The organism is Alkalispirochaeta alkalica DSM 8900 (assembly GCF_000373545.1).
GTDB classification, from domain to species: Bacteria; Spirochaetota; Spirochaetia; order DSM-27196; family Alkalispirochaetaceae; genus Alkalispirochaeta; species Alkalispirochaeta alkalica.
Map to the genome: position 1 here is coordinate 57,672 of NZ_KB891747.1, position 57,671 is coordinate 115,342.

Sequence of the window (57,671 nt, forward strand, 5' to 3'; positions counted from 1 at the left end):
ACCGCGCCCTTTCCGGTCAGGGTCAACCCTTCCAGAGGAACCCCCTCTACCCGCAGGGATGACCCCACCAGCGAGGCAGGATCGAGGCCGGTACCGCTGGAAAAGAGGCCGGTGTAGTCCAGACCGGTCTCTACGGTGAGCCTGGGAAGCTCCATCACACCCGAAAGAAGGGGAGAAACCCGGTAGAACTGTTCCCGCTCGGAATCACCCGCAGAATCCAGGGCCGTCAGAACCCGGCTCAGCTCCTGCACCTCCAGATCCAGCGAGGTGGTGGTCCGGTGGTCCCAGAGATACNCCAGCCGCGTGCGCCCCTGGATGGTTCGCGTCTCGGCGGAGTAGTACTTGCGCTGCTGCTGAAGCCCGAAACGCTGATCCTCGTAGGCCATCTCTGCTTCCAGGGCGAGCTGATCTTGTGGCTCGATCCGGAGCCAGGCNTCGATCAGGTTTTCCTGGAGAAAGAAGCCGCTCCCCACCTCCTCGAAGTTGAANCCGTCGCTGGAGCGATGGTTGTAACTCAGACGAAACTGGGGGCCCTCACCGAGACGGAAGACATTGATACTCCCCAGAACGGAGTGGATCGAGCCGGCNCCGAGGGTGGCGTTGAAAAAGAGTTGCTCTCCCGGAAGNGTCTCGGCTGCTCCNACGGCATCGCGGGGGAGCGCGGGAACGGGGATCGCCGCCGCCAGGGCGTCGAGGGGCCGGTAGTCCGGGTCCAGGAGAACCTCCGCCAGAGGCAACGGTTCCAGAGGGGGCAGGCCGCCCAGGGCAGTCTCCACGGGGGCAACTTCAGCGGCCGACCGTTCCGGGCTGAGGTCGATAACCTCCTCCGCACCCGGAGAGGACAGTGCTCCACCGGTCATCACCAGGAGAGAGAGCGCTATGGTTCGTAATGTCTTCATCGGTTCTGCTCCATCAGACTCTTGGCGCGATCCGCCCAGACCGATCCGCTGAACCGGTCGAGCAGCTCTTCCAGGGCTTCCTCCATGGCGCCCCGCTCACCCTCGTCGCGGGCCAGGACGGCAACCTCGTAGAGGCTCTGGGCGGCTCGCTCGCTGGAGACTCCGGGGATACTGGCCGCGCGGAGATACTGCTCCAGGGCGGCTCGTGTCTCCCCCCGGCGACGATAGTACTCGGCCAGGAGAATCGCCGCCTGGGCCCCCTCATCGGTATCAACACGAGCTCCCTCGATGAGATATTCCACAATGCGGTTNCGCTGGCTCGTGAGGACGATCTGCTCGCGGATCGCGATCGTTCCAAGTTCCAGGACCGCCTGAAACCAGGATTCACCTCCTNCGGGCGGCGGATCACCTGTGGCGGGTTCCAGAAGAACCCAGAGCTCTGCCTCGCGGGTGCTGAGGCCGTCCAGTTCGAGTCTNATCCTCCGGCGGCTTCTCTCGGCCTCGGGAGCCTGATCGTGATCGGGATAGGCGGCCACAAAACGATCGTAGAGCTCCAGGGCCTGCCTTCGCTGTCCCCGCTCCTCGTAGATGCGCGCTGTCTCTGCCAGAGCCCGGGGAGTGAAGGTACTGCGGGGAAAATCCCGAACCAGGGGCTCCCACCAGAGGAGCGCCCGGGCGGGCTCACCCATCTCCAGGGAGACCGCCCCGGCCCAGTAGAGCGCCCGGGCACGTTCGGGCCCTTCGGGGTAGCGCGCCTGGTATTGGCGGAATCGTTCCCGGGCCTCGGCGAGCGAGCCTTCGGTATAGAGAATCTGGCCGGCCTCGAGGAGCGCTCCCGCGCCGGCGGGGGTATCGTCCAGACGGGCGTGGAGTTCGTCAAACTCGGCGACCGCCTCCAGCGGCTGGCCCACCAGGGCAAGAACCGACGCGTACTGGCTCCACAAGGCAGCCCTCTGTACCGGATCTGCAGCGAGCCCGGGAAGGCTCTGGTAATGGCCGAGGGCATCGTCGTAGGAGCCCTTCTCCAGATACACCGAGGCCAGGAGTTGCCGAACCTGAAGTTCCCCTTCCCGAGGAGGGTTGGCAGCCAGAAGCCGCAGGAGCTGGAGGGCGCTTTCCCGGTGGTGACCGCCCCGGGAAAGGATCCACCCGTAGAGGTAACCTCCGTCGAAAAAGAGCTCCGGGGGTAGATCGTCGATGACCGAGGCGATCGCCTCCTCGGCCCGGGCCAGTTCCCCCGACCGATACAGAGACCAGGCCAGATGATAGGAACGGAAGGGTTCGTAGCCCTGAAGCGTGACGCCCTGAAAGAGGTCTGCTGCCTCCTGGTACCGGCGCCCGTGAAAGGCCGTGAGGCCCTGAAGGTACTGTACGTCCTGCTGCTGCCCGGGGGATATCTTCGAGAGATCGACACGCTGCAGTTCCCGGGAGGCCGCAGGAAACTGGGAAGCACCCACCAGCGCCCGAATCAGCTCTATCCGGGCACCCTCGTCCCGGGGATGTTCTCCCAGATACTCCCGGAAGGACCGNACCGCCTCGGCGGGCTGGCCCAGATCGAGCTGCAACCGCCCGCGCAAACGCATCAGGTCCGGCAATTCTCTCACCAGGGGCTGGCTCGAGGTCCGGTCGAGGATGGAAAGAGCCCTGGAAGCGTCTCCGGCCCGGTAGAGGGCGTACGTCCAGGCGTAGAGAGGGCGCGCNCCGGTGTGGCGTTCGGGCATATCCTCCACGAGAAGNGCCGCTTCCCGGTGGTCTCCCCGGGCGATGAGCAATCTGGCAAGAACCAGCTTCCGCTCCAGCCGGGCCTCGTCCCCGGACCGCCCCTCCTTGAGGGATTCTTCCAGAATTTCCAGAGCCTCATCGGGACGCCCCTGGCGTTCNATCGCCCGGGCCAGCAGGAAGGGAACCTCCCCCGAGAGNGCCTGGGTGGTGCGAAGATCCCAGACCCGGTAGAGGTGTAGNTCGGCCAGCTCGTACCGCCCNGCCGTGACCGCCTCGGACCCCAGGAANAACCAGAAATCACTCATCCGCCGGGGTTGGGCGGCCAGGCGTTGCTCGGCACGGCGGAAGACGGCCTGCATCTCTGCACGATCACCCTCCTCCCGGGCGATTGCGTAGAGCCGCTGGAACCCCCACTGGGCAGCATCGAGGGAGTGCGAGACCAGGGAGGTATAGAGCTCTCGTGCCCGGTCCCGATCCCCCGTTGAAAAGGCTGCATCGGCGGCGAAGCGAAGGCGCTGTTCCTGGTACCCGTCGTCGTCACCGAGCTGGTCCTGCCAGGTATCCCAGAGCGCCAGNATCTCTTCGTCCTGGCCGAACCGGGAATGCAGCTCCATCAGGGCAGCCACGGCGAAGCCCCGTTCCCGGCCCTGCAAGTCCTCCAGCGCTCGGGCGATATCATCGCGGGCGCGGGCATGATCGTCCTGTTCTGCCCGGGAGAGCCCCCGGTAGAGGCGGGCGCGGGCGATCTGGTCGCGATCGTCGGGACGATCCTCCAGATAGCGGGTGAAGGCGCGTATCGCCTCGGCATAATCTTCCAGCTGAAAGTGGGTGAGACCGACCCAGAAACGAATCTGCCTGGCCACGGGGCCGCCGGGAGCGCGCAGGGCCGCTCCCTGGAACCGGTCCAGAGCGAGGTCGTAGTTGAACAGATGATAGTGGCTCTGGGCGATCCGCAGATGAGCCCGGGGAGAGAACTCCGACCCTGGATGGTCCAGGAGAAGCCGCTCGTACCGTTCTATCGCCAGGGCGTAGTTTCCCGCAGCGAAGCGGCGCTCGGCCTCTTCAAAAACATCCCGTCCCCCGGCATGAAGCGCCGGAACCACGAACAACACCATCACCGCTCCGAGCGACAAGAGAACTCTTCGATACATACGGCGAGTCTATCCCAGCGGAGAACGAGATTCAATCCGGAATGATTCGATCCAAACGGGAGATTACCGTGCCGTCTCTTCCCGNCCGGTTCCACCACCGGGGTAATCCAGACCGGGGGGACGAAAGGCCGATCGGGCCTCGAGCCGGACCAGATGAACAAACTCCCCCCCGTAACGCCGGGTCAGGGACTCGAGGCTGGTCTCCTGCCCCCGTTCCATCACGGCCAGGTTGAACCGTCCGGACCGGTCGAACCAGGGAAAGAAGACCACCNCGTGGGCGTGCTGGCGCAACACCGGAGCATCGCCAAAACTGCGGCTTACGCTGCCCAGATAGAAGTTTCCCGGCTCCCGCAGNGCCAGCCAGTAGAGAACCCGGTCCAGCTGGTCCAGCGGAAACCCCAGGTTCTCCCGGTACTCTCCCACGGGCAGATTCCGGACGTCCCGACTGCGGGGATCATCGGCGGGGCCCCGGNTTGCCCCCGCAGCCTGATAATGAAGCGCGAGGTTGCGCGTCCAGTCCAGCCCGAAATAGGGGTCCCGCAGCTCCTCGAGGCGCGAACTCCAGGAGGTCCCCCGCAGATCCCGGTGTCGTTCCCTGAGCGGTTCCAGAGGCAGTCCCGCACCCAGGAGGGGCAGCAGGAAGCCATCCACAACCCATTTGGCGAAACCGGAGCAGTTGAACCCACCCGNGCCCTCCTGGGGGAGACCCGTAGCGATATAAACCATCTCCCCGGCGGCGTTCATCGCACCATCGTCGGCATCCCCCAAGAGGGGAAGGGCCTCACGAATTTGTGCGACGGCGTCTGTAATCGACCGGTACCCCCTGTGATCGCTCTGGACCTCCAGAAGGGTCCAGTCTACGGTCCCGGCGGTGCTCTGCTGAATCATGGCCAGGGGCGCCGTGAGAATTCGCTGCATCGAGAGGGGGATCGGCACACCTCGATAGAGGGGGATNCCGGCCAGATCCATCTCCAGGACCGCACCCGTCCCGCGAGGGAAAATTCTCAGGAACGACCCCTGATCGTNCTGGAGAAATATCTTGATCTGCTCGAAGGCGCCGTCTTCAAGACGCCTGCGGACGATCCAGGTCCCCGGCGAGGCCAGGGTGATGCCACCGGTCTGATCGGGGTGAGAAAAGACGTAGTAAATTCTNCCGCCCTGGTGATAAGTGCGGAAGAGGATCACCTCCCCCGAGGGAGTTCGCAGNGCCTCCCGGNGGGTTTCCGGGGAGGGCCGTTGCAGGGAGGTCATNCGAGGCAGCATNTCACGNCGGGCGTGATCGGTTTCGGGCAGGGAGGTCAGCGCCGACAGGGGCAGAGCAAAACAGAAGAGAAGGGCCAGGTTCGTCGAGAGCCGCAGAATCTGCAACCGCACCGCGGGAATCACTGGCCCTGCTCCTCCCGNTTTTTTTCCCGGCCAGNGTTNGCCTCCGGCGGGCCGGAACCCGGCGCGGGGAGCCCCGAAAAGGGAGCATCCCCCCAGACCAGGCGCAGCTGCTCCAGCCAGGAAGAACCACGCCACACTCCGGGACGGGAGGCTCCCGGCACAAGAACNCCCGGCCCTCCCAGGGCCGCCAGATCCCGGAGCCAGAGCCTGAANCACCGCCCCTCCCCCCGGGGGTGGGGNACCCATTCACCGCAGCGCGTGGTTCTCTCCAGCCGGGGCCGCCAGGTAGCGAGATGAATCGCCGCTGCCTCGGTCAGACGGTGTCCCGACGGGGCCGGACGAACCCCCAGGGCGAGCCCCCCCGGGGCGGCGATCGCCANGGGAGAGATCACGTCCCGGGGAGAGGAGTGGGGAGAATCGGCGGCCCAGATGTGAACCGTCTCCCGCTGCCACTCCCGGAGCGCCCGATCGAGCTCCCGCGAGGAGGCCAGGGCCAGAAGAAGCGCCAGGGTTGGCGCCGTACAGACCGTGTGCTGACACGAGAGGGTCGGCAGGGGCAACAGAAACGTGTGGCGGGGCAGACATCGCTCGTAGAGATCCTCAAGCCCTCCCGGGACCGCCACAATCAGGGGAACATCCTCCCCCGACGTCTCCTGCTCCAGGCGGTGCCTCACCAGGGCGGCAAGATGCCGGGCGATCTCCCCGGGAGCCCCCCGGGCAAAGAGATGGCTATAGACGAGGCGCGCCCCTTCCCTCCCGGAACGGGCCGGAGCTACCACCGAGAGAGAGGGATCCCTCCCCTGCCGCGATGTCTCTTCCGGCGAGGGAAGAACACCCCGGGCAACCAGTTGCTCCAGAGCGATTCCGTACCGGCCAGGACCGGCCGGGGCATTGTCACCGGCAGAGCTCCCGGCCGGGGCGAGGCCGGAACCGGAGGGATCGCGCAGACGGATCAGCGTCGCCGCGAGCGCATCCCGGACGCCTTCGAGCCCGGCCTTGACCCGGGCCGAATCGCCCGAAGCCTCCCGGAGAAGGGCCTCCCCCGCAGCCGTCACCGCCACGCCGCGCTCGACCACGAGATGCCGGACCCGCAGAAGCATCCGAAGCTGGGCAGCCGTCCAGATCCGGTGCCCTCCCTCGTCCCGGCCCGAACGGACCAGGGGAAGCATCTGTTCCCAGTAACGCAATACGTGGGGCTTTACCCGGACCAGGGGCAATACATCCTGCAGGGTATAGCCCCCCTTGTCGAGCAGGCCGGATACCGCCACAGCTCACTCCCTCAGTTCGATAAAGAAGGGGATATGCCGAAAACCCAGATCCTGACGTATCTGATTCTGGATATACCGTAAATAAAACTCGGGAAAGATCTTTTTCCGGTTTGTGAAGAGCACAAACCGCACGGGGTTGGCGTGGACCTGGGTTATATAGCGGATCTTGATGGGCCGCTTTCCCGAGGGAGGCGGCGTCTGATCGAGCCACCGCTTGAGCGCCTGATTCAGGGGACCTGTGTCGATCCGGCGATGCAGCTCGCCCCGGACGTGGAGGAGCATGTCCAGCATCTTGTCGATTCCCTCGCCGGTGATGGTCGAGGTCGGCAGGATCGGCACGTGACGAAAGACGGGAAAGAGAAAATGAATGCGGTCCGTCAGGGCGTTGAGAGCGTTCTCCCGGTCCTGCATGAGGTCCCACTTGTTCAGAATCACCACGACCCCGCGGCCCCGCTCCGCCACCCGGGCAGCGATCTTCTTGTCCTGTTCGCTCAACCCCTTCTCGGCGTCGATCACCAGAACCACCAGCTCCGCATCGTCGATGGTAGCGAGGGCGCGCTGCACGGCATAGTACTCCACGGATTCCTTCACCCGGGACTTGCGGCGGATTCCCGCCGTATCGACCACGGTGAACTCCGTCCCCTTGAAGGAGAACCGGGCTTCCACGGTATCCCGGGTCGTTCCCGCTATGTCCGAGACCAGGGCTCGCTCCTCACCTACCAGGCGATTGAGCAGACTGGACTTGCCCGTATTGGGTTGCCCCAGAATGGCCAGCCGCACGGGCCGTGCCAGGGGATCCTCGCGCTGGCTCTCCGGGTCAGTCCCGTCGACGGAGAGATCCTCCTGGAGATCACCGGCGCCATCATGGCCCCCGGCCTCCTCCCCGGAAGAACCCTCGTCCCCACGGGGGCTGTCCCCACGGGGGTCGTCGCCCAGCACCTCCAGAACCGCCTCTTCCAGATCGTCCATCCCCAGACCATGGGCCGCAGAGATGGAGACCACCNGCTCAAGACCAAATCGCCAGAACTCGGAGACGTCCTGGGAGCGCCGCTCGTTATCTACCTTGTTCACCACCAGAATCACGGGACGACCGCAACGGCGAACGTATTCGATCAGTTCCTCGTCCTCGCCGGTCAGGTCGGTCACATCCACCAGCAGCAGGACCAGATCGGCCCGGCGGATCTCGTTGCGGCTGATCGTGTAGACCGCCTGCTCGAGCTGGGCCTCGCCCTCGCCGATCCCCCCGGTGTCGATAACCTCGAGTTGCATATCTCCCAGGGAGACGATCCCCGAGATCGCGTCCCGCGTGACGCCGGGCATACTGTCGGTGATCGCCGACCGTCTCCCGTAGAGGCGGTTAAAAAGGGTCGATTTGCCCACATTGGGGCGACCCGCTATACATATTCTGTGCATTGTTCTGTCCGTTTCGTTTTATTCCGGCTTTCCCGGTCTGCCTTTCGGCTCTGCCTTCTGGTCGTTCCCAGCCGGGCCGTCCCCTGCCGGGCTCCCGCTGCCGGGGGTTCCCCCCCACTGGTCGGGCCCCCCTGCTATACCAATATAACCAGCTATACCAATATAACTAAAAGAGAGAAAACCGTTCCTGCATATAGGTCCGCACTTCCCGATCGATCTCGGCGGAACTGCGCATCTCCATCACGTTCCCGGCCAGTTCCTCGGCCTCGGCCATGGAAACGGAGCGAATGATCCGCTTCACCTCGGGAATTCCGGCAGAACTCATACTGAACTCGTCCAGCCCCAACCCCAGCAGGACCATGGACGCCACGGGATCCCCCGCCATCTCACCGCACATGGCCACGGAGATCCCCTCGGCGTGAGCACTGTCGATCACGATCTTGATGAGCCGGAGCACCCCGGGATGGAAGGGCTCGTAGAGATAGGCCACCCGCTCGTTTCCGCGATCCACCGCCACGGTGTACTGTATGAGGTCGTTGGTCCCGATGGAGAAGAAATCCACCTTCTTGGCCAGGATATCCGTGGTGAGGGCCGCCGAGGGGACCTCGATCATGATGCCCACGGGGATCTCCTCGTCGAAGGGGACCCCCTGGTCCCGCAACTCCTGGCGGACCTCCTCGAAAATTTCCATGGCCCGGGTGAGTTCCATGACCCCCGAGATCATGGGGAACATGATCCGCAACCGGCCGTGAACGCTGGCCCGCAGGAGCGCCCTGAGCTGGGTCCGGAAGACCTCGACCTCGCTGAGACAGACCCGGATCGCCCGCCACCCCAAAATGGGGTTTTTCTCGTCCCGGGCGCGGATCTGCTCCGATACCTTGTCCCCCCCTACGTCGAGAGTCCTGATCGTGACGGGTTTGCCCGCCATAGCCTCCAGCACGCGGTAATAGGCCCGGTACTGCTGCTCCTCCGAGGGGAGCTGAGCCGTTCCCAGGAAGAGAAACTCCGAACGATAGAGGCCGATGCCGTCGGCCCCGTGGTTTCCCACACCCTCCACCTCCTCGGGCACCTCGATATTCCCTTTCAGGGAGATGAGCTTGCCGTCGGCTGTCTCTGCGGGCAGGGCGTTGAGCCGCATGAGCTGGACTTCGTGTTCCTGCCACTCCCCCTGGAGGCGGGCGTAGCGCTGGAGCGTGGCCGCATCGGGGTCGATGATCACCACCCCGTGATTTCCGTCGACGATGATCTTCTCCCCCCCCGAGAGGGTACGGGAGATCGTTTCCAGCCCCAGCACGGCGGGAATCTCGAAACTTCGCGCCAGAATTGCCGTGTGGGATGTTTTTCCACCGGCGTCCATCGCGATCGCCTGGACCATACGCTTGTTCATGGCCACAGCGTCGGAGGGCATCAGATCGTGGGTCACCAGCACCACCTCCTCATCGAGATCGGCCAGTTCGGGCCGACTCCGGTCGAGAAGGTGGTTCAGAATCCGTTTTGCCACATCGAGAATGTCGGAGGTCCGCTCCCGCAGATAGGCATCGCCGGCCGTGGCCAGCTTGTTCATCATCTCCTTGACGGTCCGGGCAAGAATCCACTCGATATTCAGGAGTTCCTGCTCCATGCGATTCTTCAGGGAGTCCAGAAAGGAAGGATCCCGGAGCATCAGGAGGTGGGAATCGAGGATTGTCCGCTCGTCACCCTCGAGATCACTGCCGTTCTCGGACTGTATCGCCTCGATATCCGAACCGGCCCGGGCAACGGCCTCGTCCAGACGAAGGCGCTCCGCCTCGAGCTGGTCCTGGCTGATCCGGTAGCGGGGAATCCGGGGAATATCGTCGCGATAGAGATACACTGTTCCAATCGCGATCCCCGGGGATGCGGCGATACCATTGAGTTCCGTCATTATCTGGTACTATAGTTTGTTCGACGATTTACTGTCAAACAGGATTTCCGGTCAAACCCGAGGGAAAGAAAGCCGAGAATAAAAGCTATGGCACGATCACGAGGTTCCAACCGCCCCCATCTGGGAGTTATCTTCTGGATCGCGGCGATTTTGTTTATATCCATATTACTGATGTTCAAGCTCCCCTCGATCCGGACAGTCCTGGAGAACACCGGTTTTGTAGAGGTGGTTTTCGAGAACGGCTCGACCGGGGACCCCGCCGGAAGGGGGGAGCCAGCCGATCCGGGCCTGCAGGAGCCACCGGTCCGGGATCGTCCCCACCCCTCAGCACCGGAGCATCTTCTGGTTTCGCCCCCCCCGGAGGCCACAGATCCCTCCCCTGCCCCTGACCCTCCCGCAGCGGATTCCCTCCTTGCAGAGACTCCCCGGGAGCAGAAAGAGGAAGTCCTGGAGGTAGCACCGCCCCGGCAGCCCCGGGACGAGGAACCCCCGGTCAGGACACGTCAGAGCACGGTCTATTTCATCAAAGTCACCGACGACGGGCGCATCAGGGCCGAAGCGGTCTCCCGGTCGGGACCGGCAACCAGCAGCCCCCTGACCAAAGCGCTGGAGGCGCTCATCAGCGGGCCCTCGGCGGAGGATCTCAACAAGGGGCTTCTGACGCTCCTGCCCGAGGGGACACGGCTCCTCTCGGCCCGCGTGGAGAACGGGGTGGCCTACCTGAGCTTCAACGAGGCCTTCCGTTTTAACGCTCTTGGCGTGGAGGGCCACCTGGCCCAGCTCCAGCAGGTCGTTCTTACGGCCACAGCCTTTCCTACGGTGGAGGCGGTGCAGATTCTGATCGAGGGACAGCAGACCGCCTATCTCAGCGGTGATGGTGTTTATATCGGACGACCCTTGAGACCCGGGGATTTCCGCGGCTAACCCCGGCAGCGCTGGTGGTCGGCGCACCCCGGGAGAAGCCGGTCAACCCGGTCAACCCGGCCGACCCGGCCAACCAGAAGCAGCTCCTCGCGGTTCCCCTGCCTCCCCGCCACGGGGCTGGTGAGGTGGCGCAGGACACGCACCCCCTCCTCCCGCTCCAGGGAGAGGATCACCTCGGCCACAACCTGATCGCGAAGATCACCGCTCACCACACCCGACGCTGCATCGGAGGCATCGCGCCGGCCCCAGCGGACCTCGGCGGCAGCCTCGAACTGGGGCTTGAGCAACGCCAGAGCCCACCCTTCCAGGGTCAGGTCGAGAAGGTGCGCCAGGACCCCGCGCAAGCTGCGAAAGGAGAGATCGCACACGGCAGCGTGCGGCCGGGGATCCAGGCTCTGCAGGTCGCGCACGTTGGTCCGCTCCTGCGACAGAACCCGGGGATCACGCCGGAGGCGGTAGTCCAGCTGGTTGTACCCCACATCCACGGCGTGGACCAGGGCGGCCCCGTGCTGGAGCAGGCAATCCGTAAACCCCCCCGTACTGGCTCCCGCGTCGAGCCAGCGCCGGCCCGAAGGGTCGATCTTCCAGGCCGAGAGGGCCGCCTCGAGCTTTTCTCCCCCCCGGGAAACAAATCGGGGCCGGGTTATGAGAAAGGAATCATCCTGCCCCACCAGTTCGCGGGGGTTGGTAATCTTCTGATCGCCCCGGCGGACCTCGCCGCACATGATGCACCGGTAGAGATAATCCCGGGACAGGGAAGGATACTGGAGGCAGAGAGCCTCGAGGAGCGCCCGTCGTCGCGCCACGGCCGACCCCTAGACCAGGGACCGGAACTGGACCCGTTCAACCGAGAGAGCCTTGAGCCCCCCCTTCTCCGTTTCCACGCAGAGTCCGTGAATGATCGCCGTTCCCTGGGCAACCTCGTTGCGCAGTGGCAACTGCGTCAGAGCCCGGCGCGTACTGATGGCGGGGTTAAAACCAATCACGCTCTGCTCTGCCAGGCAGGCCCCGGCGTCGGTGATGTAGGCGGTCCCGCCGGGAAGAATCCGCTCGTCGGCGGTCTGGATGTGGGTATGGGTACCGTAGATCACCGAAACCTCACCGTCCACAAACCGGCCGAAGGCCTCTTTCTCGGAGGTGGTTTCGGCGTGGAAGTCCACGATGATCGCGTCCAGGTTGTTTCCCAGGGTTTTCCGGATCTCCCGGAACCGCCGGAAGGGACAGTCGATGGCGGGCATTCGGTCGCGCCCCTGAAGGTTCACCACAGCGACCCGGCCCTGGCGGCCCTCGCTCACGCAGACGCCGCTTCCGGGCGCGCCCTTGGGGTAGTTATCGGGACGGAGCACCTCGGGACAGTGTTCCAGCAGGTCCGTCACACCGGGATCGTGCCAGACGTGGTTTCCCGTGGTAATAACCTGCGCGCCGGCCCGAAAGAGCTGGTCCGCCAGTTCCCGGTTTATACCGAACCCGTCGGCAGCGTTCTCGCCGTTGACCACAACAAAATCGGCCCGGAAGCGGCGGGTGAGGCCCTTGAGAGCGCTCACAACCGCCCGCATACCGGGCTGACCGATGATATCACCAAGAATCAGTATGCGCATATCTACCGGGCGTATTCCACGATCCGGGTTTCGCGAATCATGGTAACCTTGATCCGCCCCGGGTACCGGAGCTGGTCCTCGATCTGCTTCGCGATTTTCTTGGCGATCTCCCGGGCCTCTTGATCACTCACCTTCTCGTGGTTTACCATGATCCGGAGTTCCCGTCCCGCCTGGATAGCAAAGGACTTGTCTACTCCCTCGAACCCGTCGGCGATCTCCTCCAGGTTCTCGAGCCGCTTGATGTAGTTGTCCAGAGTCTCGCGCCGGGCCCCGGGTCGGGAGGCCGATATGGCGTCAGCGACCTGGACGATCACCGATTCGATGCAGTTGTGGGGAACGTCTCCGTGGTGCGCCGCGATGGCGTTGATCACCCGGGGGTCCTCACCGAGACGTTTGGCCAGTTCCACACCCAGCTCCACGTGGTTGCTGTCACCGTCGGTCTCGATTCCCTTGCCGATATCGTGGAGCACACCGCCCCGGCGGGCAATCTCTACGTCAGCGCCGACCTCGGCTGCCAGGGAACCGGCGAGAACGGCCACTTCCTTGCTGTGGGCGAGAACGTTCTGACCGTAGCTGGTCCGAAAGGCCAGACGGCCCAGACCCCGCACACCCTCGGGTTTGAGGTGGTGAATATTCAGCTCGTAGAGCACCTTCTCGCCTTCCTCGTAGATCGCCTGGGTCATGTCGGCCGTGACCTTCTGCACCACCTCCTCGATCCTGGTGGGGTGAATGCGCCCGTCCGAGACGAGCCGCTCCAGGGAGCGCTTGGCGATCTCCTTGCGGATAGGATCGAAACAGGAAACCACGACGGCCTCGGGGGTGTCGTCGATGATGATATCGACACCGGTGAGCGTCTCCAGGGTCCGAATGTTCCGGCCTTCCCGGCCGATGATCCGGCCTTTCATCTCGTCGTTGGGCAAACTCACCGACGAGACCGTCACCTCGGTGTTGACCTCGCTGGCAAGACGCTGAACCGTGGAGATCAGGATCTCCCTGGCCTGGCGGTCGGCGCCGAGGATTGCCTCCTGCTCTATCTTGTGGGCGATGCCCTGGGCATCGTGGCGCACCTCATCCTCCAGGGAGGAGAGAATCAGCTTGCGCGCCTCCTCCTGGGTGAGACCGGAGACACGCTCCATCTCGTTACGCCAGTGGATCTCCTGTTCAGCGAGTTCCTTGTCCCTCTCGTCCAGCTTCCTCTCGCGGGTTGCCAGCTCCTGCTGGGATTTCTCCACAGCCGAAGCTTTTTCATCCAGGTTTTCTTCCTTCTGAAGGAGCCGTCGCTCTATGCGCTGCAGCTCGCTCCGCCGTTCGCGAATTTCCCGTTCCTGTTCATTCCGCTCTCGCTGAAGGTCATCTCGTGTTTCTAGTATCAGCTCTGTCTTCCGAGCTTCCGCGTCCTTTACCGCGTCTTTTCTTAATCGCTCGGCCCTCTGTTCTGCCGACGAGAGCTGAAACCTGGCGTAAAGCCAGCGGATAGTCCAACCTAGAATCCCACCTGCAAGAGGAAGGGCTAACATCAACAAAAGCCGCATAACCTTCCTCCCCATTCGCAATGGTAATAGGGCAAATTATAGCGCCTGCACGGGTCGTGTCAAGTTTAGCGAGCAATCCCGACCCCGAAGAGCCCGGCGTCTAGAAAAAGCCCCCCAAAAGGGCGACCCACTGCAGGACCACGATGCCCGAAACCACCAGGCTCCCCGGCAGGGAGGAACGCCGGGCCGTTCCCTTTCTCGCGAGTGTGTCCGAGGGAAGCTCCCCCCCCAGGAGGAGGTCCTCGTACACCCCCAGCAGCAGATCGTCCCCCGATGCCAGCAGCCGCCGGGGCTCCAGCTGATCGCGACGCTCCATGATCTGTTCGAAGGACCAGAAGATCTTTCCCGCCAGCGTCCCGGCCCGGCCGGGCAAGCGCAGATCGGCCCGTACCGAGGCCAGGGAGATAAAGACGAGCCCCACCACGGTGAGGGCCTTGAAAAGCCCCGTTTCGAGCCCTCCCCGGGTGATCCGCAGCATGCCCAGCGTGACCAGGACCCTTCCCGAGGGAATCAGCAGATGAAAGAGAGTGATCGTGGCGATAATGGTGAGAAAATAGGCCCACTGCAACCGCTTCCCGGCCCGAAGAGCGCACCAGCCAAAGAAGAGAACCTGGACAAACCGTATCGTCAGGTTCTCCTGAAGCAGGTAGGCCGGCAAGAGCGCCATCCCGCCAAGAAAGAGCGTCCGGGCCGATATGTTCCGGAGCATCCAGGGGTGCTGACGACGCAAGCTCACGAGCCCCTCCCCAGGAGAATGTGCCGATAATCGCCGGTGATCCGGGCGACCCAGCGGGAGCGGCGGGAAAGATACTCCGCCAGCCCTCCCACAGAGACGCCGGCCACCACCCCCAGAAGGAGGAAGGGAGGAGCCATCACCCAGGACCGGGGGCCGAAGATAAAGAGCACCGAGAGACTCACCTGAACCACGTTGCTCGCCAGCGCCCCGGCGGTGCTGATGCCCACCAGACTGACCCGGTTTCCTCCTGCGCGGGCCACGCCGATCATGACGGCTACGCTGGCCAGCGTTCCCGCCAGAGAAAAGAGGAAGACGTAGCTGGCCAGGGTTCCGTTGATCAACCCCTGCCCCAGGACCTTGGCCAGGGCCAGGGAGAAGAGATGACGCCCCCGGAAGACCCGGATCATCACGAGCAGGGGCAGGTTGGCAAAGCCGATGCGGAAGAAGGGAACCGGCTTGGGAATAAGGTACTCCAGGGTCGAGCAGAAGATCGCGACCGCCGCCAGAAGCGCCAGCAGATCGGTCAGCGAGGGAGCAGGACCGGAGGAAGGGGGATCGGGGAGAGCTCCGGGGCTCTGACCGCCGAGGGAGGTCACGGCCTCCCCCCGGGCAGCGCCTCTTCCAGAAAACGTCCGATCTCCCGGGAATAGCGGGGTTCGCTTTCGCGAAAGCCCGTGTTGTGACCGCCCTGGATCTCCAGGAACCGGCGTTCCCCCGGGACCGCTGCGTAGACCGCCTGGCCGTGGGAGAAGGGAACGATCTCGTCGTGGGGGCTGTGGATCACCAGCACCGGTGCCGTGATCCCGGCAGCGTAGTACTCGGTGGGATAGTCGTAGCGGACCAGAAAGCCCAGGGGCAGCCAGGGGTAGAGGCTCCGCGCCAGGGCGGGCACGGACCGGAAGGCCGACTCCAGGATGACAGCGCCACAGGAAACCTCCCGGGCCAGCTCGGCCGCCACGGCAGCCCCCAGAGACCGGCCAAAAATCACTACCCGCTCCGGCGGAACCCCTGCGGGGCCGGTGAGGAAGTGGTAGGCGGCCCGGGCATCCCGGGCGGTCCCCTCCTCGGAGGGGCTCCCCTGGCTGCGCCCGTACCCCCGATAGTCGATGATAAAAACCGAGAGCCCCAGATCGTGAAACTGCCTGATCGAGGAGAGGCGGTGGGAGATGTTGCCGGCGTTCCCGTGAAAAAAGAGCACCACTCCCCGGGGGTCCCCGGCGGGGATCCACCACCCGTCCAGAAGAACTCCGTCGTCGGTGGTGATTCCGATGGAGTCCCAGGCCATGCCCAGATCGTCGGGGACCCCCACCCACTGCCTGCCCGCGTGGGGCTGGTAGAGGATGCGGGACTGACATCCCGCGAGAAAGAGCGCCGAGAGAAGGCCAAAGGCGGCGATCCCCCCAAAAAGCACCAGAATGGTTCTCATGGTTTGATGTTCCTCATGGTTCACTGCTCCTCATGNTTCCTCCCTGAGTTCCTCCCTGAGCGCGCTCCAGCCGGGAACCCCTCCCGGCACAGCCGATTATATGGTACCATTTTTCCCGGTATCAGGCACCGGCCGGGGGCTGAATTCCGCCCCCAACGGATCCGGGCGACCCCGTGGCCCTGGCAGAAACGAAAAGGAGGCCCTCCCCATGACCACCGACCACCCGAAGACCGATCACCTGACCGCCGATCATCCGCTGAACACCGGGGCAGCGGAGTCGCTGGTNCGGTCCTTTCTGGGNCGCTCCCCCAGACCGGCCATGGACGTGGCGGTCCATCTCCGGGACCGGCACGGCCAGGATCAGTCCTGGACCTGGCAGCAGGACCATCCCCGGAGGTCNCCGCCGGGGATCTTCGAGATCGGCTCGGTGGGCAAGATGTTCACCACGACCCTGCTGGCGCTGCTGGTGCAGGAGCGGCAGCTCAGCCTCTCCGATCCCGTGGCGCGGTTTTACCCTTCCCTTCCCTGGTCCAGGGGGGTAACCCTGGAGGCGCTGGCAACCCACACCTCGGGGCTGCCGGGGAACCCCTTCGGCCAGTGGCAGCTGATGCGCCGGGGGCAACAGCTGACCGGGGATTTCCAGCCCCGGGATCTGTTTTCCTTTCTCCAGGCTCTGGAGCCTCCCCTGAAGGGTGCGGGAAAGGTGCGCTATTCGAATCTGGGGATGGCCCTGCTGGGTCATATCCTCTCCATGGCCTGCGGGCAGCCCTACGGCGAGGCCGTGCAGGCGCTTATTCTTCATCCCCTGGAGATGAGGGAGACTACCCTGGATCCCCAGGCCTGCACCACCGACCGTCTGATGGGGGGGCACAACGCCCGGGGTCGGGAGGTTCCTCCCTTCTCGTGGCCCGGGATGGAGGCTGCCGGACTCTGGCGTTCAACGGGCGCCGACATGATGACCTTTCTGGATGCCCAGAGGGGGCTCCGGGGGGAGCCCTGGGCGTCCCTGGCAGAGGAGACTACCCGGCCCAGGGCGAGGATCGCGCGCCGCACCCGGATCGGTCTGGGATGGTTCCTGGGCGACCACAAACAGTGGGGGCCCGTGGCGTGGCACGGGGGTGGTACCTTCGGCCAGCACTGCGTGGTGGCCTGGCCGCTGGATCGCTCAGCTGCTGTGACGATTCTGACCAACCGCATGCCTCCCTGGTGGCATCACGCCCTGCCGGGGTGGCAGATCGAGCGGTTGCCCTACGGGCTGGTGAGGGCTCTGGGCCGGCAGCAGGGGTGATCTCCCCGGGATCGATGTACCAGGCGTGAGTGATTGGAGGGGAGCCGCAGGCTGCCCCGGGCGGAGCCGGCTCCGCCCGGGGCCGAAGCGAGAACGGAGCCCCGCAAAGCACGACCCGAGCGGAGCGAGGGGCACGCCCCTTTCCGTTCCTGATGATCCGATTGGTTCGGCGGGTTTCATGTCGCGGGATACGGGGCTCAGGCCTCGCAGGCGGTTCCGCATAGTTTGTCCCGGCTGAAGGTTTGGGCAGCGCTGGTGGAGTGCTGATAGTAGAGGCTTTTTATCCCCAGTTCCCAGGCCCGCAGGTAGAGCTGGTTGATCTCCCGGGCCGGCGTCCCGGGGTTCACCAGGAGGTTCAGAGACTGGCTCTGATCGATATAGGGTTGCCGGGCCGCTGCCTGGTCGATTATTTCCAGGGGGTCGATCTCGCTGAAGGTTTTGAAGACTTCTTTTTCCCGGTCCGAGAGAATTTCCAGGTGCTGCACCGAGCCGTCGTGGTCGCGAATGGAATGCCATATCTCGCGGGTGTCGGCTTCTTTTTCCTGGAGGACCTTCTTCAGCAGGGGGTTGTGGATGGTGACCTTCATCTTGTCGATGTCCTTGACATAACAGTTGGACCAGATCGGTTCGATGCTCTGGGAGACCTGGCCCAGGATGAAGGCCGACGAGGTAGTGGGGGCCACGGCGTTGAGGGTGGTGTTCCGGCGTCCGTAGCCTTTCAGGAGTTCCGGTTCCCCGTATTCCCTGGCCAGCTCTTCCGAGGCTTTGAGAGAGCGTTCCCGAAGGGTCCGGAAGATCTCCAGGTTTATCTGCCGGGCCTCCCGGCTTTCCAGGGGGATCATTCGGGATTGCAGGTAGGAGTGCCATCCCAGGACGCCCAGCCCCAGGGCCCGGTTCTGGCGGGCGAAGGTGTGAGTCCGCTTCATGTAGTGGAAAGCTTCCCGGTCGTGACGGTCGGGAGAATCGCGCAGCGCCTCAAGACGAAGGATGAAATCGGTCATGACGGCGTCCAGGAAGAAGATGAGGGTTTCCACGGCGTCGGTCTCTTTCCACTGATCGTAGTGGAGAAGGTTCATCGATGAGAGGTCGCAGACGAAGGACCAGTCGTCGCTGTCGGGCAGCGCTATCTCGGAGCAGAGGTTGCTGTGGGTTATCCTGAGTCCCTTGTCCCGGTACACGTCGGCGGTGGTGCGGTTCACCGTGTCGATGAAGACGATGTAGGGATAGCCCTGCTCGACCCGCCGCTGGATGACTTTTGCCCAGAGAGCCCGTTTTTCCTGATCGCCCCCGACCATCGCCTGCATCCATGTGTCGGACACGGTAACGCCGTGTGTCAGGTTCTGTATGGGGTTGCCTTCGGTCCCGATGTCCAGGAACTCGCCGATATCGGGGTGTTCGATTGGGAGGTAGGGAGCGAAGTGGCCCCGCCGGGTGGATCCCTGACTGACCACGTTGACGATTGTTTCGAAGAGTTGCATGAAGTGGACGGCTCCCGAGGATTCTCCGTTCATGCTGATGGGTGCTCCCCGGTGGCGCAGATCCCCGAAGTATCCCGAGGTGCCACCTCCGAACTTGCTCATCATTCCCGCTTCGGCCTGGGCGTAGAGAATACTGCTCATGCTGTCCGAAAGGTGACCCCCGAAACAGCTGATGGGCAGGCCTTTTTTCGTTCCGAAGTTGGCCCAGATCGGTGAGGACAGGGAGTAATATCCCCGGGCCATGTAGTCCATAAATCTGTCGGCGAAGTCATGTTTTTGCAGGATCTTCCCGGCGTGGCGGGCGATTGATCTGATGCGGTCCTCGGGATCGGTTCCTTCGGCCAGGTATCCTTTGGCCAGAAAGGCCCGGCTGTGCTGGTTTAGCCATTCCATGGTGTCTCCTTTCGTTGCTGGTGCTGTGCCACCGGCGCTTTGCGGCGCAGGTGGCGCTTTGCTGCGGTGGTGGCTCCTTGCTGCGCTGGTCCCGGCCTCCCCGAGATGGGTCGAGCCGGGAGGCGCCGTCCTAGAACAGATCGTCCCCCGTAATGCTTCTGGAACGCTTGTTGTAGTTGATCGATCGCTTGACAAAAAAATCGCCGTGTTTGGTGGTGATCACCTCGTCGTCGAACCACTCCGTTTCCCGGAGCATCGCGGGATCCACCTCCAGCAAGGGCTCCTCCCCGATACTTCTCAGGGAATTGTTGAAGCGGTTCTTGATGAATTCCAGGACCAGCGCCTTGGGAAGGAATTCGAGTTCCCCCTTCTGGAAGAGCCAGTGGACGATCTCCGACTCGGCGTGCCAGGCCTCGTGGCAGAGGTCGGCAATTTTTCGGGACATCTCCTGGTCGAACCACTGCGGTTGTTCCTGGCGAATAATCCTTATCAGGTCTATTCCAAAGAGTCCGTGAATCTGTTCTTCCTTGGAGGTAGCCTCGATAACGTTGGAGATTCCCTTGAAGAGATTCCTGTACTTGTTGAAGGACAGGATGATCAGAAACTGCGAGAAGAGCGACACGTGCTCGATGAAGAGGCTGAAAAGCAGGATCGCGAGGGTGTACTCCCGGGGATCCTGACTCCGGGCAGCACGATGTGTCGTGTCCAGATACCGGATTCGCCCCATGATGCAGGGAATCTGGTGAATTGTCCCGAACTCGTGGTTCAGCCCCAGGAGCTCCAGCAGGTGCGAATAGGCATCGTGGTGGCGCACCTCGCTCTCGGCGAAGGTGTAACCCACGGAACCGATCTCGGGCTTGGGGAGCCTCTGGTATATATCACCCCAGAAGGTTTTCACCGAAACCTCGATCTGGGCGATGGCGAGCATCGCCTTGCGAATAACATCGCGCTCCAGATCGGTTACATGAACCCTGAAATCCTGAATATCGGCGGTGTAGTTGAACTCCGTATGGATCCAGTAGGAATGACGGATCGAGTCTACATACCGGGCGAGTTCGGGGTACTCCCAGGGCTTCAGATTCAGCCGACGGCGGAAGATGTCGCGCTGCCCCGGGCGCGGGGGATCGAGTTGGCCCGTGTGGTCGCCCCCGGAAAAGATCTCACTGATTGTATCGGGATCACGGGGTGCCGGTGATCCGTCTCGCGTAATGCTGTGGCCGGACAGGCCTGAACCGGGCATAGGTATCCTCCCTGGTATCCTGCGGATGCGCCGGCGGCGCCACCAGGGACGCACAAACCATCATTCCGCCGAAGTCTCCCGGGATACCCCACTGCCCTGACAAACGATTCAGGCGAGCCTGCTGAACGGTGCTTGACGCGAGCAGTGTGAGCCCCGGGGGGCAAACGAACCGGGATCGGACTTTCACCGTTGCGCGACAGTGCCGGAGTTTCACCGGACTTCACCGATTCGATCACCCCCCTAATGTATCGAACGCCAGGGGGACTGTCACTATCACGGAGGCAAAACAAGAGTGTTTTTGTAATATTTTTCTGTTCGGGCCAGGTCCATCCCGGAGATTCTCAACCCGAGACAGCTTCCCACCCTCCCTGGGCGATCATGGCCAGGTCCCGTTGCACCTCCATGCCCGGGGTAGTCAGATAGTTTCCCGTCATCATCCCCGTGGCACCGGCAGAGAAGATCAGCGCTTCCAGCGAAGCGAGGTTCTGTCGTCGGCCCCCGCAGACGATGAGGGGTGTCCGGGGCATGCAAAACCGGAGGGCCGCCAGAATTCTGAGACACGCCAGAGGCGAGAGAGGGGGGGCCGATTCTGCGGCTGTTCCATCCAGGGGGACCAGGAAGTTCACCGGCACGGCATCCACCTCGAGGTTCTTCAGTGTTTTGGCGAGCTCAAGAATTTGCTCGTTGCTCTCACCCAGGCCAAAGATTCCCCCGCAGCAGATTTCGAGTCCCGCCCGCTGCGCCGATCTGAGGGTGTCCAGACGTTCCTGGTATGTGTGGGTGCTGCACAGCGAGGGGAAGAGCGATTCCGCTGTCTCGAGGTTGTGGTGGTATCTGCTCACACCGGCCTGTTTCAGCCGCCTCAGGGCCGGTTCGGGCAGTATTCCCAGGGATGCGCACCAGGAGAGGCTCCCCCGGGGGAAGGTTTCGAAGGCTCTGATCACCCTTTCCAGGTCATCCCCTTCCAGCCCTTTTCCGCTGGTGACAACGCTGTAGCGGTCCAGGGGAAGTTCCGTGGCAGCCAGGGCTCCCCTCAGAAGTTGATCCTCTCTCCGGAGGGGGTATTCCTCGATGGTGCACGTTGCGTGGAGAGATTGGGAACAGAAGGAGCAGTCCTCGGAACACCGTCCTGATTTTCCGTTGTCTATCGCGCAGAGCCGCAGGGTGCGCCCGAAATACCTCCGACGAATGAGGTCCGTACCGGCGAGAATTTCCGCGAGCCGGTCCGGTTCTGCTTCCAGTATCCAGAGAAGGAAATCATCGTCGACGGATTTACCCGACACAGCCTGTTCTGCCTCGATGAGAGGTTTCATGGGGTGCTCCCGAGGGTGAAGGATGCCGCTGCGCCTGCAGCGGAGGGTCCCGGCCGGAGAGACCCCGGGGACGGGACGGAAGGGGAGTATAAAAGGCCTTCCCCGGGAGCTCAAGGGCGGGACCGGAGCCGACGGGGTCTTTGCCTTGTATCGTCTCGTGGGGTATTCTTGACTTCCTCTTGACTCCCCCGCAAGCACCCGACGGGGCTTTGGGCCGATCTCGGGTGCCGGGGTTTCAAGCTGCCTGGTAAATACCCGAGGAGGAGCCCCATGTTACTGGACCTGAAGGCGATCGAGACCTGGGTGGAGGAGCTTCGGGAAGCCCTGCACCAGGAGGATGCCCCGAGAGCAGCCCGTTGCGCAGCACATCTGTCTTCGCGCCGGGTAGCGAGGGAACTTGGCCAGGCTGAGCCCGAGCTGATTGTGGCGGTTCTTTCTTCCATGGATGCCACCAGGGCCGGACGCGTGGCCGGGTACCTTCCTCCACCTGCGGGAGCGGCGATCCTCTCGTCCATGCCGCCAGCCGAGGCGGGGCTGCTCCTCGGGGCAGTTCCGTCCGATCATGCGAAGCATCTCCTGCAGTCCCTGCCCGCCCCGGCCCGGGACGAGGTTGTGGCGGGGCTGGCCCCCGCTACGAGGGAGACCCTGGAGGCCCTCTCCCGCTACAGCCCCGAAACGGTCGGCGCAGCCATGACAACCTCTTTTCTGGTCATTCCTCCCGATGCCCTGGTGGCACACGCCCTGGACGCGATCACCTCGGCCCCGCCGGAGATCGAGAAGAGCACCTATGTCTACGTGGTGAACCAGGCGGGGGCGCTTCTCGGCGTCGCCTCTGTGCGCGATCTGGTGCGCGCATCGGCACAAGAACGGGTTAAGAACATCATGGCCGACAGGGTAATCGCGGTCCGGACCGGTGATTCCGCCGTTGAAGCAGCCAGGGTGCTGCGGAACCGCCGTTACGCCATGCTGCCCGTCCTGGACGACGAGGACAGACTGAGGGGAGTGATTACCCTGGACGACGCAGCCGATATCCTGACCCGGGAGGTGGCCGATCAGTTCAGCAGCATGGGAGGCGACCGGGGTGATGAATCCTTCTTTACCACCCCTTTGGGGGCTGTGCGGCGGCGCCTTCCCTGGATGGCGAGCAACGTTCTGCTCAACCTGATCGCCGTGGCGGTCATTACCGGTTTCGAGGATACCATCGCCCGGGTAGCGATCCTGGCAGCTTTTCTGCCGATGATTACCGACATGGGTGGCAACGTTGGCATCCAGTCCCTCTCGGTGGCTATCCGGAGTCTGGCCCTGGGAGAGGCCCAGATCAGGGACGTCTCCAAAGCTCTCCGGAAAGAACTTCTGGTGGGAATCTGTAACGGTATCGTTCTGGGGGCGTTCTTCGGCGCGATCGCCCTGATCATGCGCGGCCAGTGGCTTCTGGGGGTGGTTGCCGGTACTGCCCTGGGCATAAACGTTGTCGTCGCCGGGATTGTGGGGGGATCGCTCCCCTTCCTGATCAAGAAACTGGGAAAGGACCCGGCCATGATGACGGGACCGTTGCTGACGACGATCACCGATGTCACGGGGGTGACGGTCTATCTCGGTTTGAGCACCCTATTTCTGGCGCGTCTGGCAGTCTGAGCCGAGGGCCAGATCTGCCGGGGGAACCCGCAGGGCAACCTCGACACGACTCTCGCCGTTCCGCACGATGGTGACGGCTCCGTCGTGACGCTCGGCCAGGGCCTGAACCAGGCGGAGACCAAGGCCGGCACCATCCCCACAGGACAGGCCCTCGGGGATGCATCCTCCGCTGTCGGAGACGGCCACCACGATCTGACCCTGCTGGTCCGAGTCGAGATGGACCGCCACATCAACGGGCTGTGCGCTCTCGGCGCAACGGCCGTACTTGTAGGCGTTGGTAACGAGCTCGTTCACGATGATCCCCAGGGAAACGGCGATGCGCGAGGGGAGCAGCAGGGGTTCCCCGGGAAAGGCGCAGACGATGGCATCCCCCGGATCCCCGTGGGAACGGGAGACATCGTGAACCAGGTCCCGCAGCATCGCCTGCAGGTCCACAATGGCGCCACAGCCCGAGCCTGATATCCGCTCGTAGACGCGGGCCAGGGTGCCCACACGATTCACGGCCTCCTCCAGGGCCAGCCTGACCTCGCTTCGCGAGGCCCCCGAGGCCTGGAGGGAGAGGAAGGAGCGCACCAGGGTGAGATCATTTTTTACCCGGTGCTGGACCTCGCTCAACAGGGTGTCACGCAGGGCGAGCTCTTTTTCCAGGAAGGCGATGCGCGAACGGAGAGCCTCTTCCTGATGGTTCGCCCCGGTGATAGGGCGCAGCCGGGCGAGGAGGAGCGAGTTTTCTCCGCCTTCCCCGGAACGGCCCTTCCGCGAGGAGGGCTCGCTCGACACCCGAGACGCCCGGAGCTCGAGGCGCAGGATATCCCCCGATACCTGGGGAAGGGTGATCGCACCCCGAACGGCGGGAGCATCCCCGGAGTTCCGGGAGGGGATCCCTGCCAGGGGGAGAAGTATGTCCCGGCACTGCGCCAGAGCTGCCCTCCCGACACTGCCCGGCACGCGGGAATTCCTGCAGGTGTCCCCGGGCCCACCCGGGGGGTGCGGGGCCCCGGAGGAGGAAAAGAGCGAGACCAGAAGTGTCTTGAGTTGACCCGGTGTGGCCCCCAGCAGGTCCACCACCAGAGGATCGTGAGAGAGGGTTTGCCGGGATATATCGAAGGAGAGAAACCCCTCGGGTTCGCGGGAAAGGGCGTCTGCCGAGGGACAGGTAGACCCCGGAAGCAACGGCGAATCGACCGATACCGTTCCGAAGGTTGTCTGTGCCATACTCTCCCTGATCGGCATAAGCCTACCATATATTAGACGATCTGTAAAATATTTTTGTTTCTTCCGGGAATTTTGCGTTTTTTCTCTACCCCGGCGTCTCTTGCGGGTTTCCGGGTTGACAAAAGAAATACTAAGTATTACTTTTTCCTCGCTATTTTAGTAGGCTATTTCTGTATTCGCTTCTGTATTCTGCGCCCAAGGAGGCTTCTGTGTTTCGTACTATTCCTTTTGCCGTGACTCGCGGCATCGCTGTCCTGATTCTGGTGGTGTCTGTCCTCAGTCCTGTCTGGTCCCGGGGGGGGCGGGAAGAGGCCAGGTCCGGTCTTGCCCTGGTGGCTACCACGGGGATGATCGGCGAGGCCGTTGCACGGATCGCTCCCGAGGCGGAGCTTACGGTACTTATGGGGCCGGGGACCGACCCGCACACCTATCTTCCCAGTGCGCGGGAGGTTCAGCGTATCCAGCAGGCTGATCTGGTGATCTGGAACGGACTCCATCTTGAAATCCAGATGGTTCGCACCCTGGAGTCTCTGGGGGATCGCGCTTTTGCTGTGGCCGAGGCGATACCGGCGCAGAAGCTCCTCCACTGGGACAGCACCGCTTCCTGTGGCCACGGGCATCACCATGGTCATGGGCACCACCATGGCCACGATCATCACCACGGTCACGGGCATCATCACGATCACGACTGCGATCACCACGATCACGATTGCGATTGCGATGATCACGATCACCATCACGAGGGGGACCATCACGGCCACGGACATCACCATGGTCACGGGCATCACCACGATCACGACCACGGCGAGTACGATCCCCACGTGTGGCACGATCTGGATCTCTGGATCATCGCTGTGGAGGCCCTGGTACACCGCCTCAGCCAACTCCGACCCGAGGAGGCCGAATTATTCCAGGAACGAGGCGCTGCCTACATCGCAGAACTGCGGGATCTCCAGACTGCTGCCAGACAAATTCTGGAGCCCCTTCCCCGGGAAAAGCGGGTCCTCGTTACCAGCCACGACGCCTTCTCCTACTTTGGACGGGCCTACGGGTTCGAGACCCGGAGTATCCTCGGCATCAGCACCGAAGACGAGGCCGGTGTGCGCGACGTACAGGACCTGGCCCGACTGATCGTGGAACGGGGGGTGGAGGTTCTCTTCTACGAGACCGCCATCGACCGTCGCTCCATGGTTGCCCTCCAGGAGGCCGTGCAGGCCCGGGGTAGCCAGATCAGAATCGCCCCGGCTCCTCTCTTTGCGGGAACGCTGGGAACCGAGGGTCCCGCCAGGACCTTCCTCGGCGCCTACCGGCAGAACGTGGAGACGATTGCTGCGGCGCTCCTTGGCGACAGCTGATCTTTCCGGTACCATGGGGCCCGAGAGTTCCCGGCAGTATCTGCCGGGAACGAGAAGCCCGCACATAGGGAGGAGCCCGTGTACCTGGATCACACCGTACTGATCGTCCTGTCCGGCAGCGCCCTGGCGGGGGCCATGGCGGGCGCAGTGGGGTGTTTCACCTACCTCAGAAAAGAGGGGCTCCTGGGGGGGATTGTGGCACACTCCTCCCTCCTTGGCATAACCGGGGCGTTTCTTCTGGGATCGCTCCTGGGTGGTGCAGAGCTGGCAGAGCGGTGGATTCTCCCGGGAGCCCTCCTGGGGGGAATCGTGAGCATGCTCTTCGTCTCTCTGGTAACCCGGGCCACACCGGTCAAGCCCGACACAGCCATGGGCGTCACGGTGGCCCTCTTCTTTGGAGGAGGGCTCTTCCTGCTGCGAATACTGCAGGCCTTGGCGCTGCCGGGGCACCGGGTCCTGCGGGACTACCTCTTCGGACAGGCAGCAACCATTACCCGGCAGGAGACGCTGCTTCTGCTGATTCTGGCCTGTTCCGTAGGGATCGGGCTCTTCCTGTTCTGGAAAGAACTCAAACTCTACAGTTTCGACCCCCACTTTTCGCTCTCCTCGGGCTATCCATCGCGGATTCTGAACCATCTCCTCATTCTGGTTGTGGTTGTGGCCGTTGTGGCGGGGCTTCGGACCATGGGAGTGGTCCTCATGGTGTCGCTACTGGTCAGTCCTGCCGCTGCCGCCCGACAATGGACAAAACGCCTGGGCACCATGATGGGGCTCGCCTCGATCCTGGGGGCGCTGGCGGGGGCGACAGGAACGCTCCTGAGCGCCACGGCCAGAAACGTTCCCACCGGTCCGGTGATAGCCCTGGCCGCAACTTCCTTCGCCCTGATCTCGCTTCTGGTGGCTCCCCGCAGGGGGATTCTCGCCCGCCTCGTTCAGCAGCGGCGGAACCGCAAAGAGTTTTTCCCTTTCCCGAGCCAGGACAGACCGGGCCGCGACAGGCCAGACCAGATCGGGCTCCATCCCGGAGGCCGGGCGTGAACTTTATCGTCTCCACGGTGCTGATCGCGCTTGTAACTGCTCTGGCCTGCTCCCTCCCCGGAGTCTTTCTGGTTCTGCGCCGCCTCTCCCTGGTGGCCGAGGGGATCAGCCACGCCGTCCTTCCCGGGCTGGTTGCCGCCTTTGCCCTCTCGGCGGCTCTGGGCGGAGCGGGGATTCTCCCCCCTGCCCTCGCACCGGTTCTGGTAATTCTGGCCCCCGCCCTGATCGGGCTTCTCCTCGTCTTCGGCGTGGAAACCCTCAACAGAACGGGGCTTCTCACCAGCGACGCCTCCCTGGGCATTCTCTTCCCTGCCCTTTTCAGCATCGGGGTGATCCTGGTGAGCCGGCGCTACGCGGGGGTTCCCCTGAGCGAGGGGTCCATTCTCATGGGCGACATCACCTTTGCCGCGCTGCAGCAGCTCCGGGTGGGGGATCTCCTCCTGGGGCCCCGGGCCCTGTACCGCATGGGGACCATCCTGCTCCTGAACGTCCTCTTTGTCCTCTTCTTTTACAAGGAGCTCAAGATCACCACCTTCGATCCCCTGCTGGCGATATCCCTGGGCATCAGCCCGGCAAAGATCCATTATGCCTTCACTGCCCTGGTGGCGATCACCATCGTGGGGGCCTTCGAGACGGTGGGGGCCATTCTGGTGGTTGCTCTTCTGACGGCTCCCGCTGCGGCGGCCTATCTGGTGAGCAAAACCCTTCCCCGGATGATCTTCTTCAGTTGCCTCATCGCTGCGGCGGGGGCCCTGGGGGGACTCTGGCTCGCCTGGCTTCTGGATTCTACCACCTCGGGCACCATGGCCATGGTGATGGGNCTCATCTTTCTGGGAACCCTGGCGACAGCCCCCCGGCGGGGCCTGATCGGCCGCTGGCGTCTTGTCCGGCGCCAGCGCCTGCGCTTTGCCGAGCAGGTTCTGGTGGCCCATCTGATTCATCACGCCCAGGGAGAACGGGCAGCGCCGGCCTGCAGCGAGGGAGGGATCTGCCTGCATCTCCAGTGGTCGCGGCCCTTTGCGGACCGCGTGGTCGCCCGGGCCCTGCTTCAGGGCACGGTGCGCCTGGACCAGGGAAAGCTTCTGCCCACCGAACGGGGCAGAACCTTTCATCGATCCTTTTCCTATCACGATTCCCCCCGATCTCCGGGTGGCGAAGCTCTGCCATGAGGTTCCATGACTACTGAACACGCTCCTTCAATACCCGCTCTGGCGATCAGCGATCTCACCGTGGCCTACCACGAGACACCGGTCCTCTGGGATATCTCCCTGACCGTTCCCGCCGGGTCGATCACCGGCGTGGTGGGGCCCAACGGGGCGGGGAAAAGCACCCTGATCAAGACAATCATGGGAATTGTTCCCCCCGCGGGGGGCGAGATCAGACTTTTTGGGGGTCTTTCCGGAAAGGAACGGCGTCGGGTGGGATATGTGCCCCAGCGCGCCAGCGTGGACTGGGACTTCCCGGCAACGGTTCTGGATGTGGTGCTCATGGGCTGCTACGGCCGTCTGGGGTGGTTCCGCAGGCCCCGCAGGGGTGATCTGGAACGAGCCCGGGAGGCCCTGGAGACCCTGGGTATCACCAATCTCGAGCATCGCCCCATCAGCGAGCTTTCGGGGGGGCAGCAGCAACGGACCTTTCTGGCACGCGCGCTTCTGCAGGACGCCGATCTCTACCTGATGGACGAGCCCTTTCAGGGCGTGGATGCCACCACCGAGCGAGCCATCGCCGGGGTCATGCGCCGGATGCAGGGGGAAGGCAAGACCCTGGTGGTGGTCCACCACAACCTTGAGACGGTGGAGACCTATTTCGATTCGCTGATCATGCTGAACGTACGGCTCATCGCCCAGGGCCCTGTGGCCGAGGTTTTTACGGAGCAGAGCCTGCGCGCGACCTACGGAGGGGGATTTCCCTGACCACCCCGGGCAGAACCCGTCTCCAGGGACGAGCGCGCGCCCGGGGTGGCGCCTGAGCCGAGCTAGCGCCTGAGGTAAATCAGCGACGCGGGCAAGGCGATATTGTTGCCAAAGCTGTCCTCGCCGTAGCCGTGCCGCGCCAGGGTCCGTATATCCTCAAGGACGCGCAGATCCCCCCGAAGCGTCACGGTGATGTCCGAGCAGATATCGATCTTGCCCGTAGCCAGCAGACGGGCAATACCACGGTTGGCGTATTCGCCGATGGTCTCGCCCGGAACCCGGGCAAAATCCTGAAGCTGCAAATCACCGGCGTAGAGAATAATCTTCTTCTCCTCCAGGAGGGCAAGAAAGATCGGCATCAGATCATCGCCGCCCAGGCGGTCTGCCACGGTGGCGACCTCCTCTGCCAGGCGGCGCCGTTTCAGGGCGTGGATCTTCTCGTTAAACCGGATGATATCCATGGCCGACGAGGCGTCGCAGGTCTCACCGTCGAGCTCCATCGTTACCTCTGTACCGTAGTGGAGGACGATTTTTGCCACCAGCGACGAGGGCCGCACGTGAAACCCCCGATAGACGGGGATCGGCACGGTGATCGACCCGATCTCGGCGTATTTCTGGAGCAGCATCCGGCAGAGATCCCGGGCCTTAGCCAGGTACCGCACGGAGAAGTTCAGGGCGTAGTCAAAAAGAAGCTCCCGGATTCGTTCTTCCCCCAGGAACCGTACGGGGAGCCCCCGGGCAGAGCAGAAGATCACGTGGCGTTCGTAGTAATGGCTGAGCGCTGTGGCGAGTTCCAGAAGGTGAAAGATGACCGTGGCGTGGCCCCGCAGGTAGGGAAGCCCCTTGTCGCGCTGCTCCGTTCTGGTTCCCGCCAGGGCGGTATCGTATTCGGCCTGGAGGTTATGAAACTCGTTCTCCGAGCGCCGGAGTTGCCGCTCGCAAAAGAGGTGGGGGATCGCTTCGGCCAGGGGACGCTCGCAGGCCGTCGCGTAGGCGCCGATGATTCCGCTGCTCTCCACCTGATTCAGGAAGGCCGTGGCCAGATCCGCCACGAAACGCTGCGCTTCGGGATTCAGCCGGCACTCCCGGTCGCCGGGCAGCAGAAAGGGGGGAACCTCGCGGCCCGAGCAGAAATCGTCGAAAATCGAATCCGGAAGCGAGAGCCCCTTCTCCCGAGCCATCTCAAGGAGCGCGTCCGAGACCTCGGCGAGCACCTCCGTGAGAACGCGGGCGGCCCGGTCTGTGGCTTCCAGGAAATCGTCGTCCAGGGGGAAGAGCGCGTAGAAGGGCGCGGCGTACTTCAGGTGCAAGACCTTGTACAGAAGATCCGAGGCGAGCTTCGCCGCCGCCGAAACGCTCCGGAAGGGCGCCCAGAAGGCGTTATCCCGCGCTCCGAAGGCGTCAAGAAGCTCCTCGAGCCGCCGGGTCTCCTGGATATATATCCCCAGAGGAGCCCGTTCCACGCACCCCTGCACATCGCGGCAGGAGATCACATACCGGCACAGCCGCGCGAGGCTGCGGCAGGCGCACTCCACGAAAGGGGAAAACTCCCCGGGATCGGCCGCCACGGGAAGCTTGGAACGCAAGGTTTTCACACTATACAGTATACGCTCCCCACCGGGGAGATTTCAAACAAAACCACAGGAGCGCCCAAACCAAAGAAAATCACCCCCGGAAGAGCTCCATATCGGCCTTCCGCTCCTGGGGGTTGACCCCCTTGATTGTGACCCTCACCCGGTCGCCCAGGGTGTAGACCGTGCCGGAGTCGCTCCCTTCCAGGCGATAGCCCTGGGCGTTCAGCTCAAACCGTTCCTTTCCCAGGGTGGAGATGTGGACGAGCCCCTCCACCAGATAGCGGTTCAGCTGTACAAAGAGTCCGAAGGAGGTTACCCCGGAGATGACCCCCGAGTAGACCTTCCCCGTTTTTGTTTCCAGATACTGGAGACTCTTGAGGCGGGTATAATCCCGTTCCGCCTCGGTGGCGTTCCGTTCCTTCTCCGAGGCGTGGGAGGCTACCTGGTCCAGCANGTCCTGCACTCCCCTGCGCAGGGCGATCCGGCCCGGAGCGATGTAACGCTTCAGCATCCGGTGGACCACCAGATCGGGATACCGGCGGATNGGCGAGGTAAAATGGGTATAGGCCTCGAAGCCCAGTCCGAAATGCCCGGCGTTATCCGTGCTGTACACCGCCTTGGGGAGCGATTTCAGGGCGAGCTTTTCCACCAGATCCTTGAACTCCAGGTTTTCTATGAGGGCCAGAATGTTGCGGTAGTCCTCGGGTTGCACCGTCTCGCCCAGATGATAGCGAATCCCCAGCTGTTCCAGCAGCTCCAGCAGCTGCTCCACGTCGCTCTCTTTCGGCTGCGGGTGCACCCGGTAGAGAAAGGGCCGTCTGTGCCGGGCCGCCTCTTTCAGGACAAACTCCGCCACCAGGCGGTTTGCCAGGAGCATGCACTCCTCTACCAGACGGTGGGCGTGCAGCCGTTCCACGGGGAGGATCGAGAGGGGGACCCCCTCCTCGTCCAGGGTGATCGTGGCGGCGGGGAGGTCCATGTCCACGCTGCCCCGGTCGCGGCGCTGGCGCCGGAGCATCTGCGCCAGGAGCTCCAGAATATGAAGGCTCGGTGCCAGAGGGTCGGACTCGCCCTGCAGGATTTCCTCCACCTCCTCGTAGGTGAAGCGCCGGGAACTCTGGATGACGCTCTCGGTAATGGTGAGATCGTGGACGGTACCGATGCTGTCCAGAACGGCGATCACCGAAAAGGCCAGGCGCGGTCTCCCGGGAACGAGACTGCAAAGGTCGTTGGAGAGATGCTCGGGAAGCATGGGCAGAACCTCGTTGACCAGGTACACCGAGGTGGCGCGCTCCCGGGCTTCCTTGTCCAGGGCGGAGCCCTCCTCCACAAAGTGGCTTACGTCGGCAATATGGACTCCCAGCTCGAAGAGCCCGTCGGGGCGCTGCTCGATCGAGAGGGCATCGTCAAAATCCCGGGCCGTGACAGGGTCGATGGTAAAACAGGTGAGATTCCGGAGGTCCTGGCGGGTTTTTTCGCGCAGGGCCTTCCGGGGAGTGGGCATCCTGATCGCCTCTGCCTCCTGAAGCAGCTCCTCGGGAAAGTTCAGGGGTAGCCCCCGGGAGAGCGCGATCAGGCGCAACTCGATACCGGAATCGTCCCGTCGCCCCACCAGTTCCAGGGGTTCCCCCTGGGGGTGCTTGCCGGGGTCTGTCCAGAGGGTCAGGCGGACACGAAGGATGTCCCCCTCCTGGAGGGGGCCGCCCGGGAGCCGGTCCTCGAACTGTGCCAGCGAGGCGGGCTCCAGGACCAGGGCCCGGGAGATGCGCTGGCCCTCGGGATAGAGACGGACCTCCTTGCCGCGCCTCCGGATGCGTCCCGTCAGGGGCTCCTGGTTGCGTTCCAGGACCTCGACGATTCGGCCGGCGGGCTTGTCCGAAGCGGTCCCGGGAAGGAGTTCCACCCGCACGATGTCCCCCGAGGCGGCCACCGAGAGATGATCGTAGGGAACAAGAATATCGGGACCCGTCGGAGTCTGGACAAAGCCGAACCCCCGGGCGGTAAGCGAGAGCTTGCCGGTGATGCCCTCCGATGAGGCACCTCGTGTCCGGCGGGGAGAGATCTTTCGGGGAGCGCCTCTTCTGGCGGATTCTTTTCTGGAAGCATCTTTTTTGGAAGCATCTTTTCTGGGAGCATCTTTTTTGGCGGTATCTTTTCTGGCGGCATCGTTCCCGGGAGATTTCTTTCGGGGTGCCTTCGAGCCAGAGGACTCCCTGCGAGGGGAGTCTGGAGTTCTTTTCATATACCATGAGTGACCGATAATTGCCCTGCGGTCAAGGGGTATCGACGGAAAGTGGCCCTTTCTGTGCCTCCGGCCGGGTCAGATCCAGGAGGAATTGGGGAAAGGCCTCCAGATCCTGGTCCTCTTCCAGCAGAAGCCCCGCGCCCCCGCGCAGAATAACCGGTTCCAGGTCCACGTCGTAGCGGTCTCCTGCCAGCAGAACTTCATCGGGAGGCGTACCGAGAAGATCCAGGGCCGCCTGAAAGATGGGCCACCCGGGTTTTGAGCATTCCCGGGTATCGAGCCCCACCAGAACGGGGAAGAGCCCGTCCAGGCCGAGGGCCTCCAGGGTGCGCCGCCCCGTCTCCTCGGGGTTGTTTGTGACGACCCCCAGGGGGAGTCTCCCGCCGAGTTCGCGAAGCGCCCCGGCCAGGACGGGATCGGGTTGCAGAAAATCCCCGGGCCGCAGAAGCTCCCTTCTCCAGAGGATGCTCTCTGCCAGGGGAACGCCCAGTTCCAGGAAGGTTGCAGCCAGGGAGGGCCTTCGGCCCGTGGCGNCAACGATNTCCTGCCGGGTCCTTGCCACGAGCGCGCGTGTCAGGGTCTGGTCCTCGTCCCGTTTCCGGGCCAGACGAGCCACCAGCACATCGGTCTGGTGCGCGAGATAGGGGCCGTTCCGGTAGAGGGTGTTGTCGATGTCGAAGAGGAGCGCCTTCAGGGGCCCCGAACCGGGGAAGTACTGCACGGGGAAACCTCAGCGGATAGAGGGCGCCGCAGGAGCGCGAGCCCCCTGCGGCGTGGTGAGAAGAGCAGGCTCGATCAGCCGCTCTTTCCCTGGTTTGCCACGGCCTGAGCCTTGGCAGCGATCGCATCCTGATCACCCAGGTAGTAGTTCTTCAGGGGCTTGAGATCGGCATCGAGCTCGTAGACCAGCGGGATTCCCGTGGGAATGTTCAGGCCCACGATCTCGTCGTCGCTGATGTTGTCCAGGTATTTTACCAGGGCGCGCAGGCTGTTGCCGTGGGCAGCGATGACCACCCGCTTGCCCGAGCGGATCACGGGAGCGATCGTGTCGTGCCAGAGGGGGAGGAACCGCTCCACCGTGTCTTTCAGGCACTCCGTCCGGGGCAGTTCAGCCTCGCCGAGGTCGGCGTAGCGGGGATCGTGGCCGGGGTACCGCTCGTCCGAGGTTTCCAGCGCCGGCGGCGGCGTGTCGTAGCTGCGGCGCCAGACCTTGACCATTTCTTCGCCGTGCTGCTCTGCCGTCTCGGCCTTGTTCAGCCCCTGGAGAGCTCCGTAGTGCCGCTCGTTCAGGCGCCAGCTCTTTTCCACGGGAATCCAGACCTGATCCATGGAGTTCAGGGCCAGGTGCAGGGTGTTGATCGCCCGTTTGAGGACGGAGGTATAGGCGATATCAAAGACAAAACCCTCTTTTTTGAGAAGGCGTCCCGCTTCGGCGGCTTCCTGGACTCCCTGCTCGGAGAGGTCCACATCGGTCCAGCCGGTGAAGCGATTTTGTTTGTTCCAGTCGCTTTCGCCATGGCGCAACAGGACAAGTTTGTACATGGTTGTGCTCCCTTGTATTGGATTAGAACCTAGAGTATCGAATGACCTGACCGGTGTCAACGCGGTTCCACCGATTCCCCCGGGCAGGGAACCTCGCCGAGGGCTTTCTCCAGGGCTTCCCAGCTCAGGGTTGCGCAGCGCTGCCGCCCGGGGGCGTGCTGCAGAAGCCCCAGCAGTTCCAGGTCCTCCTGCAACCGCGGCGCACGCGCTACGCCCTCGGGCAGACAGCTCCCGGGCAGGCGACCCCCGGGCAGACAGCCCTCGGGCTGCCCCTCCCCGCCCTGCTCCCGAGCCTTGCCCGTGACGAGGCCAATCATCCTGCGGCAAAGCTCCCGGACATCACGGGCCGGCAGGGCGCCTACCGCCTCCTGCGCCAGGGCAGCCGAGGCCTTGCATACGGCACAGCCCCGGGCCACAATACCCCGAACCTCGCCGGCCGGCCCCAGACAGACCGTGACAGAATCCCCGCAGCTGCGGTTCGTCACGGTGATCTCGGATCCCCCTTCGGCCACTCCGGCGTCCTCCCCGGCGGCCCCCTCCCGGGGGGAGACCCCGGCGGTGCCGGGGACATAATACCGCTTGACCAGCTCCAGCAGGAGCGTCTCCCAGGTCTCTCTTCCTTCGGGATCAGCCACGGTGGATACCCCGCTTTATCCCAGGATTCCGTAGAGCCGTTCCAGGGCGGCCACGAAGCGGTCGATCTCCTGGCGGGTGTTGTAGAGGTAAAACGAGGCCCGCACCGTCCCGGTAACACCAAAATGGGCCATCAGGGGCTGGGCACAGTGGAACCCCGTCCTGACGGCGATCCCCTGCTGGTCCAGCAGGCTTCCCACGTCGTGGGGATGGACACCCTCCAGAGCGAAGGAGAAGATCCCTCCGCGCCTCTGGATATCGCCGGGTCCGAAGGACCGCAGGTAGGGAAGCTGCCCGGCCACCTCCGTGATGTACCGCAGGAGATCGCGCTCGTGGGCGGCGATCTCCTCGAGGCCGATCCCGAGGAGATATTCCGCCGCTGCGGCCATTCCCACGGCACCGGCGATGTGGGGCGTTCCTGCCTCAAACTTCTCCGGCAGGTGGGCCCAGGTGGATCCCTCGAGGGTGACCTCCTGGATCATGTCCCCCCCGTAATGGAAGGGGTCCATCTCCTCCAGGAGTTCCCGCCGGGCGTAGAGCACGCCAATCCCCGTGGGGCCGCACATTTTATGGCCCGAGAAGGCAAAAAAATCGCAGTCCAGATCGGTCACGTTCACGGCGTGGTGACAGGCGTACTGCGCGCCGTCCACCAGGACCCGCGCTCCCCCCTGGCGGGCCCGGGCGACAAGGGCGGCCAGGTCCGGCATATAGCCGGTCACGTTGGACATGGCCGTGATCGCCACGAGCCGCACCCTCGGCCCCAGGGAGTCGCTGATCGCCTCATCGGTGAGAGCGCCCTCGGGGGTCATGGGGATATAGCGCAGGACGGCACCCGTTCTCTGGGCCACGTACTGCCAGGGAACGATGTTGGAGTGGTGCTCCATGGCCGTAAGGAGGATCTCGTCGCCGGGGCCGAGGACCTTCGAGGCCCAGGAATAGGCCACCAGGTTGATCGATTCCGTGGTCCCCCGGGTGAATATTACCTCCCCCTCCCCGGGGGACGCCCCCAGGAACCGGCGGAGGGTCTCCCGGGCGTTGTCGTAGGCTGCGGTGGCACGCTCGCTCATCTCGTAGACGCCACGATGGATGTTGGCGCTGTAGTCGCGGTAGTAGCCCTCCAGGGCGTCCAGGACGGGCCGAGGCTTGAGGGAGGTGGCTCCGTTATCAAAATAGATCAGATCCTTTCCCCGCATGGTCGAGGCCAGGCCGGGAAAGTCGTCCCTGATCGATTGTATGTCCAGTGTGGATATCATGGGTATCAATATACCTGTTTCGCGGGGGCTGCGACAACGAAGGCCACCACATCTCCCGGAGACAAAAGATCCCCGGCGGGGGGGCCGGGGATGAAAAATCGGGGGCTTCTTTTGTTCGTTAGCGCGCGGCCTGGTAGTTCTTCTCTACCTGGTCCCAGTTGATCACGCTGAAAAAGGCCTCGATGTAGTCGGGCCGGCGGTTCTGGTACTTGAGGTAGTAGGCGTGCTCCCAGACGTCGAGCCCCAGGATGGGGGTCTTCCCCTCCGTGAGAGGGCTGTCCTGGTTCGGGGTACTCGTCACCTCGAGCTCGCCCGCACCGTTCACCACCAGCCAGGCCCAGCCGCTGCCGAAGCGCGTTGCGGCGGCGTTGGCGAAGCTCTCCTTGAAGGCCTCGAAACTGCCAAAGGTCCGGGTGATCGCCTCGGCCACAGATCCCGAGGGGGCCCCGCCTGCACCGGGAGCAAGAATTGTCCAGAAGAGATTGTGATTTACATGACCGCCCCCGTTATTACGGACGGCCCCCCGGATCTTCTCGGGGAGTTCCCCAAGGCGGGCCACCAGATCCTCGGCGCTCCAGGAGGCGTACTCGGTGCCCTCCACGGCCGCATTGAGTTTGGTGGTGTAGGCCACGTGGTGTTTATCGTGGTGGATCGTCATGGTGGTTTCGTCGATATGGGGCTCCAGCGCGTTGTACGCGTAGGGCAACGCCGGTGTTTGAAAAGCCATTTGTGCCTCCTCGGTCTGGTTCGTCTGATTTTTGTACTGCGCCACCCTACGGGCGGGCTCTGCCAACTGTTCCACCCCAGGGGTGGCTCTCCCAAAAGGATAACAACAGAAGTCATGAAAGGGCAAATAATCTTCTTGAAGAGGGGCCCCGAGGAGTGTAGAATTCGGGGGTGCTCTGGTCGTCGTATCTGTCGGGACTGATCCTGGGGCTGGGGATATGCAGCCTCCACTGCTCGCTCGTTCTGGCCCCCCTGGTGGCGCACCTGCACAGCACCTGGCGCGGCGGGGTTCGCACGGCCCTGCTCTTCAGCCTGGGCAAGACGATCGCTCTCACGGCCTACGGTGGCCTGGCTGTCCTCATGGGATTTCTGGTCTACGATATCTTTCATCACCGGTGGATCACCTTTGCCGCGGGCATGGTGGTGGCGCTGCTGGGGATCTGGTTTCTCCTCTACAGCGGCCGCTGCGGGTGCCTGATGCGGGGAGGGTCTCCCCTGGTGCTGGGGCTCGTTGACGGGGCCGTACCCTGCGCTGCTACCTCGGGGTTCCTCCTGTTTCTGGCAACCCGCGGCGGGAGCCCCCTCCTGGGAATGGCCGGGGGGTTCCTCTTCGGTCTGGGCACTGCCACGGGCCCGGCCCTTCTGATCTGCGGACTGGCCCCCTCCCTGTGGAGACGCCTGGCGGGGAACTCCCGGGCCAGGCTGATCCTGAGGGTGGCGGGGTCGTCGGTTCTCTTTCTCTGGGCTATTCTCCTGCTGGCCGGAGCGGGGTTGTGACTCCTCCGGAAGGCCCGATCGGGAAAAGACTTCTTTGGGCAGCGGCAGCCACGGGCGCCAGCGGTCTTCTGGCCCAGATGGTGCTCCTGCGGGAACTGCTGGTGGTCTTTGCGGGGAACGAGCTCACCATCGGAATCATCCTGGCAAACTGGCTGGCCCTGGAAGCGGGCGGCTCCTTCCTGGCCCGCCACCTGGAGCAGCGGAACCCCGAGCCAGGGCTCTTCAGGTACTGCCTGGCCAGCCTGGCCTTTTGCGCTGCCCTCCTCCCGGCCCTGGGGGCGGTCCGCATGATCAAACCGCTCCTGGGTCTCTCGGTGGGAACGGTCCCGGGGCTCTCCACGGCTGCAGCGAGCACCTTTCTGGTCCTGGCACCGGTGGCGATCACCCACGGCACACTCTTCACCTGGGGCTGCTCCATGGCCTTCAGCAAGGGCTCCCCGGAAGGGCTTCTCCCCGGGGAGGCCCTCCCGGCGCGGGGCCTTCCGGCGAGCTCGATCTACATACCGGAGACGGCGGGCACCTTTCTGGCGGGACTCCTCTGGACCTGGATACTGGTTCCCCGGACGGGATCGTTCCAGGTGATGACGGGGATCATCCTGCTCCAGTCCGTGACGGTGATCGTCCTGACGATCCCCCTGCCAGGATCCAGGCCGGCCCCTCCCGGGGGTCGCACCCCGGGGGCGCTCCCGGGAGCCCTCGCGCTGGCTGCGGGGGCGATCCTCTTTCTCGGCTCAGGCGGGGCAGAGCGGCTGCATCAGCGCTCGATCCAGGCGCTCTGGCAGGGGCAAACCATCTTTCACTACGAGAACAGCCCCGAGGGGAATATCGCCATCACCGAAAACCAGGGGCAATACACCTTCTTTACCGACGGCACCCCGGCCTTCATCCAGCCCGTCCCCGATATCACCCTGGTTGAACCCCTGGTTCACATCGCCATGACCGCCCACCCCGGGCCCGAGACGATCCTTCTCGCGGGAGGCGGCGCCAGCGGGGTCCTGGAGGAGCTTCTGCTCCATCCATCGGTGAGACTGATAACGTATACCGAGCTGGAACCCCGCCTGCTGGAGCTCCAGCACCGTATCGCCGCGCGCACCCGGGAGAGCTGGGCCGACGACCCCCGGGTTCTGCTGCAAGCCCGGGACGCCCGGAGGGTCCTGCAGGAATCGGACCACCCCTACGACCTGATCATCAGCCGCACCAGCGACCCCTCGAACCTCCACAGCAACCGCTACTTCAGCACGGAGTTCCTGGGACTCGCCGCCCGGAGCCTCACAGACCGGGGAATCCTGGTCCTGGCCGTTCCCGGCCTGGTGGGGCACCTGACGGAACCGCTGCGGGACCTGAGCGCGAGCCTGGTCAGGACCCTGCGTCAGGAGTTCCCCTGGCTTCGCGCCTTCCCCGGCGAGGGGCAATCCTTTATTCTGGCCTCCCGGGACCCCGCTATCATTCATCTGGACCAGGAGGTCTTCGCCGACCGGCTCCGCCAGAGGGGGCTTCTTTCCGGGGGAACGGTTCCCTGGTACATCGAACAGCGGTTGCACCCCCGCTGGCACCACTGGTTCGAGGAATTTGCAGCGCCGGGCACGGCCCGGGTCAACAGGGATTTCCGGCCCCGCCCTCTGCTGCTGAGCATCGCCCACTGGAGCAGGCTCAACGCCCCCCTGACGGGCCGTTTTCTGGAGATGATCTACGGCCTCCACCCGGGCCTGATCGCTCTGGCCACGGTCCTGATTCTTCTGCTCCCTGGGGCAGCTCTGAATCGCCTGGCCCCCGGGAGGGAACACCCCGTTATTCCCTCGGTGGTGACCACGGGGTTTGCCGCCATGGTGATGAATCTCTCGCTCCTCTTTGCCTTTCAGGTGCTGGCGGGCCGGCTCCTGGGCTGGCTGGGGCTTCTGTCGGCGGTGTTCATCTCCGGTCTCGGCGCGGGAGCCTTCGTGAGCAGGGGGCGTCTTGCCCGAACCGGTGGGGCTCCCCGGCGTGTCCGGGAGATGCTCGTCAGGAGCGAGATCGGGGTGCTTCTTTTNTCTTCGCTGCTGCTGATTCTGATTCCCCTGGCGGCCCCGGTGGTCTCGGGACGGGTTCCTCCGGCGGTTCTGCGAGGAGCCTTTCTGTTGCTCTTTCCGGTGGCCGGGATGGTCTGTGGGGGGCAGTTCCCCCTGGCCTGCGAAACCCTCCTGGAGGGGGGCTCCCGGAACCGTGAGCGCGCCCCTGCTTCGACGGCGGGCCTCGTCTACGGAGCAGACCTCGCGGGGGGGTGCATCGGGGGGATTCTGGGAGGCCTTCTGGTGCTGCCGCTCCTGGGCCTTACGGGAGCGGGGGTGCTCCTGGGGCTGGTAAAATCAGGAACGCTTCTGATTTTGCTCTTGCGAGGTCCCCGCCGGACCGTGTAAAATCAAGATGTCGGGTTTGGGAATATCAGGGCAGGGAAATTATCGATGAAGATGCCCACAGAACGGACCACCAGAGTTGCAAAAACCGCCACGGCCCTGGCTCTCCTTTCGGTATTTCTGATGGTTGGTCTCTCCACACGGATCACCTACGGCTCGGGTTCCAGGGAGATCCCCGATCTCCCCCGAACGGACGGGCGCAGCGGGAGTACCCCGCCCGCCGAAGAGAGCGATTTTGTCCCCTCCTACGTCGAACTCCACCAAAGCGGCGAGCTGGCCAAACGGGCGGGCGAGCTCTGGCAGATGATGGAGTCCTGCACGCTCTGCCCCCGATCGTGTGGCGTGAACCGTCTGGTGGGCGAACGAGGCTACTGCCGTGCCCCCGGCACCAGGCTGATTCTGGCCTCGATCCAGCCCCATTTTGGCGAGGAACGGCCCCTGGTCGGGCGCGGTGGATCGGGGACGATCTTTTTCAGCCACTGCAACCTGCGGTGCGTCTTTTGCCAGAACTACCAGATCAGTATCCTGGGGCGGGGAACGGCCGTGTCGATCGAAGACCTGGCAGCGGCGATGCTCAGCCTTCAGGAGATGGGGTGCCACAATATCAATGTGGTCACCCCGACCCACTATTCACCCCACATTGTGGCTGCCCTGGATATCGCGGCGGGAAAGGGCTTGCGGATTCCCCTGGTCTGGAACACCAGCGGCTGGGAGCGGGTGGAGGTTCTGCGGCTTCTCGATGGCGTGGTGGATATTTATCTGCCCGATATCAAGTTTGCAGCCAGCGCCGAGGCCGGGGAGTTCACGGGAACCCCGAACTACCCCCAGGATACCCGGGCGGCTGTTCTGGAGATGCACCGCCAGGTGGGGGTGGCCCGGCCCGACGAGAGAGGGATCATCAACCGGGGGCTCATGATCCGTCATCTGGTGATGCCCGACAGCGCCAGCGGCTCCCGGGATGTTCTGGACTGGATAGCCGGGAACCTGCCTTCCGACACCTATATCAACATCATGGAGCAATATTCGCCCCATCATCAGGCGTTCAACTTTCCCCGGATTGCCCGCCGGATAGATCCCGGGGAATACCAGGCGGTGGTACACCACGCCCGGGACCTGGGTCTCACAAACCTGGATTCCCGCACGGCCCGGTGGCTGCATTAGGGCCCGGGTGCGTTTGGGGCCTGCCGGGGCATGGGTGCGGGTTGGCCGAGATAAGATAGCCATTACGGCAGGAACACCCTCTCGTTCTACACTTGGGCTGGAGACATTCTGGAAGAAAGCAAGACTGAGATCCTCACTAGGAGATATCGTGGTAAGATGGTAGAGTCAATCTAGCGAAATATTGGGGTAGATTATGAAACCTGACGTTTGCGGCAAAAAACACTACTCCCTCCGGGCTACATCATTTAATGCCCCACTGATCAGATTTCAAAAGAAAAAATCCCCCTAATGTGAATCTCTAATGATCGATAGATCGATGAAGGAATAAAAATGCATACTGGTATTTACGAGCAATTGATCACCGATCTCCTCAGAGAAAGTTTCGAACAAAAGCAGCAACAATATTTTATTCAAAAAAGACCTCTAGATCCTGCCGAAGCGGGACGTTATTTATCTACTTTCTTGCAAAACCTTCTCTGCAATGTTCTAGAGTCACTACCTTACTCTGGAGAAGGAACTCGGCTAGAGAGGCAAGTTCTTCTTGCCAATGAATTCATACGCTGGCTATCTGAATATCTACAAGACTCTGATATAAATGAAAATTTACTCCACTCACAAGGAGAGCTCCTGACTGCTTTTTTCAATGCAAAAAATCCAGTTTCAGCTAATCTGAAAAAATATACTGACGAAATCACTCCGCAAACCGGGCTTGTACAAAGCGAGCTTTTTACAGGTTGCAATAGCAGCATATCTTTAGAAAGCGAAATGAAACGGGAAATTCTCTCATCTGATGAAATATGTTGGCTTGTCAGCTTTATAAAATGGACTGGCATTCGGATTTTTGCAGAAGAACTGCGCCAGGTCACTACTGCGGGGACCAAGTTGCGTGTACTTACTACATCCTACATGGGGGCTACTGATCAAAAAGCCGTAGATTTTCTCTGTAATCTGCCAAATACTGAGGTCCGTGTGAACTACAACACTGATCGAGAGCGGCTACATGCTAAGGCCTACCTCTTTCTACGGGAATCAGGTTTTCACACTGGCTACATTGGCTCCTCTAACATTTCTAGGTCTGCTTTGACGAATGGTTTAGAATGGAACCTAAAGCTTACTACGCAGGAAATTCCGCATATTCTCGAAAAATTTAACAGCACCTTCTCCACCTACTGGGAATCATCCGAGTTTGAAAACTATACTGCCGATAATTCAGAACAGCACCGACGTCTCGAACTAGCTCTGAGCTCCGAGCGTGGAACGCTTAGATCAGACTCAATGTTTTTTTTCGATATTCAACCACATCCCTATCAAAAAGAGATGCTCGAGCACCTCCGAGTCGAGAGAGAAACACACGGTCGCTTCCGAAATCTTGTGGTTGCAGCAACGGGCACCGGGAAAACCATTATCAGCGCTTTCGATTTTAGTAGGTTCTTTCAGAAAAACACCGGGGCGCGTCTACTGTTCATCGCCCACCGCGAGGAAATCCTTAAGCAAGCTCTTGCAAGCTATCGAGCGATTCTACGCCAACCATCTTTTGGTGAACTATTTTGCGGCGGAACAGAGCCATCTCGATACGATCATGTCTTTGCCACAATTCAAACCATTGGCAACCGATTAGCAGATCTTCCTCTCACCAAAAACTACTACGACTACATCGTCATTGATGAGGTACATCATATTGCCGCGTCAAGCTATCGTCCTATTCTAGAAAATTTTACACCAACTATTTTACTTGGCTTAACAGCAACCCCAGAGCGGCATGATGGGGCAGACATCTTAGAAGACTTTTGCGGAACAATTGCTGCTGAATTGCGTCTACCAGATGCCATCAATCAACGGCACCTGTGTCCCTTCCAATACTTTGGTCTAGACGATCCTACAGATCTCTCACGAGCAAGTTGGGAACGAGGGCGCTATCTTCCGGGAGAACTCACTCGGCTTTATACAGAAAATGATGCGCGAGTTATGCACATTATCCAAAATATCACGACATACATCACTGATTTTTTACGCATGAAAGCTTTAGCTTTCTGCGTGTCGCAGGATCATGCAAATTATATGGCTGATAAATTTCAGAGAAAAGGAATTCCAGCAAGCGTTCTCACAAGTGCGAATAGATTCGAAAGGACGAGTCTAAGAGAAAAACTCGTTCGTGGAGAAATTAATGTTCTTTGCTTAGTTGACATATTCAATGAAGGAATTGACATTCCTGAAATCGACACACTTCTATTTTTGAGACCAACCGAGAGCCTGACGGTTTTTTTACAGCAGCTTGGTCGGGGACTCCGACTAAGTGAAGGGAAAGACTGTCTAACAGTACTCGACTTTGTTGGAAATGCACGACCAGAATATGACTTCTCCCAGAAATTTCGCGCAATAGTTGGACAGTCGCACACATCAGTACAGGATGAGATTGAAAACGACTTTCCTCACGCACCTCTAGGATGCTCAATAATTCTACAAAAACAAGCTCGAGAAATAATTCTGCGGAATATTCGTAACGCTATTGTCAATAAGAAGCAACTACTAAGATGGCTGAGAGACTATCCACAGCAGAGCTGTCAAAAACTTACGCTGAGAAACTTCCTGCATCACTATCCTAACGTTCGTCTGGCGGACATATATAAAACAAAAATTGATGGTGGCGGAGGATGGACGCGATTACAATATGCCTCTGGGCTAATTGCTGCTGAACCGGATCCAGAACTGGAAATTCCCATGCATCGAGCTCTGTACAATCGACTCATTCCATGCACCTCATGGTCATATTTAAATTTTGTCTACAATTTTTTCAAAAATTCGGATTACTGGGATAAAAACGACCCTATACATCAACAGTACGCTATTATGCTTCATTACGATTTTTGGAGATCATCAGGATCAAGCCTTGAGTCCCAGTCAATGAGAGAATCCCTTAATAAAATGAAAAGGGATAAAAATATAAATTCAGAAATCATCGAAGTTGTTGCATTCTGCCTTAGTTCCATCGAAAATGAAGAAATCCCGATGAATCTCCCGTACCCAATAGCACTGAACCAACATGCTCGATATAGCCGGGATCAAATTTTATCTGCTTTTGGAGCACACCGTTTTGAGAAAAAATCCAATAGCCGAGAGGGTGTAGTTTTTCTACCAGAGATAAATTCTGAGCTGCTTTTTGTTACCCTACAGAAAACCGAGAAACGTTTCTCGCCCACAACCCTCTACCATGACTATGCAATCAGTGAAAACCTTTTTCACTGGCAAAGTCAGAACTCTGCCCGCCCTGACAGAGGAAAAGGCCTGGATTATATTCGCCATCAAGAAAAAGGGACGAGCATCATTCTCTTTGCACGCGAACAATCGCAGGATGAGTATAAACGCGCAATGGGTTTTGTGTGTTTAGGACCTGTGAAATTTGTTCGCTGTGAAGGCAGTCAGCCCATGAGTATTACCTGGCGCCTAGAGACATCGCTTCCTCCATGGCTCTGGCATAGTGCCGCAAAGCTAGCAGTAGGCTAGTGGAAACCACAAGCACTTCCGCCTCCACATTTTTTATCTTCTGCAATCAACTCACGCGACGGATAACAAGAATAACAGGACGCTTACAAAAACCCCAGGCGCCTCATCGTCGCCACCTCGTTCCAGTCGAGCGCAGCAGCTCTTTTCCAGGCCCTGAGAAATTCTTTTGCCCTCCGCTGGTCTGTAGGATCTTCCGTGGTAGGCTCAACGGCACCGAACGTGTGCCAAATATGATCATCCAAGGTCAGAGGTTTATCTTGTAGCTCAGGAAGGTCAATCTCGTGGGGAATGAAGAACTCCCCGTCTCTCAAAAATTCGCAAAGATCAAGTTCCCGAAGAGTTCCAGCTAGGACGATCTCGTGGTGCTTCTTATAGTTGCTTGCATCGCTATAGAGATATGAAAAACGTGTGTTCAACTCCTGGCCCCCTCACCACAAGCGCCGTCTGTCAAGAATGATCTCCCTGAGACAGGCGCTACTATCACCCCAAGAGTACAGGCCCATTTGCGTTTTGTCCAATCCCGGGGGATTTTCTGATTGAATTTCTGAGTGCTCAAGCCTTGCACAGAAGACCCGGCATTCTGTTGGGCGCCAGAGCAGTGTCGGGAAATGGGGGCATACTGTTGCCCTTTCCACCCTTTCCGGTATGGACACCGGAGTGACTGTGCCGGGGGGCACCCCCGGCACAACGAGCCATCCTCGAGGTCACTGCATCAATCGATTTCGTACCACAAAATTGCGTTGGGATCCAGATCCAGTTCAAACGAGGTTCCATCTCCCCGATAAACCCTTGTCTTCTGCGGTTCATAGGTATTGTTTACCACGCAATACTTCCCCTTTTCCGGAAAAGCATGCACCTCTGCGTTGTAGTTCGAGCTGAACCAGGCAAGCAAATCACCCTCGCCCCTGGAACTCCACAGAATCGAGCGGTGCAGGAGGCGGGTGTTTTCAAAACTGTAGGGAAGACCACTGATATAAACGCCTCTCCCCCGCCCGTAGCTGTTTACTGCCAGCTGGACGTCCCGGTCCTCTTGAACCAGCACGGTTGCCTCGGGGAGGGCATACATACCCTTCTTTCCCTCGCCAAAACTCGGGGTGCCAGAAGAATCGGCCATGATAAAATGCGCCTTCTCCTGATCCCAGTTGTACTTGTCGTACCCCAGGGTAAAGCCCGTTTCTTTTTCCACACCCAGAATTGCAGAAACCTGCAGAAACCTTCCCTGATACTGGTGACCTCCCGGTTCCCCTACACCAATAAAACCTCCGCCCTCATAGACGAATCGCTTTATTCGGGAAGCAACCAGGGGATCCTCCCATTCCACCCCACCCGTGTGCGCCGTATCGGCGTCCCCACAATTGATGATGACATCAACATCGTCCAGAATACTCTCGTCCTTCCTGATATCATCAAAACTGAGAAAGACAACGTCGAAGGGAGCTCCGCTGAGACTCTCAATAACACCGGCATAACTGTAATTCGGTTTCTGGTAAAGCGCGTGATGGACCATGTGGCATCCCCAGGCGCGCATGTGACCCCAGCAGTTCAGGATCGCAACTTTCCTGGCACAATACGGCTGCGCTCCATCGATATTGCGGTAAAGCAGGCGAAATTCGTTACAGACACGTTCAACATACTCCACGAAATCGGGGAACTGACACGCCAGCTTGAGATATCCCCCGTAGCCTATCCTGTCGACGGGGTTCCGGAGTATGGCCCTGCGGGCTGTAACCCAGTTATTTTTTGCCTCGCTCACGGGATCTCCACCATCATAAAAGGTGTCGGGAAAAAAGTAGGGCAAAAACCGGCCCTCGGTATATTTCACACCCTTGATATCGCTGATCAGCCGCAAGGTGGAACCATTTCCCACACTCCCCACAACCGCATCAAGACCGATCTGCCGGAACTCGTCCATGAATGGTTCTGTGCCAATCCAGTGATCCCCGAGAAACATCATGGCTTCTTTCCCATATTCGTGGGTTATATCCACCATCTCTTTTGCCAGTTTTGCGACCTCACGACGCTGGAAATCAATAAAGTCGAGAAACTCCCTGCTCGGAACCCGATACTGGTTATTATAATAACCCTGATCGATAATGAACTCGGGACGAAAGGGATACCCGGCTTCCTTCTCGAATTTCTCCAGGATATAGGGGCTTACCGAGGCAGAATAACCATACCAGTCGACATATTTTTCCCGGCGGAGATCGTCAAAAATCAAGGTGAACTGGTGAAAAAAGGTTGTATACCGAATAACATCGACATGGGGATTATTCTCGATAAAATTGCGCAGTCGCTTCATCGAGTAGGCCCGTGTCTTTGGTTGCCTCACGTCAAACGTTATCTGATGATCGACATCTTTCCATTCATTCACCACCGCGTTATACATGTGGACGGGATCCCAGATGATATAGGCGAGAAAACTGACGGTATACTCATGAAAAGCACGCGTATTCCTGATTACTACCGTTTCTGTCTCTTCCTCATAGGACCATTCGCTTGCGGAAAGAGGCAATCCCGAGGTGCGGTCCACCACCTCCCACCATCGGGTGATATCATCATGAGAATTTACCCGGAGTAGTTCCCGGGCTATGCCCTGCATGAGCTCTATACGGAGTTCTCCCCCCGGCGATGTCCTGAACCCGGTCATGATGTAACACTGCTGCACCTCATCAGGATTGGCCAGTGCCCATTCATTGTCCTTTCTCGTAGTGTAGTAGGTACTGTAAACTTTGGCATCCAGATCGCGTAGCCCGGCAGGATAATCGGTGCCGTCACAATCACGAACGGCATCGGCACCCCAGCGCCTGATGAGTTCGAGAGTTTCGGGAACTACATCAACATCGGTCGGTATAGTTACCCGCCCCCCCATCGTAGTATCGTTCTTCATTTCTCCCCCAAAATAGAATTACTTGTCTTTTCTGTTATACAGATAGAGAAGCAGAAGCAGTCCCGCGAGACCCGCCATCATGCGGCCGGCGTTCGCCCAGCCCGTTGTTTTCTGTCCGTCGATAACCATCCAGAGGAAAACGCCCACCAGCACCACGTTCGCCACAGTGAAAAAGAGGTGTGTTAATTTTTCCATTACAACTATCCCTTTAGCCCCCCGAGATTCATTCCTTCGGTCAGTTTTTTCTGGACACAGATGTAGAGGACCAGGGTCGGGACCATGACCAGCACAAGCCCCGCATACAGCTGACCATATTGCGCTGCGGCATTTTGCGCTTTCATCAAATTCATCAGGCCAACCGGAAGTGTTCTGGTCCCCCCCGGCCGTGTAAGAAGTGTGATAGCGATGATGTACTCGTTCCAGAAGGCGAGAGAGTTAAAGAGGATAACCGTAATGATACTGGGCAGGGCCATGGGAAACATTACATGCATCATGGTCCGGAAATACCCTGCCCCATCGATATAGGCGGCTTCCTCGTAGGATGAAGAAAGCGTAACAAAATAGCCACTGAGGAGATATATCGTGAACGGCAAAGCTGTGGATGCATAGACCAGAGCCAGAACAAAAATATTGTTCAGGAAAAAACCATCCATACCGTAATCACGGAGATATCCGTCAAAACCGACAAACATCAGAAATATCGGAACAACGATGTAATTCACGTTTATGAAGAGACCTCCCATGAAAAGCACGCGAAGGAATTTTCTCATACGAAAACGGAATCTGCTGAGACAATAAGCCGCAGGGAGCGCGACCACGAGGAGAATACATATTGCCAGCAAGGTGACAATAACGCTGCTCATCATATATTCGCCCATTCTGGCATTGCCCCAGGCATCGACGAAATTCTGGTAGTGGAATCCCTCCGGGAGTAACCAGGGGTTTCCGTAAAATTCACTGTTTTTCTTTATGGATGCCATGAAGACCCATGCAACGGGGACAATCACGCTAACAGCGAGACCAACCAGGGCAACGTAAATAAAGATTCTGTAAAGTCTATCCGATTCAGGTTCAAATAATTTCATAGCGACACCACACTATATTTCTATTGGATCGCGATACGTCACAAGATTGACAATTCCGCTCAAGGCAAAAGAGAAGGTGAATACCACAACTCCTATGGCCATACCGTAGCCATAACTCGAGTTCGTATAGGCCTGCCGATACATGTAGCTCAAGAACACTTCCGATGCTCCATCGGGCCCACCATTTGTCATGGCAGTAACAAAGAGAAAACTCAGATTTATGCTGCTGATTATGAAAAACGTCATCGTCGTCCTTATATTTGACCATATAAGGGGAACAGTAATCCTGAAAAATTGATGTATTTTTCCCGCGCCTTCCAGGTTTGCTGATTCATAAAGACTTTCCGGAACCGAGGCCATGCTCGCCATATACATCACCATGTAGTAACCGATCGCCTGCCAGACCATTGCTCCCGCTATACTAAAGATCACGATGTCGTTATCACCCAGCCAGTAGACAGGCTCCCTGGTTCGGTCAAAAAAAGAAATTATACTATTTAGCATTCCGTTGTTTGCTTCATAGATTGCGCTAAATATTGCGCTTATTATGACAACGGAGAGAATGTTCGGAATGTAAAAAACCACGCGGAAAAAATTTTTTCCCCTGACTTCTTCTCGAGACAGAATACTGGCGAATACAAGAGAAATTCCAAAAGTTACAATGCTTACCACTGATATGAGCAAGACCGTGTTCTGAAAAGACTGAAGGAACCTCATATCACCGGAAAAAAGTATCCGGAAATTATCGAGACCAACAAAGGTTCTGCTCGCAGAATATCCACCCCATCGATAAAAGGACATCCTGAATACATTTATCGTGGGAACCACCATGAACAATGTAAATAACACCACAGAAGGAGCCAGGCACATAAAGATAAATGCACCCTTCGAATTCTTTTTCACCCCTGATCCTCCGGAGAGCGGCGAGCAGACACTGCCCGCCGCAAAGCTTGCCAGGACCTACTTTAACGCAGCCCTTAAGAGATCACTATTTCGCTTTATCTGGTTAACCCACATCTCCCTTGTCCTGCTTCCGTTAACGAGAGAGTCTACCGGAGCAAAGAAGGTGTCATAGACGGTGACCCCTTCGACCGGGACGGTTGTGGCAAAGGCACCCAGGGCAGCCTTTGTGCCACCGTCATAGATGCTGTAGAAAAGGCTGTTTTCACCTTCGAGCATATCTCCCAGGCCAACAATCGGCTGATAGGCACTGCTCCGGGCGAAAATTGCAGCTGCCTCGTCGGAGTAGAGATAAGCCAGAAAGGTTTTTGCTGCATCCTTGTTCCGGGCGCCCGCAGGAATCCAGGCCTGCTCGAACCAGGTATAGGAATAGGAATCGCCCCCGGCCTCGAGAGCAGGCAAGCCAGTCAATCCCCACTCAAACCCATCTGCTCTGGGAGCATCCCGCATCTCACCGGTCACCCACGTTCCGTTGGGCATGAAAATTGCCTTGTTGTCCAGGACAAGCTGCTGATTCCGTGTAAAATTTGCACTGTTGGCATTTGACGGCACCGATCTCTCGGTATAGGAGGCCAGGGTTTCGATTATGTCGAAGACTATGCGTGCTTCCTCGGTCTCCCATATCCCCTCTGTGAATGTTGTGGCCCTGTCAAAAAAATCCGTACCGCCCACCACATAAAGAAGCGCGTAGAAGAATGCATCAAAATATCCGGCCGTGGGGTACGCGAAGAGGGCTATTCCCTCGGCCCTGGCTTTGTCACCCAGCTCCCACATCTCGTCCCACGTAGAAGGGAGGTCCCATCCTTTTTGCTCAAGTAAATTGGCATTGTAAAAAAGGCCGCAGGGACTGTAGAACATCGGGGCAAGATAGGTTTTCCTATCGCTGTAGGGATTTGTGAGCGATGATTCCAGGAAACCACCGGCTATCTTGTCACGGACACGGACATTTTCGCCGGGAATAACCATCTCCAGCATATCGGCGAGTGGCTCCAGAGCACCTTCTTTTATCATGGTTTCAGTGAGCGCTCTTTCCCGTCCTGTAGCCAGATGTACAACGTCGGGGAAATCACCGGCCTGCATTCCCGGAGCGATAACATCCTCGATGTTTCTGTCGATTACAAGCTCAACCTCTATTCCCGTTTTTGCAGAAAAGGCCTGGGTCACCTCTTTCCACAACGCAGATCCATAGGCAGATTCCAGGGCAGCTACGGTGATCCGCCCCTCGCCCACGGTCGATTCATCTCTGCCACCACACGCTGCAAACACAACTGTTGTCAGAACGAGCAAAAAAAGTTTTCCGGTTCTGTTCCTCATAATTCGGGGACCTCCTGCTTTTTATTCAGTATAATCAGAGCGATTCAGATTCATAGCTCCATGTTGCTGAGTTCTTTAGATATCTTGCTCTCGTTTTCCCTCCAGTCTTGATGGGTCCGTGAGAGCGTAGTACATTGAGAGAGTGAGCATGCGGCGCTATGATTTTCGGGACGATTCAGGGGACGAAGCCGGAGCGATCCCCCCCGAAAGCGAAATCCTTGGATCAAAAACACACCATTTTTTCAGCGACACCAACCCCCGGTTCAAGCTTCTGTTCTTGAGTAAGTCAAAGTTTGAAAACGACTGGCATAGCGTCCCTCACACGCATTTTTTCTCCGAGATGTTCTATGTAATGAACGGAGAAGGACAATTCTTTGCAAATAACCACACAGTTGATATAAACAGCGATTCTCTCGTGATTGTGAATGCGAACGTGGAGCACACCGAGATATCCACTCGCAGCGAAAACCCCCTGGAATACATTGTCCTCGGCATAGAGGGCCTTCAGTTCGATTTTGGCCCTGAAGACAGGGGATTCTCCGTTGCAGATTATCGCGATGCAAAAATGGAAATGCGTTTCCTCTTCCTCGCCATGCTCCATGAAATGCGAAAACCCGGATCCGCCCTCAAGAAAAATTATTGCCAGAACGTTCTGAATCTGATTATGATAAACATAATGCGGCACAAATCGATGGGAATCTCGATTTCTCCGCCTCGAAAGGCCTGCAAAGAATGCGCCCGGGTAAAGGAATATATCGATCAAAACATGAAGAGCGATATAAATCTCGATCAGCTCGCAAAAATCGCTCACCTTAATAAATACTACATGTCACATACATTCACCAAGACATACGGAATATCACCTATAAACTACCTGCTGGAAAAACGCATAGAAGAGTGCAAACATCTTATCGATTCGACAGACCTCTCCCTATCGCAGATATCCTCGATTGTGGGCTTTTCTTCTTCGAGTTATTTTTCCCAAAGTTTCAAGAGAATCGTAAAGATAAGCCCCCGGGAATACCGGAGGCGCGTCAAGACAGCGTCTTTCAGGAGATTGTCCCGGGATGTTGTCCGTCACCCTCAATAACGGGCCCGCTGGGGGGAGGCTGGTTCCCGGGCCAGACAACAAAAAAACCCGGCAACGTACAGGCGTACACTGCCGGGCCCCGGAAGAGCCACCTGTCGGATTCGAACCGACGACCCCGAGATTACAAGTCACGTGCTCTGGCCAGCTGAGCTAAGGTGGCGTGGCATTATCCGTCCGCTACTGTGCACCGTCAGGGGCCTCTGTGTCAACAGAAAAGGCCGGTCCCGGGCCGCTCCCCGCCGTCGCGACTCATCCCGAAAGAACCCCGAAAGGGGGGGCAGCGGGAAGGTCCCGGGCAGGACAGCGCCCGAACTGGAACACCTCCACCCGGTTCTGATGAATCGCCAGGGTGAGTTCGAAATGGACCGTCTCGGAACGATCCAGGGTGGCGATTCCCCAGCCGTCGTCGTCCACCGTCACCGCTGCGCCGCCGCTGCTGTAAACCGGTTCGATATTGAAAACCAGGCCCTCCACAAGACGCACCGAGGCGGCCCCCGACTCCGCACCCTGGCGAACAAAGGGGATCACCGGCGGTTCGTGGAGCTCCCGGCCGATACCGTGCCCCAGGCACTCACCCAGCACGGCGAGCCCCTCCCGGTCGGCGATCTCCTGGGAGATTATCGCCAGTTCCTCCAGAGAAATTCCCGGCTTGATCCTTTGCAGGAGCTCCCGGAACGCCCGCCACGAGGCCCGATAGAACCGCTCCACCCGGGAGGAACACCCCGGCATCAGGTACGTCCAGGCGGCATCGCTCACCCACCCCCCTCCCCGGGCAGCCACATCGACGGTAAAGATATCGCCCCGCCGGATTGGCCGCGCCGAGGGTATCCCGTGAACGGCCGTGGCGTTGAAACTCACGCTGCAGTGGGCCGGATAGCCCCGGTAACCCGCCAGAGCGCTCACCAGGCCGTGGCGGGTCAGGTAGCGCCGGGCCTGTCTGTCGATCTCCACCGATGGAACCCCTTCCCAGGAGCGGCAAGCAATCTCGCCAAAGAGAGGAAAGAGCCCCCTGCTCGCCTGGGCGATCCGGCGCATCTCCAGAGCCGATCTCCGGGAGAGGGGCGTGATCATTACAGGGGCTTTTGAAGCACGATGATGGCCGTGCTCCCCAGGAAGAGCGCTGTTGTCACAAAACCCGCCACAACAAGCCCCGCCAGGCGATACAGTCGGCGCCAGTCCCGTCGGAAGGCCACCAGCAGGAGTTCNCCCAGGCAGGTCAGGAGGGCTGTGAGCCCCGAGAAGGCCCCCAGATACTGCACGAGCCGGAGAAGATAGGTCTGGGTTTCCCCGGAAAAGGTCTGGTAGTTCCCCGCCACGTAGAGCAGNGCCGCCACGATGGTTCCTCCCGAGAGGAGCACCAGGAGCCTCTCGAAGAAACCGAGGATAGATCGAGGTGCGTCTGCTGGGGCNCGTCTCTGAAATCTCGGCATTACAGGAAGAGAGTCTACCACGAGTACCGCCTGATTCTCTACCGACGGGGAGCCTCTCCCGAAAAAAGCCCCAAATCCCCCCTTTGGGGCTCCCTCCGGGTGCGCCGTGCCCCGCTCCTGTGGTAGGATGGGAATTGTACGTTGCGGGAATGAACCTGTGAGGGGGATTCCCTGCAGGAAAGGAACTGACAGGATGAAACGGTTTGTCGCGCTTTTGATCATTCTCCTCGTGCTGGGGGCGNTCGCCTTCGGCGTGGGCTACGTACCACTACGGTTGCAGGACGGCACCGTGGCGGTGCTCTATACCAAGACCTCGGGCTGGGATCCCGAACCCCTCCAGGCGGGGACCTTCGACTGGCGCTGGGAGCTCCTGATCCCCACCAACGCCCGGATACACCATTTCCCCGATNCCCCTCGCCGGGCACAGCTCCACACCTCGGCGCTCCTGCCCTCGGCCGAACTCTACGAGACCTTCCTGGAAGGGGCGCCCTCGTTGCGTCAGGAACTGACCCTGGAGATTCAGTACCGGCCCGTGCCGCAGAACTTCGTCACCCTTGCGCCCCGGGGCATCAGCAGCGACAACATCGAGCCCTGGCTCGTCTCCCTGGACAGGGAGCTCACCGGCGCAGCCCTGGTCTTTGCCGCAACGGCCCTGGAGGACCTGCTCGAGGCAGAGGACCTGCTGGTGCCCGTGCCCGCCCTGACCCGGGAAATTACGGACAAACTCCAGGCCCGCTTTCCCGATCTCGACATCCAGGCCGTGGTTGTGGAATCCNTGGAACTCCCCGATCCGCAACTTTACCGGCTGGCACGGGACACCTACCGTCGCCTGCAGCGTCTGCGGGAAGAGGCGCTGGGCGAGGCCATCCGGGCGGCAGCGCGGGACCGGGAGGCTGCCGACCACCGGGTCTCGATGCTCCAGCAGTTTGGCAAGGTCTTCTCGGAGTACCCTGTGTTGCTTGAGTATCTGGAGATCACCGCCAGGACGGGCCAGAATCCCCTGAAGCTGGATATCCCGCTTCAGGATGTATCCCTGCCCGGCCAGGACCGCTAGCCTCCAGCCGCCGCCGGGACGGGAAGGGCCCCGGGGNACGCCGGACGATCAGGTGCTGCCGGGGTCCCGCTCCAGAAGCAGGAGCTGGCCCATAATGTTCCGGGAAGACTCAAGAATCTTCAGAAACCGTTCCAGTCGCGTCTGAAAGGGACGATCCTCCCCGGGGGCGGGGTCGAAGTTCCGGTAGCGTTCGTTCATCTGGGTCATGCTCCCCCGCTGCAGGGCGAGAAACCGGCTCCGCAGCCCCTGGAGGAGCTCCTGAAATTTTTCGGCCATCTCCCGGGCATCGCGGTTTTTCTGCTGCACCAGGGCCCGATAGGCGTTCAGCTGACCCGGATCGCGGTCGGCTGTCCCGAAACGGTAGCGGTAGAAGGTCTTGCCCTCGTCGGAATCGGGGGAAAAACTCATATCAAAGGTGCGCAGGCGCTGTTCCAGATCCTCCAGAGACGCCGCAAAGAGGGAAATATCCACGGAGCTGCTGCGACTCCGGCTGGGCATCATGCGCGAGAGAATGCGCAGGAACGCCGCGAGATCGTCGTGGAAGACCGTCTGGAAAAAGGTCTGGATAAACTGAAGCGACCGGTGGACCCGCAGCTCGGCGATCCCGGAACGGCCGATTCCCGTCTCTATGTCGGGGCCAAAATATTCAAACCCCCTGAGTCCCCGGGGGAAGATGCTCTGTATCATCTGATCCAGGGCACCCTTGCGAAGCTCCTGAAACCGCTGATCCAGCTGATCCAGCATCTTGATTTTCAGGTTTGCGTAGTAAAACTCGCGCAGGCGCACCCGGGGCGTATAGGCCATGAAGCGGTAGTAGGGATCGTTGCGAAAGAACCGGATCATCTCCTGAAAGGGCACGGTATCGCGCAGCCGCGCGGCCTCCCGGGCCAGAAGCAGAAGATTCCGCTGAAGCAGCTTTTCCTCGTCAAAGGCGGGGAGATCCTCCAGGGGCGTCTCCTGATCCTGAGTCTGGTTCTGTTGATTCCGGCTCTGGTCCTGCCGGAGCGCGCAGTAGGCGTGGAGCAGTTCGGCGTACATCGAGGGCTCCCCCCCGGCACGCGCGCAGTAGTAGAGGGCCAGATACAGCTCCTCCACCCGTTCCAGAGCTGCCGCCACGGGGGCGTTCGCGAAGGAGACCTCGCCCTCGCCCAGAGCCTCGGCCCCGGAGGANCGAAAGAGCGCGAAAAATGAATCATAATCGAAGAGNACCAGGTCCCTGAAGAGATAGAGGGGTTTCATGCCGCTCTCCAGCTCTTCCATCACCGAATCGGGGATGCTCTCCACGTATCGGCTCAACCGCTCCAGAACGGTCTGCTTCAGCTTGCCCGGTGATTCTGTCTCGCCGAAGGTTTCCTGCAGTTCCTGCACGGGACAGAGCTGTTCGAGCGAAGTCCTGGCATCGGGGATTCGCCGGGCCAGCAGATAGTCGAGCATCGTCCTGAGCGCAGCCGGATCGTTGCTGATATAGGAGAAGAACCCCGCCAGGGGCTGCGCAGCACGGTAAAGCGGTCTGATCTCCCCGGGCAGGCCCGGCAGGAAGCGACGACCCTCGAAATCGGCGAGATCCCGGGGGTGTTCCCGCACCCGCTGCCGCGCCTGGGAGAGGCGAAGCGCGATAAACCGGTCCCGTTGTCCCCCGGCCCGGAAGAGCCCCGATACCCAGAGCTGGAACCGTTCGCCCAGGGTGAGTTTCTCCATGTCGGCCCGGATCAGCTCGTTGCGCCGGTCTTTCTGGAGTTCGCTGTGAATAATTTGCCGCCGGGCGTCCTCACCGATGCTCAGGCTCTTCTCGATGCGCTCCAGCAGGGCTGTGCGCTCCTCCCTGGTGAGTGACCGCGAGAGGCTGTCCAGGGCTGGCTCCCCTAGAGAACCAGCGGAAAGACGAGGGAGCGGACCATAAGAAGCCGCCCGGTTACCGTTTCGAGAAGGCATTCGTCCCCCGTACATTCATTACTTACTCCTGCATCACCCTGTGTCCATTCCAGGCCGTCCAGCTCCCACCGCAGCCCCCGGGACCGCGTGCGGCATACCCCGTTCCCCAGGGGGAAAAAGGAGACCACCTCCCCGGGCCGGGAGGAGAACCGGACGGTTCCTTCTATGACCCGGAGTTCTTCCCGGGCTGTTATCCATCGCCCGGGCCAAGGGTCGCGTTCAAAGAGCGCCCGGATACCCAGCAGGTGATCCAGCCGTCCGCCACCCCCTCCCAGGATGGTCAGGTCGGTGATTCCCCGGTCCCAAAGATACTGCAGGGCCAGCTCCGTGTCGGTNTAATCCTTTGCACGAGGAAAGGACTGACGGGGAACATCGGGGAAAACCGATTCCAGCAGATCCCTGTCCAGGGAGTCGAAGTCCCCCAGGATCACTTCGGGTCGAAGCCCATAGCGTGCGAGATGGCCGATGCCCGAGTCGGCAGCCACGATTACCCACCCCTCGGGGGTACCGAGGGTCACACGGGCCCGGGGAGCCTCTCCGCCCGTTACCACAAGCCCTTTCTGAACAGCCACAGCCCCCCCTGTCCTCATCTTCCCTTCTATCCTACCGGGCCAGGCCGGGTCTCGTCAAATTCAAGAAAATCCGCGACCAGAAATCGCCGGAAACTGGCAAGAGCTGACAAAGACTGGCGGAAGATGGCAACCACCGGCAGCAGAAGTGGTGGCAGAAAATTATCTGGCAGAAACAGGGCCTGTCCCCGAACTGAGACAGCGGAGACTCTCAAGAAGAAAGACCGTGGAGCCGACAAAGAAAGAGAGAACAGGGACGTTCTCATACTATCATCAAGGAGGATGAGATGATCATCAACCACAACATGACCGCGATGTTTGCCCAGCGGCAACAGAAGTTCAACGGCATGACCGTCCAGGGAAACGTGGAGAAGCTTTCCAGCGGTCTCCGCATCAACCGGGCCGGTGATGACGCCAGTGGTCTCGCCGTGAGCGAGAAGATGCGTTCCCAGATCCGGGGATTGAATCAGGCCGAGCGGAACGCCGCCGACGGAATCTCCCTGATCCAGACCACCGAGGGGTATCTCCAGGAGACCCAGGACATCCTGCAGCGCCTGCGCGAGCTGGCTGTTCAGTCTTCCAACGGAATTTACACCGCCGAGGACCGGATGCAGATTCAGGTGGAGGTCTCCCAGCTGGTGGACGAGATCAACCGTGTTGCTTCCCACGCCCAGTTCAACGGCATGAACCTCCTGACCGGACGTTTTGCCCGCGAGACCGGA

44 protein-coding genes, 1 tRNA gene and 1 riboswitch (1 of these 46 only partly in view) are annotated in these 57,671 nt (G+C 60.7%); of the genes, 13 read left to right on the forward strand and 32 right to left on the reverse strand.

Features of this window, described 5'->3' with window-relative positions; all coding sequences use genetic code 11:
* Positions 1 to 895 precede the first annotated feature (895 nt).
* The 5 genes from B071_RS0112395 to ptsP form a co-directional block, all read right to left on the reverse strand.
* On the reverse strand, positions 896 to 3,772 hold the full coding sequence (locus tag B071_RS0112395) for a tetratricopeptide repeat protein (RefSeq protein WP_083914940.1): 2,877 nt from the start codon (positions 3,770 to 3,772) through the stop codon (positions 896 to 898).
* A 63-nt stretch (positions 3,773 to 3,835) separates the two neighbouring features.
* Positions 3,836 to 5,158 (reverse strand): DUF8515 domain-containing protein, encoded by a 1,323-nt coding sequence (locus tag B071_RS20660; protein WP_018527393.1) that lies wholly within the window; start codon positions 5,156 to 5,158, stop codon positions 3,836 to 3,838.
* On the reverse strand, positions 5,155 to 6,426 hold the full coding sequence (locus B071_RS18665; protein ID WP_018527394.1) for a MerR family transcriptional regulator: 1,272 nt from the start codon (positions 6,424 to 6,426) through the stop codon (positions 5,155 to 5,157). The genes B071_RS20660 and B071_RS18665 overlap by 4 nt, the downstream gene beginning before the upstream one ends.
* Positions 6,427 to 6,429: 3 nt before the next feature.
* Complete coding sequence (gene der, locus B071_RS0112410) at positions 6,430 to 7,839, reverse strand: ribosome biogenesis GTPase Der (protein ID WP_026245215.1); 1,410 nt, start codon at positions 7,837 to 7,839, stop codon at positions 6,430 to 6,432.
* A 166-nt stretch (positions 7,840 to 8,005) separates the two neighbouring features.
* Positions 8,006 to 9,742, reverse strand: coding sequence for a phosphoenolpyruvate--protein phosphotransferase (gene ptsP, locus B071_RS0112415; RefSeq protein WP_026245216.1), 1,737 nt, complete (start codon positions 9,740 to 9,742; stop codon positions 8,006 to 8,008).
* Positions 9,743 to 9,829: 87 nt separating this feature from the next.
* On the opposite strand from ptsP, the gene B071_RS0112420 reads away from it, so the two are divergent.
* Positions 9,830 to 10,666 carry a GerMN domain-containing protein gene (locus B071_RS0112420; protein ID WP_026245217.1) on the forward strand — a complete coding sequence of 279 codons (837 nt, stop codon included), beginning with the start codon at positions 9,830 to 9,832 and terminating at the stop codon, positions 10,664 to 10,666.
* Here the strand turns inward: B071_RS0112420 and B071_RS17565 are convergent.
* From B071_RS17565 to B071_RS0112450, 6 genes are all read right to left on the reverse strand, one after another.
* Positions 10,663 to 11,472, reverse strand: a complete 810-nt coding sequence (locus tag B071_RS17565; protein WP_018527398.1) for a TlyA family RNA methyltransferase — start codon at positions 11,470 to 11,472, stop codon at positions 10,663 to 10,665. The two genes, B071_RS0112420 and B071_RS17565, sit on opposite strands and share 4 nt — an antisense overlap.
* 9 nt (positions 11,473 to 11,481) lie before the next feature.
* Positions 11,482 to 12,264, reverse strand: a complete 783-nt coding sequence (locus tag B071_RS0112430; protein ID WP_018527399.1) for a TIGR00282 family metallophosphoesterase — start codon at positions 12,262 to 12,264, stop codon at positions 11,482 to 11,484.
* Positions 12,265 to 12,266: 2 nt separating this feature from the next.
* A complete protein-coding gene (gene rny, locus B071_RS0112435) occupies positions 12,267 to 13,796 on the reverse strand; it encodes a ribonuclease Y (protein WP_040588445.1) in 1,530 nt (509 codons plus the stop codon).
* 100 nt (positions 13,797 to 13,896) lie between these two features.
* Positions 13,897 to 14,532: a DUF8519 domain-containing protein gene (locus B071_RS17570; RefSeq protein ID WP_146049561.1), complete on the reverse strand. Its 636-nt coding sequence runs from the start codon at positions 14,530 to 14,532 to the stop codon at positions 13,897 to 13,899.
* The gene (locus B071_RS17575) at positions 14,529 to 15,128 is read right to left on the reverse strand and encodes a Gx transporter family protein (RefSeq protein ID WP_018527402.1); all 600 of its coding nucleotides are present in this window, start codon (positions 15,126 to 15,128) and stop codon (positions 14,529 to 14,531) included. The genes B071_RS17570 and B071_RS17575 overlap by 4 nt, the downstream gene beginning before the upstream one ends.
* Positions 15,125 to 15,958, reverse strand: coding sequence for an alpha/beta hydrolase (locus B071_RS0112450; RefSeq protein WP_018527403.1), 834 nt, complete (start codon positions 15,956 to 15,958; stop codon positions 15,125 to 15,127). Before B071_RS0112450 ends, B071_RS17575 begins: the two co-directional genes overlap by 4 nt.
* Before the next feature lie 319 nt (positions 15,959 to 16,277).
* Between B071_RS0112450 and B071_RS0112455 the strand changes: the two genes are divergently transcribed.
* Positions 16,278 to 17,246 (forward strand): serine hydrolase domain-containing protein, encoded by a 969-nt coding sequence (locus tag B071_RS0112455; RefSeq protein ID WP_438829708.1) that lies wholly within the window; start codon positions 16,278 to 16,280, stop codon positions 17,244 to 17,246.
* Between the two features lie 197 nt (positions 17,247 to 17,443).
* Here the strand turns inward: B071_RS0112455 and B071_RS0112460 are convergent, their stop codons facing one another.
* The 3 genes from B071_RS0112460 to bioB all read right to left on the reverse strand — a co-directional run bounded on the left by B071_RS0112460 (position 17,444) and on the right by bioB (position 21,670).
* Positions 17,444 to 19,117: a ribonucleoside-diphosphate reductase subunit alpha gene (locus B071_RS0112460; RefSeq protein ID WP_018527405.1), complete on the reverse strand. Its 1,674-nt coding sequence runs from the start codon at positions 19,115 to 19,117 to the stop codon at positions 17,444 to 17,446.
* A gap of 130 nt (positions 19,118 to 19,247) precedes the next feature.
* Complete coding sequence (locus B071_RS0112465; protein ID WP_018527406.1) at positions 19,248 to 20,357, reverse strand: ribonucleotide-diphosphate reductase subunit beta; 1,110 nt, start codon at positions 20,355 to 20,357, stop codon at positions 19,248 to 19,250.
* A gap of 162 nt (positions 20,358 to 20,519) precedes the next feature.
* A riboswitch (adenosylcobalamin-variant (AdoCbl-variant) riboswitch) is annotated at positions 20,520 to 20,598 on the reverse strand.
* A 100-nt stretch (positions 20,599 to 20,698) separates the two neighbouring features.
* Positions 20,699 to 21,670 (reverse strand): biotin synthase BioB, encoded by a 972-nt coding sequence (gene bioB / locus B071_RS0112470; RefSeq protein WP_018527407.1) that lies wholly within the window; start codon positions 21,668 to 21,670, stop codon positions 20,699 to 20,701.
* A 270-nt stretch (positions 21,671 to 21,940) separates the two neighbouring features.
* On the opposite strand from bioB, the gene mgtE reads away from it, so the two are divergent.
* Positions 21,941 to 23,305: a magnesium transporter gene (gene mgtE, locus B071_RS0112480; protein WP_018527409.1), complete on the forward strand. Its 1,365-nt coding sequence runs from the start codon at positions 21,941 to 21,943 to the stop codon at positions 23,303 to 23,305.
* On the opposite strand, the gene B071_RS18670 is transcribed toward mgtE, so the two are convergent.
* On the reverse strand, positions 23,279 to 24,520 hold the full coding sequence (locus B071_RS18670; protein WP_018527410.1) for a sensor histidine kinase: 1,242 nt from the start codon (positions 24,518 to 24,520) through the stop codon (positions 23,279 to 23,281). The genes mgtE and B071_RS18670 overlap by 27 nt on opposite strands.
* Before the next feature lie 209 nt (positions 24,521 to 24,729).
* Between B071_RS18670 and B071_RS19310 the strand changes: the two genes are divergently transcribed.
* The 4 genes from B071_RS19310 to B071_RS0112510 all read left to right on the forward strand — a co-directional run bounded on the left by B071_RS19310 (position 24,730) and on the right by B071_RS0112510 (position 28,826).
* Positions 24,730 to 25,875 (forward strand): metal ABC transporter solute-binding protein, Zn/Mn family, encoded by a 1,146-nt coding sequence (locus B071_RS19310; protein ID WP_157703222.1) that lies wholly within the window; start codon positions 24,730 to 24,732, stop codon positions 25,873 to 25,875.
* 78 nt (positions 25,876 to 25,953) lie between these two features.
* Positions 25,954 to 26,913 (forward strand): metal ABC transporter permease, encoded by a 960-nt coding sequence (locus tag B071_RS17590; protein WP_018527413.1) that lies wholly within the window; start codon positions 25,954 to 25,956, stop codon positions 26,911 to 26,913.
* Positions 26,910 to 28,082 (forward strand): metal ABC transporter permease, encoded by a 1,173-nt coding sequence (locus B071_RS17595; RefSeq protein WP_018527414.1) that lies wholly within the window; start codon positions 26,910 to 26,912, stop codon positions 28,080 to 28,082. The genes B071_RS17590 and B071_RS17595 overlap by 4 nt, the downstream gene beginning before the upstream one ends.
* Positions 28,083 to 28,088: 6 nt before the next feature.
* Positions 28,089 to 28,826, forward strand: a complete 738-nt coding sequence (locus tag B071_RS0112510) for a metal ABC transporter ATP-binding protein (protein ID WP_018527415.1) — start codon at positions 28,089 to 28,091, stop codon at positions 28,824 to 28,826.
* A 62-nt stretch (positions 28,827 to 28,888) separates the two neighbouring features.
* Here the strand turns inward: B071_RS0112510 and B071_RS0112515 are convergent, their stop codons facing one another.
* From B071_RS0112515 to B071_RS0112545, 7 genes are all read right to left on the reverse strand, one after another.
* Complete coding sequence (locus tag B071_RS0112515; protein WP_018527416.1) at positions 28,889 to 30,421, reverse strand: HPr family phosphocarrier protein; 1,533 nt, start codon at positions 30,419 to 30,421, stop codon at positions 28,889 to 28,891.
* 70 nt (positions 30,422 to 30,491) lie between these two features.
* Complete coding sequence (gene rnr, locus B071_RS17600; protein WP_018527417.1) at positions 30,492 to 32,642, reverse strand: ribonuclease R; 2,151 nt, start codon at positions 32,640 to 32,642, stop codon at positions 30,492 to 30,494.
* A 31-nt stretch (positions 32,643 to 32,673) separates the two neighbouring features.
* Complete coding sequence (locus B071_RS18680; protein WP_018527418.1) at positions 32,674 to 33,366, reverse strand: HAD family hydrolase; 693 nt, start codon at positions 33,364 to 33,366, stop codon at positions 32,674 to 32,676.
* A 74-nt stretch (positions 33,367 to 33,440) separates the two neighbouring features.
* On the reverse strand, positions 33,441 to 34,187 hold the full coding sequence (gene gpmA / locus B071_RS0112530) for a 2,3-diphosphoglycerate-dependent phosphoglycerate mutase (RefSeq protein WP_018527419.1): 747 nt from the start codon (positions 34,185 to 34,187) through the stop codon (positions 33,441 to 33,443).
* A gap of 56 nt (positions 34,188 to 34,243) precedes the next feature.
* Entirely contained in the window at positions 34,244 to 34,822 is a 579-nt protein-coding gene (locus B071_RS0112535) for an iron-sulfur cluster assembly scaffold protein (protein WP_018527420.1), read from the reverse strand.
* A gap of 15 nt (positions 34,823 to 34,837) precedes the next feature.
* The gene (locus tag B071_RS0112540; RefSeq protein WP_018527421.1) at positions 34,838 to 36,073 is read right to left on the reverse strand and encodes an aminotransferase class V-fold PLP-dependent enzyme; all 1,236 of its coding nucleotides are present in this window, start codon (positions 36,071 to 36,073) and stop codon (positions 34,838 to 34,840) included.
* A gap of 118 nt (positions 36,074 to 36,191) precedes the next feature.
* Positions 36,192 to 36,800: a superoxide dismutase gene (locus B071_RS0112545; RefSeq protein WP_026245220.1), complete on the reverse strand. Its 609-nt coding sequence runs from the start codon at positions 36,798 to 36,800 to the stop codon at positions 36,192 to 36,194.
* A gap of 170 nt (positions 36,801 to 36,970) precedes the next feature.
* Between B071_RS0112545 and B071_RS0112550 the strand changes: the two genes are divergently transcribed.
* From B071_RS0112550 to B071_RS19315, 4 genes are all read left to right on the forward strand, one after another.
* Positions 36,971 to 37,576: an urease accessory protein UreH domain-containing protein gene (locus B071_RS0112550; RefSeq protein WP_018527423.1), complete on the forward strand. Its 606-nt coding sequence runs from the start codon at positions 36,971 to 36,973 to the stop codon at positions 37,574 to 37,576.
* A 581-nt stretch (positions 37,577 to 38,157) separates the two neighbouring features.
* The gene (locus B071_RS0112555) at positions 38,158 to 39,969 is read left to right on the forward strand and encodes a spermine/spermidine synthase domain-containing protein (protein WP_438829709.1); all 1,812 of its coding nucleotides are present in this window, start codon (positions 38,158 to 38,160) and stop codon (positions 39,967 to 39,969) included.
* A 45-nt stretch (positions 39,970 to 40,014) separates the two neighbouring features.
* Positions 40,015 to 41,127 (forward strand): radical SAM protein, encoded by a 1,113-nt coding sequence (locus B071_RS0112560; protein ID WP_018527425.1) that lies wholly within the window; start codon positions 40,015 to 40,017, stop codon positions 41,125 to 41,127.
* Between the two features lie 330 nt (positions 41,128 to 41,457).
* Positions 41,458 to 44,628, forward strand: a complete 3,171-nt coding sequence (locus B071_RS19315; protein WP_083914946.1) for a DEAD/DEAH box helicase — start codon at positions 41,458 to 41,460, stop codon at positions 44,626 to 44,628.
* 83 nt (positions 44,629 to 44,711) lie between these two features.
* Here B071_RS19315 and B071_RS0112565 read toward each other — a convergent pair whose 3' ends face one another.
* The 6 genes from B071_RS0112565 to B071_RS0112590 all read right to left on the reverse strand — a co-directional run bounded on the left by B071_RS0112565 (position 44,712) and on the right by B071_RS0112590 (position 50,874).
* Positions 44,712 to 45,044 carry a hypothetical protein gene (locus tag B071_RS0112565; RefSeq protein WP_018527426.1) on the reverse strand — a complete coding sequence of 111 codons (333 nt, stop codon included), beginning with the start codon at positions 45,042 to 45,044 and terminating at the stop codon, positions 44,712 to 44,714.
* Between the two features lie 296 nt (positions 45,045 to 45,340).
* Positions 45,341 to 47,515: a 1,3-beta-galactosyl-N-acetylhexosamine phosphorylase gene (gnpA, locus tag B071_RS0112570; RefSeq protein ID WP_018527427.1), complete on the reverse strand. Its 2,175-nt coding sequence runs from the start codon at positions 47,513 to 47,515 to the stop codon at positions 45,341 to 45,343.
* An 18-nt stretch (positions 47,516 to 47,533) separates the two neighbouring features.
* Positions 47,534 to 47,710 (reverse strand): DUF6903 family protein, encoded by a 177-nt coding sequence (locus tag B071_RS19915; protein WP_018527428.1) that lies wholly within the window; start codon positions 47,708 to 47,710, stop codon positions 47,534 to 47,536.
* 5 nt (positions 47,711 to 47,715) lie between these two features.
* Positions 47,716 to 48,600, reverse strand: coding sequence for a carbohydrate ABC transporter permease (locus B071_RS0112580; RefSeq protein ID WP_026245221.1), 885 nt, complete (start codon positions 48,598 to 48,600; stop codon positions 47,716 to 47,718).
* A gap of 12 nt (positions 48,601 to 48,612) precedes the next feature.
* Positions 48,613 to 49,503: a carbohydrate ABC transporter permease gene (locus B071_RS0112585; RefSeq protein ID WP_018527430.1), complete on the reverse strand. Its 891-nt coding sequence runs from the start codon at positions 49,501 to 49,503 to the stop codon at positions 48,613 to 48,615.
* Positions 49,504 to 49,560: 57 nt separating this feature from the next.
* Positions 49,561 to 50,874 carry a carbohydrate ABC transporter substrate-binding protein gene (locus B071_RS0112590; RefSeq protein WP_018527431.1) on the reverse strand — a complete coding sequence of 438 codons (1,314 nt, stop codon included), beginning with the start codon at positions 50,872 to 50,874 and terminating at the stop codon, positions 49,561 to 49,563.
* A 148-nt stretch (positions 50,875 to 51,022) separates the two neighbouring features.
* On the opposite strand from B071_RS0112590, the gene B071_RS17610 reads away from it, so the two are divergent.
* A complete protein-coding gene (locus B071_RS17610; RefSeq protein WP_018527432.1) occupies positions 51,023 to 51,964 on the forward strand; it encodes an AraC family transcriptional regulator in 942 nt (313 codons plus the stop codon).
* Between the two features lie 86 nt (positions 51,965 to 52,050).
* On the opposite strand, the gene B071_RS0112600 is transcribed toward B071_RS17610, so the two are convergent.
* The 4 genes from B071_RS0112600 to B071_RS17615 all read right to left on the reverse strand — a co-directional run bounded on the left by B071_RS0112600 (position 52,051) and on the right by B071_RS17615 (position 56,970).
* Positions 52,051 to 52,124 (reverse strand) — tRNA-Thr (locus tag B071_RS0112600).
* Positions 52,125 to 52,213: 89 nt separating this feature from the next.
* Entirely contained in the window at positions 52,214 to 53,035 is an 822-nt protein-coding gene (locus B071_RS0112605) for a M24 family metallopeptidase (RefSeq protein ID WP_018527433.1), read from the reverse strand.
* A 1,461-nt stretch (positions 53,036 to 54,496) separates the two neighbouring features.
* A complete protein-coding gene (locus B071_RS0112620; protein ID WP_438829701.1) occupies positions 54,497 to 56,395 on the reverse strand; it encodes a DUF5312 family protein in 1,899 nt (632 codons plus the stop codon).
* Entirely contained in the window at positions 56,311 to 56,970 is a 660-nt protein-coding gene (locus B071_RS17615; RefSeq protein ID WP_083914948.1) for a thiamine diphosphokinase, read from the reverse strand. The genes B071_RS0112620 and B071_RS17615 overlap by 85 nt, the downstream gene beginning before the upstream one ends.
* Before the next feature lie 266 nt (positions 56,971 to 57,236).
* Here B071_RS17615 and B071_RS0112630 point away from each other — a divergent pair, with 266 nt between their 5' ends.
* Positions 57,237 to 57,671, forward strand: the 5' end (the start) of a protein-coding gene (locus B071_RS0112630) for a flagellin N-terminal helical domain-containing protein (protein ID WP_018527438.1). It continues 438 nt past the right edge of the window; only the first 435 of its 873 coding nucleotides appear in the window; its start codon is at positions 57,237 to 57,239; the stop codon falls past the right edge of the window.

What these genes read in the sequence shown, in the direction of transcription:
- B071_RS19915 (WP_018527428.1), bottom strand. Translation starts at nt 47,710, where the DNA reads ATGGAAAAATTAACACACCTCTTTTTCACTGTGGCGAACGTGGTGCTG.
- B071_RS0112430 (WP_018527399.1), bottom strand. Translation starts at nt 12,264, where the DNA reads ATGCGCATACTGATTCTTGGTGATATCATCGGTCAGCCCGGTATGCGG.
- ptsP (WP_026245216.1), bottom strand. Translation starts at nt 9,742, where the DNA reads ATGACGGAACTCAATGGTATCGCCGCATCCCCGGGGATCGCGATTGGA.
- B071_RS0112510 (WP_018527415.1), top strand. Translation starts at nt 28,089, where the DNA reads ATGACTACTGAACACGCTCCTTCAATACCCGCTCTGGCGATCAGCGAT.
- B071_RS0112580 (WP_026245221.1), bottom strand. Translation starts at nt 48,600, where the DNA reads ATGAAATTATTTGAACCTGAATCGGATAGACTTTACAGAATCTTTATT.
- B071_RS17610 (WP_018527432.1), top strand. Translation starts at nt 51,023, where the DNA reads ATGCGGCGCTATGATTTTCGGGACGATTCAGGGGACGAAGCCGGAGCG.
- B071_RS0112605 (WP_018527433.1), bottom strand. Translation starts at nt 53,035, where the DNA reads ATGATCACGCCCCTCTCCCGGAGATCGGCTCTGGAGATGCGCCGGATC.
- B071_RS18670 (WP_018527410.1), bottom strand. Translation starts at nt 24,520, where the DNA reads ATGGCACAGACAACCTTCGGAACGGTATCGGTCGATTCGCCGTTGCTT.
- gnpA (WP_018527427.1), bottom strand. Translation starts at nt 47,515, where the DNA reads ATGAAGAACGATACTACGATGGGGGGGCGGGTAACTATACCGACCGAT.
- bioB (WP_018527407.1), bottom strand. Translation starts at nt 21,670, where the DNA reads ATGAAACCTCTCATCGAGGCAGAACAGGCTGTGTCGGGTAAATCCGTC.
- rny (WP_040588445.1), bottom strand. Translation starts at nt 13,796, where the DNA reads ATGCGGCTTTTGTTGATGTTAGCCCTTCCTCTTGCAGGTGGGATTCTA.
- mgtE (WP_018527409.1), top strand. Translation starts at nt 21,941, where the DNA reads ATGTTACTGGACCTGAAGGCGATCGAGACCTGGGTGGAGGAGCTTCGG.
- gpmA (WP_018527419.1), bottom strand. Translation starts at nt 34,187, where the DNA reads ATGTACAAACTTGTCCTGTTGCGCCATGGCGAAAGCGACTGGAACAAA.
- B071_RS0112545 (WP_026245220.1), bottom strand. Translation starts at nt 36,800, where the DNA reads ATGGCTTTTCAAACACCGGCGTTGCCCTACGCGTACAACGCGCTGGAG.
- B071_RS0112560 (WP_018527425.1), top strand. Translation starts at nt 40,015, where the DNA reads ATGAAGATGCCCACAGAACGGACCACCAGAGTTGCAAAAACCGCCACG.
- B071_RS0112590 (WP_018527431.1), bottom strand. Translation starts at nt 50,874, where the DNA reads ATGAGGAACAGAACCGGAAAACTTTTTTTGCTCGTTCTGACAACAGTT.
- B071_RS0112460 (WP_018527405.1), bottom strand. Translation starts at nt 19,117, where the DNA reads ATGGAATGGCTAAACCAGCACAGCCGGGCCTTTCTGGCCAAAGGATAC.
- B071_RS0112450 (WP_018527403.1), bottom strand. Translation starts at nt 15,958, where the DNA reads ATGAGAACCATTCTGGTGCTTTTTGGGGGGATCGCCGCCTTTGGCCTT.
- B071_RS0112465 (WP_018527406.1), bottom strand. Translation starts at nt 20,357, where the DNA reads ATGCCCGGTTCAGGCCTGTCCGGCCACAGCATTACGCGAGACGGATCA.
- B071_RS0112540 (WP_018527421.1), bottom strand. Translation starts at nt 36,073, where the DNA reads ATGATATCCACACTGGACATACAATCGATCAGGGACGACTTTCCCGGC.
- B071_RS0112420 (WP_026245217.1), top strand. Translation starts at nt 9,830, where the DNA reads ATGGCACGATCACGAGGTTCCAACCGCCCCCATCTGGGAGTTATCTTC.
- B071_RS19315 (WP_083914946.1), top strand. Translation starts at nt 41,458, where the DNA reads ATGCATACTGGTATTTACGAGCAATTGATCACCGATCTCCTCAGAGAA.